The 56,136-nt window shown below is 70.3% G+C and carries 50 protein-coding genes (2 of these 50 cut by a window edge); 29 read left to right on the forward strand and 21 right to left on the reverse strand.

The window, feature by feature from the left end; genetic code table 11:
• Nucleotides 1-329, reverse strand: partial view of a gamma-glutamyltransferase gene (locus EBE87_RS13600; RefSeq protein ID WP_122140039.1) — the 5' portion only. The gene continues 1,114 nt to the left of window position 1, outside the view; the window shows 329 of its 1,443 coding nt (coding positions 1-329); the start codon lies at nucleotides 327-329; its stop codon lies off the left edge, out of view.
• Between the two features lie 188 nt (nucleotides 330-517).
• Between EBE87_RS13600 and EBE87_RS13605 the strand changes: the two genes are divergently transcribed.
• From EBE87_RS13605 to EBE87_RS13620, 4 genes are all read left to right on the forward strand, one after another.
• Entirely contained in the window at nucleotides 518-1,273 is a 756-nt protein-coding gene (locus EBE87_RS13605) for a DsbA family protein (RefSeq protein ID WP_120640461.1), read from the forward strand.
• 124 nt (nucleotides 1,274-1,397) lie between these two features.
• The gene (locus tag EBE87_RS13610) at nucleotides 1,398-2,348 is read left to right on the forward strand and encodes a M14 family metallopeptidase (protein WP_233553414.1); all 951 of its coding nucleotides are present in this window, start codon (nucleotides 1,398-1,400) and stop codon (nucleotides 2,346-2,348) included.
• A 79-nt stretch (nucleotides 2,349-2,427) separates the two neighbouring features.
• Nucleotides 2,428-4,023 carry an ABC transporter substrate-binding protein gene (locus EBE87_RS13615; RefSeq protein WP_120640458.1) on the forward strand — a complete coding sequence of 532 codons (1,596 nt, stop codon included), beginning with the start codon at nucleotides 2,428-2,430 and terminating at the stop codon, nucleotides 4,021-4,023.
• A gap of 126 nt (nucleotides 4,024-4,149) precedes the next feature.
• Nucleotides 4,150-5,739, forward strand: coding sequence for an ABC transporter substrate-binding protein (locus tag EBE87_RS13620; RefSeq protein WP_120640459.1), 1,590 nt, complete (start codon nucleotides 4,150-4,152; stop codon nucleotides 5,737-5,739).
• 44 nt (nucleotides 5,740-5,783) lie between these two features.
• Here EBE87_RS13620 and EBE87_RS13625 read toward each other — a convergent pair whose 3' ends face one another.
• From EBE87_RS13625 to EBE87_RS13640, 4 genes are read right to left on the reverse strand one after another with little or no spacing between them, the layout of a single operon-like run.
• Entirely contained in the window at nucleotides 5,784-6,548 is a 765-nt protein-coding gene (locus EBE87_RS13625) for a competence/damage-inducible protein A (RefSeq protein ID WP_120640457.1), read from the reverse strand.
• Nucleotides 6,545-7,135 (reverse strand): HD domain-containing protein, encoded by a 591-nt coding sequence (locus EBE87_RS13630; RefSeq protein WP_120640456.1) that lies wholly within the window; start codon nucleotides 7,133-7,135, stop codon nucleotides 6,545-6,547. Before EBE87_RS13630 ends, EBE87_RS13625 begins: the two co-directional genes overlap by 4 nt.
• Nucleotides 7,136-7,167: 32 nt before the next feature.
• Entirely contained in the window at nucleotides 7,168-8,190 is a 1,023-nt protein-coding gene (locus EBE87_RS13635) for a bifunctional GNAT family N-acetyltransferase/(deoxy)nucleoside triphosphate pyrophosphohydrolase (RefSeq protein ID WP_120640455.1), read from the reverse strand.
• Between the two features lie 55 nt (nucleotides 8,191-8,245).
• On the reverse strand, nucleotides 8,246-11,533 hold the full coding sequence (locus EBE87_RS13640; protein WP_122140040.1) for an Rne/Rng family ribonuclease: 3,288 nt from the start codon (nucleotides 11,531-11,533) through the stop codon (nucleotides 8,246-8,248).
• A gap of 695 nt (nucleotides 11,534-12,228) precedes the next feature.
• Here EBE87_RS13640 and EBE87_RS13645 point away from each other — a divergent pair.
• Entirely contained in the window at nucleotides 12,229-13,029 is an 801-nt protein-coding gene (locus tag EBE87_RS13645) for an N-acetylmuramoyl-L-alanine amidase family protein (RefSeq protein ID WP_233553162.1), read from the forward strand.
• A gap of 46 nt (nucleotides 13,030-13,075) precedes the next feature.
• Here EBE87_RS13645 and secA read toward each other — a convergent pair whose 3' ends face one another.
• Nucleotides 13,076-15,817: a preprotein translocase subunit SecA gene (gene secA, locus EBE87_RS13650; RefSeq protein ID WP_120637921.1), complete on the reverse strand. Its 2,742-nt coding sequence runs from the start codon at nucleotides 15,815-15,817 to the stop codon at nucleotides 13,076-13,078.
• A 288-nt stretch (nucleotides 15,818-16,105) separates the two neighbouring features.
• On the opposite strand from secA, the gene EBE87_RS13655 reads away from it, so the two are divergent.
• The 3 genes from EBE87_RS13655 (at nucleotide 16,106) to EBE87_RS28645 (ending at nucleotide 19,368) form a co-directional block, all read left to right on the forward strand.
• Nucleotides 16,106-17,041, forward strand: a complete 936-nt coding sequence (locus EBE87_RS13655) for a peptidylprolyl isomerase (RefSeq protein ID WP_120637922.1) — start codon at nucleotides 16,106-16,108, stop codon at nucleotides 17,039-17,041.
• Between the two features lie 73 nt (nucleotides 17,042-17,114).
• Nucleotides 17,115-18,353 carry a bifunctional glutamate N-acetyltransferase/amino-acid acetyltransferase ArgJ gene (gene argJ, locus EBE87_RS13660; protein ID WP_120637923.1) on the forward strand — a complete coding sequence of 413 codons (1,239 nt, stop codon included), beginning with the start codon at nucleotides 17,115-17,117 and terminating at the stop codon, nucleotides 18,351-18,353.
• A gap of 703 nt (nucleotides 18,354-19,056) precedes the next feature.
• Nucleotides 19,057-19,368 (forward strand): hypothetical protein, encoded by a 312-nt coding sequence (locus EBE87_RS28645; protein WP_147426034.1) that lies wholly within the window; start codon nucleotides 19,057-19,059, stop codon nucleotides 19,366-19,368.
• Between the two features lie 293 nt (nucleotides 19,369-19,661).
• Here EBE87_RS28645 and EBE87_RS13670 read toward each other — a convergent pair whose 3' ends face one another.
• From EBE87_RS13670 to EBE87_RS29390, 3 genes are all read right to left on the reverse strand, one after another.
• The gene (locus tag EBE87_RS13670) at nucleotides 19,662-20,618 is read right to left on the reverse strand and encodes an acetyl-CoA carboxylase carboxyltransferase subunit alpha (protein ID WP_120637925.1); all 957 of its coding nucleotides are present in this window, start codon (nucleotides 20,616-20,618) and stop codon (nucleotides 19,662-19,664) included.
• 95 nt (nucleotides 20,619-20,713) lie between these two features.
• On the reverse strand, nucleotides 20,714-21,607 hold the full coding sequence (locus EBE87_RS13675; RefSeq protein WP_120637926.1) for a tyrosine recombinase: 894 nt from the start codon (nucleotides 21,605-21,607) through the stop codon (nucleotides 20,714-20,716).
• Nucleotides 21,608-21,639: 32 nt separating this feature from the next.
• Nucleotides 21,640-21,786 (reverse strand): hypothetical protein, encoded by a 147-nt coding sequence (locus tag EBE87_RS29390; protein ID WP_199707302.1) that lies wholly within the window; start codon nucleotides 21,784-21,786, stop codon nucleotides 21,640-21,642.
• A gap of 51 nt (nucleotides 21,787-21,837) precedes the next feature.
• On the opposite strand from EBE87_RS29390, the gene aroB reads away from it, so the two are divergent.
• Nucleotides 21,838-23,577 (forward strand): 3-dehydroquinate synthase, encoded by a 1,740-nt coding sequence (gene aroB / locus EBE87_RS13680; RefSeq protein WP_120637927.1) that lies wholly within the window; start codon nucleotides 21,838-21,840, stop codon nucleotides 23,575-23,577.
• Between the two features lie 46 nt (nucleotides 23,578-23,623).
• On the opposite strand, the gene EBE87_RS13685 is transcribed toward aroB, so the two are convergent.
• Entirely contained in the window at nucleotides 23,624-25,366 is a 1,743-nt protein-coding gene (locus tag EBE87_RS13685) for a tetratricopeptide repeat protein (protein WP_147426035.1), read from the reverse strand.
• Nucleotides 25,363-25,653, reverse strand: coding sequence for a BolA family protein (locus EBE87_RS13690; protein ID WP_408887710.1), 291 nt, complete (start codon nucleotides 25,651-25,653; stop codon nucleotides 25,363-25,365). Before EBE87_RS13690 ends, EBE87_RS13685 begins: the two co-directional genes overlap by 4 nt.
• A gap of 91 nt (nucleotides 25,654-25,744) precedes the next feature.
• On the opposite strand from EBE87_RS13690, the gene EBE87_RS13695 reads away from it, so the two are divergent.
• Genes EBE87_RS13695 through EBE87_RS13710 form a run of 4 tightly spaced genes read left to right on the forward strand, consistent with a single transcriptional unit; the run spans nucleotide 25,745 to nucleotide 30,272 of the window.
• Nucleotides 25,745-26,350, forward strand: a complete 606-nt coding sequence (locus tag EBE87_RS13695; protein WP_120637929.1) for a J domain-containing protein — start codon at nucleotides 25,745-25,747, stop codon at nucleotides 26,348-26,350.
• Between the two features lie 38 nt (nucleotides 26,351-26,388).
• Entirely contained in the window at nucleotides 26,389-27,393 is a 1,005-nt protein-coding gene (gene cobS / locus EBE87_RS13700; protein WP_120637930.1) for a cobaltochelatase subunit CobS, read from the forward strand.
• Nucleotides 27,394-27,450: 57 nt separating this feature from the next.
• Entirely contained in the window at nucleotides 27,451-29,319 is a 1,869-nt protein-coding gene (gene cobT / locus EBE87_RS13705; protein ID WP_120637931.1) for a cobaltochelatase subunit CobT, read from the forward strand.
• 2 nt (nucleotides 29,320-29,321) lie between these two features.
• Entirely contained in the window at nucleotides 29,322-30,272 is a 951-nt protein-coding gene (locus tag EBE87_RS13710) for an esterase-like activity of phytase family protein (RefSeq protein WP_120637932.1), read from the forward strand.
• Here EBE87_RS13710 and EBE87_RS13715 read toward each other — a convergent pair.
• The 4 genes from EBE87_RS13715 to EBE87_RS13730 form a co-directional block, all read right to left on the reverse strand.
• Nucleotides 30,269-31,051, reverse strand: coding sequence for an ATP-binding protein (locus EBE87_RS13715; RefSeq protein ID WP_120637933.1), 783 nt, complete (start codon nucleotides 31,049-31,051; stop codon nucleotides 30,269-30,271). The genes EBE87_RS13710 and EBE87_RS13715 overlap by 4 nt on opposite strands.
• Nucleotides 31,052-31,179: 128 nt before the next feature.
• Nucleotides 31,180-31,491, reverse strand: coding sequence for a 50S ribosomal protein L28 (gene rpmB / locus EBE87_RS13720; RefSeq protein WP_120637934.1), 312 nt, complete (start codon nucleotides 31,489-31,491; stop codon nucleotides 31,180-31,182).
• A 125-nt stretch (nucleotides 31,492-31,616) separates the two neighbouring features.
• A complete protein-coding gene (locus EBE87_RS13725) occupies nucleotides 31,617-31,883 on the reverse strand; it encodes a hypothetical protein (protein WP_120637935.1) in 267 nt (88 codons plus the stop codon).
• A gap of 81 nt (nucleotides 31,884-31,964) precedes the next feature.
• Nucleotides 31,965-33,824 (reverse strand): ABCB family ABC transporter ATP-binding protein/permease, encoded by a 1,860-nt coding sequence (locus EBE87_RS13730; RefSeq protein ID WP_233553163.1) that lies wholly within the window; start codon nucleotides 33,822-33,824, stop codon nucleotides 31,965-31,967.
• A gap of 126 nt (nucleotides 33,825-33,950) precedes the next feature.
• Between EBE87_RS13730 and EBE87_RS13735 the strand changes: the two genes are divergently transcribed.
• The 3 genes from EBE87_RS13735 (at nucleotide 33,951) to EBE87_RS29395 (ending at nucleotide 36,905) form a co-directional block, all read left to right on the forward strand.
• Nucleotides 33,951-34,823, forward strand: coding sequence for an NUDIX hydrolase (locus tag EBE87_RS13735; protein WP_120637937.1), 873 nt, complete (start codon nucleotides 33,951-33,953; stop codon nucleotides 34,821-34,823).
• Nucleotides 34,824-35,143: 320 nt separating this feature from the next.
• Nucleotides 35,144-35,827, forward strand: coding sequence for a PEP-CTERM sorting domain-containing protein (locus EBE87_RS13740; protein WP_120637938.1), 684 nt, complete (start codon nucleotides 35,144-35,146; stop codon nucleotides 35,825-35,827).
• A 409-nt stretch (nucleotides 35,828-36,236) separates the two neighbouring features.
• Nucleotides 36,237-36,905 (forward strand): PEP-CTERM sorting domain-containing protein, encoded by a 669-nt coding sequence (locus tag EBE87_RS29395; protein WP_233553164.1) that lies wholly within the window; start codon nucleotides 36,237-36,239, stop codon nucleotides 36,903-36,905.
• Between the two features lie 79 nt (nucleotides 36,906-36,984).
• Here EBE87_RS29395 and EBE87_RS13750 read toward each other — a convergent pair whose 3' ends face one another.
• Complete coding sequence (locus tag EBE87_RS13750; protein WP_120637939.1) at nucleotides 36,985-37,788, reverse strand: lipid-binding SYLF domain-containing protein; 804 nt, start codon at nucleotides 37,786-37,788, stop codon at nucleotides 36,985-36,987.
• Nucleotides 37,789-37,866: 78 nt separating this feature from the next.
• Nucleotides 37,867-38,496, reverse strand: coding sequence for a histidine phosphatase family protein (locus EBE87_RS13755; RefSeq protein ID WP_120637940.1), 630 nt, complete (start codon nucleotides 38,494-38,496; stop codon nucleotides 37,867-37,869).
• Between the two features lie 184 nt (nucleotides 38,497-38,680).
• Here EBE87_RS13755 and EBE87_RS13760 point away from each other — a divergent pair, with 184 nt between their 5' ends.
• From EBE87_RS13760 to dgt, 4 genes are all read left to right on the forward strand, one after another.
• A complete protein-coding gene (locus EBE87_RS13760; protein WP_120637941.1) occupies nucleotides 38,681-38,935 on the forward strand; it encodes a hypothetical protein in 255 nt (84 codons plus the stop codon).
• 51 nt (nucleotides 38,936-38,986) lie between these two features.
• On the forward strand, nucleotides 38,987-39,685 hold the full coding sequence (locus tag EBE87_RS13765; RefSeq protein ID WP_120637942.1) for a metallophosphoesterase: 699 nt from the start codon (nucleotides 38,987-38,989) through the stop codon (nucleotides 39,683-39,685).
• A gap of 71 nt (nucleotides 39,686-39,756) precedes the next feature.
• Nucleotides 39,757-41,277, forward strand: a complete 1,521-nt coding sequence (gene rfaE1, locus EBE87_RS13770) for a D-glycero-beta-D-manno-heptose-7-phosphate kinase (protein WP_233553165.1) — start codon at nucleotides 39,757-39,759, stop codon at nucleotides 41,275-41,277.
• 21 nt (nucleotides 41,278-41,298) lie between these two features.
• Nucleotides 41,299-42,618: a dGTP triphosphohydrolase gene (gene dgt / locus EBE87_RS13775; protein ID WP_120637948.1), complete on the forward strand. Its 1,320-nt coding sequence runs from the start codon at nucleotides 41,299-41,301 to the stop codon at nucleotides 42,616-42,618.
• Here the strand turns inward: dgt and EBE87_RS13780 are convergent.
• The gene (locus EBE87_RS13780) at nucleotides 42,615-43,070 is read right to left on the reverse strand and encodes a hypothetical protein (protein WP_120637943.1); all 456 of its coding nucleotides are present in this window, start codon (nucleotides 43,068-43,070) and stop codon (nucleotides 42,615-42,617) included. The two genes, dgt and EBE87_RS13780, sit on opposite strands and share 4 nt — an antisense overlap.
• 300 nt (nucleotides 43,071-43,370) lie before the next feature.
• On the opposite strand from EBE87_RS13780, the gene mgtE reads away from it, so the two are divergent.
• From mgtE to EBE87_RS13800, 4 genes are all read left to right on the forward strand, one after another.
• Nucleotides 43,371-44,741 (forward strand): magnesium transporter, encoded by a 1,371-nt coding sequence (gene mgtE / locus EBE87_RS13785; protein ID WP_120637944.1) that lies wholly within the window; start codon nucleotides 43,371-43,373, stop codon nucleotides 44,739-44,741.
• Nucleotides 44,742-44,805: 64 nt separating this feature from the next.
• On the forward strand, nucleotides 44,806-47,112 hold the full coding sequence (locus EBE87_RS13790) for a heavy metal translocating P-type ATPase (protein ID WP_233560100.1): 2,307 nt from the start codon (nucleotides 44,806-44,808) through the stop codon (nucleotides 47,110-47,112).
• A gap of 80 nt (nucleotides 47,113-47,192) precedes the next feature.
• On the forward strand, nucleotides 47,193-47,948 hold the full coding sequence (locus EBE87_RS13795; protein ID WP_120640545.1) for a sulfite exporter TauE/SafE family protein: 756 nt from the start codon (nucleotides 47,193-47,195) through the stop codon (nucleotides 47,946-47,948).
• 51 nt (nucleotides 47,949-47,999) lie between these two features.
• On the forward strand, nucleotides 48,000-48,185 hold the full coding sequence (locus EBE87_RS13800; RefSeq protein ID WP_120640544.1) for a tautomerase family protein: 186 nt from the start codon (nucleotides 48,000-48,002) through the stop codon (nucleotides 48,183-48,185).
• Nucleotides 48,186-48,234: 49 nt separating this feature from the next.
• On the opposite strand, the gene EBE87_RS13805 is transcribed toward EBE87_RS13800, so the two are convergent.
• Both EBE87_RS13805 and EBE87_RS13810 read right to left on the reverse strand, forming a co-directional pair.
• A complete protein-coding gene (locus EBE87_RS13805; RefSeq protein ID WP_120640543.1) occupies nucleotides 48,235-49,299 on the reverse strand; it encodes an aspartate-semialdehyde dehydrogenase in 1,065 nt (354 codons plus the stop codon).
• Between the two features lie 218 nt (nucleotides 49,300-49,517).
• Entirely contained in the window at nucleotides 49,518-49,988 is a 471-nt protein-coding gene (locus tag EBE87_RS13810) for an MmcB family DNA repair protein (protein WP_120640542.1), read from the reverse strand.
• 61 nt (nucleotides 49,989-50,049) lie between these two features.
• On the opposite strand from EBE87_RS13810, the gene EBE87_RS13815 reads away from it, so the two are divergent.
• The 5 genes from EBE87_RS13815 to ydfG all read left to right on the forward strand — a co-directional run bounded on the left by EBE87_RS13815 (nucleotide 50,050) and on the right by ydfG (nucleotide 55,061).
• Nucleotides 50,050-50,526 carry a YcgN family cysteine cluster protein gene (locus tag EBE87_RS13815; RefSeq protein WP_120640541.1) on the forward strand — a complete coding sequence of 159 codons (477 nt, stop codon included), beginning with the start codon at nucleotides 50,050-50,052 and terminating at the stop codon, nucleotides 50,524-50,526.
• A 27-nt stretch (nucleotides 50,527-50,553) separates the two neighbouring features.
• On the forward strand, nucleotides 50,554-50,868 hold the full coding sequence (locus tag EBE87_RS13820) for a cupin domain-containing protein (RefSeq protein ID WP_120640540.1): 315 nt from the start codon (nucleotides 50,554-50,556) through the stop codon (nucleotides 50,866-50,868).
• 82 nt (nucleotides 50,869-50,950) lie between these two features.
• Entirely contained in the window at nucleotides 50,951-53,554 is a 2,604-nt protein-coding gene (locus tag EBE87_RS13825; RefSeq protein WP_199707863.1) for a response regulator, read from the forward strand.
• Complete coding sequence (locus EBE87_RS13830) at nucleotides 53,551-54,249, forward strand: M48 family metallopeptidase (RefSeq protein ID WP_122140042.1); 699 nt, start codon at nucleotides 53,551-53,553, stop codon at nucleotides 54,247-54,249. Before EBE87_RS13825 ends, EBE87_RS13830 begins: the two co-directional genes overlap by 4 nt.
• Nucleotides 54,250-54,314: 65 nt before the next feature.
• On the forward strand, nucleotides 54,315-55,061 hold the full coding sequence (gene ydfG, locus EBE87_RS13835) for a bifunctional NADP-dependent 3-hydroxy acid dehydrogenase/3-hydroxypropionate dehydrogenase YdfG (protein ID WP_120638567.1): 747 nt from the start codon (nucleotides 54,315-54,317) through the stop codon (nucleotides 55,059-55,061).
• A 39-nt stretch (nucleotides 55,062-55,100) separates the two neighbouring features.
• Here the strand turns inward: ydfG and EBE87_RS13840 are convergent, their stop codons facing one another.
• A protein-coding gene (locus EBE87_RS13840; protein ID WP_158600888.1) for a bifunctional diguanylate cyclase/phosphodiesterase crosses the window boundary here: on the reverse strand, nucleotides 55,101-56,136 show its 3' portion. It continues 1,313 nt past the right edge of the window; only the last 1,036 of its 2,349 coding nucleotides appear in the window; its start codon lies off the right edge, out of view; its stop codon occupies nucleotides 55,101-55,103.

Genomic DNA, 56,136 nt, shown 5'->3' on the forward strand with positions numbered 1-56,136 from the left:
CGGTCATAGACCAGGCAGGCGCCGCCGCCGCCGAGGCCGGCGCGGGAGGGCAGCGTGACCGACATGGCGAAAGCCGCCGCCACCGCCGCATCCACCGCCGTGCCGCCGGCCGAGAGCACGTCCCGCCCCACCAGCGCCGCGCGGGGCTCATCCGCCACCACATAGCCCAGGAAGCCGGTAACATAGCCCGGCTGGCCGGCCGGCGTGCTGTTGCCGCCGCCGACGACGCTGCTGACCGTGCTGCAGCCGGCCAGGGTGGCGGCCAGCCCCATCAGGGCCAGGGCGCGGGGCATGGAACGGGCGGGCGCTCGGTCGCGAGTGCGGGTCATGCGGGGAACTTCACTCCGGTCAGCCGTGGTGCGAGCGGGCGTTCTCCGCCCCGGGCTCGCTGCGGGCCATAGACTCCTTCGCCGGGGGCGGCAACCGGATGTTGCCCGGGCACCCCCTTCGCGCCCTGTGATTTGCCAGCCGCCCCTGCCGCCCGCAGACTGGCACCGCCTTGCCGGAGACTGCCATCTTGCCCCTACCCCGCCTCGCCGCCCTCGCCCTGCTGGGGCTTTCCCCCCTGCCGCTGGCTGCGCGCGCCGAGCCTGCCCTGAGCCCGCAGCAGCGGCAGGAAGTGATCGAGGTGCTGCGCCAGGCCCTAAAGAGCGACCCTTCCATCCTGCGCGAGGCCATCGCCGCCATGCAGCAGGCGCAGCAGCAGGACCGCGCCAGCGCCCAGCGCGAGGCCATCGCCGCCCAGGCCGATGCCCTGCTGCGCAACCCGGCGGACCCCGTGAAGGGCAACCCGCAGGGTGACGTGACGCTGGTGGAATTCTTCGATGCCCGCTGCGGCTACTGCAAGCTGCTGCACCCCACCATGGACCAGCTGCTGAAGGCCGACCCCGGCATCCGCGTGGTGCTGAAGGACTTGCCGATCCTGGGCCCGGCCAGCGTCACCGCCAGCAAGGCGCTGCTGGCGGCGCAGAAGCAGGGCAAGTACCTGCCCTTCCAGGATGCGCTGATGCGCCTGCGCGGCGAACCCACCGAGGCCACGCTGAAGACCGAGGCGGAGCGCGCCGGCCTCGACTGGGCCCGCATCAAGCGGGACATGGACGACCCCGAGATCGCGCGCCGCCTGGCCGGCAACCTGGCCCTGGCGCAGGCCCTGTCCATTGAGGGCACGCCGGCGATCGTGGTGGGCGACCGTCTGGTGCCGGGCGCCGTGGACCTCGAAACCCTGAAGCAGCTGGTGGCCGAGGCCCGGCAGCAGCCGCGCTCCGGCGGCTGAGCCACCGCGGGGCGCCGGATTGCCGTGTCGGCCACCGCGTATCACACTATCCGCACCCGCATCGCTTGGAGAGAAGATTTGGGCGTGGGACGCCAGCCAGCGCGACGCAGGGAGGCCGCCAGCAGTGTCTGAGGCGCCGATCGCCCGGCCTGGCTTTCCGCATTTCCCGGTGCGCCTGCCGATGCCGGACCTGCGGCCCTGGCGGGCGGGCAACCAGCTTCCCGGCGTCTGGAGCTTCCCGGGCCCCGCGCCCGGCCCGCATGTGGCCCTGGCCTGCCTGGTGCATGGCAACGAGATCGCGGGCGCGCTGCTGCTGGCGCGCTGGCTGCGCGAGGGGCTGAGGCCCCTGCGCGGCACGCTGACCTTCATCTTCGCCAATCTGGCCGCCTTCGACCGCTTCGACCCCGCCGACCCCACCCTCAGCCGCTTCGTGGACGAGGACATGAACCGCGTCTGGGACGAGCGCGTGCTGCATGGCAGCCGGCAGAGCGAGGAAATCGCCCGCGCCCGCATGCTGCGCCCGCTGCTGGACGAGGTGGACGTGCTGCTGGACCTGCACAGCATGCTCTGGCCTTCCGACCCGCTGATCATCACCGGCAGCGCGCCGCAGGCGCGGGCGCTGGGGCCGAAGCTCGGCACGCCGTCGCTGGCGGTGGCCGACCAGGGCCACAGCACCGGCCGCCGCATGATCGACTCCGCCGCCTTCACCGCCCCCGGCAGCCGCCGCACCGCCCTGCTGGTGGAAGGCGGCGCGCATTGGGAGCCGGCGACGCTGGAAACCCTGGAAGCCTGCGCCACCGCCCTGCTGCGCGAATACGGGCTGCTGCCCCCCGCACCCAGGTCCACCCCCACCGGCCGGCTGGCGGAGGTGACGCGCACGGTGGTGGCCGGCACGCATGGCTTCGCCTTCGTGCAGGACTTCCGCGGCGGCACCATCATCCCCCGCCGCAACACCTTGCTGGCGCTGGATGGGGAGCAGGAGATCCGCACCCCGCATGACGACTGCCTGCTGGTGATGCCCAGCCCCCGCACCCTGCGCGGCCATACCGCCGTGCGGCTGGCCCGCTTTGTTTGAAGCTTGGCCATTCAGCCCTTGCATGGCCGTCATGTTTCTTGCTGAGGTCCAGCCTGGATTCTTCTGAGGAGCGGCGTTGATGGCTGTTGCGAATTTCCGGTTGAAGGCGGCCCTGCTGACGGGTTCCGCCATGCTTGGCCTGGCCATGGCGCAGCCGGCGGCGGCCCAGAAGGTCACCATCGCCATCGGTGGCTCGGTGACCTCGCTGGACCCGCATTTCTACAATGCCTCCCCCAACCACAGCGCCGCCGCGCATTTCTTCGAGCGGCTGACCGAGTTCGACAGCAACGCCAAGATGCAGCCCGCGCTGGCCGAATCCTGGAAGGCCATCGCGCCCGATGTCTGGGAATTCAAGCTGCGCCCGGGCGTGAAGTGGCATGACGGCCGCGACTTCACCGCCGAGGATGTCGCCTTCACCATCAAGCGCGCGCCCGATGTGCCCAACAGCCCCGGCGGCTTCGGCGCCTTCGTGCGCGGCGTGAAGAGCGTGGAGATCGTCGATCCGCTGACCATCCGCTTCCACACGCCCGGCCCCTACCCGCTGCTGCCGGTGGATTTCGCCTCGCTCTTCGTCGTCTCCCGCCACGCGGGGGAGAATGCCGCCACCGAGGATTACAACAGCGGCAAGGCGGTGATCGGCACCGGCCCCTACCGCTTCTCCTCCTACACGCCGGGCAACCGCGTGCAGATGACGCGCAACGACAGCTACTGGGCCGGCAAGCCGGACTGGGCGGAGGTGGACTTCCGCATCATCTCCAACCCCGGCGCGCGCACGGCGGCGATCATGTCGGGCGACGTGGATATCATCGACACCGTCCCCTCCTCCGACATCCCCAAGCTGCGGCAGAACCCGAAGGTCGAGGTGACCTCGATCCAGGGCCTGCGCCTCATCTACCTGGCGCCGGACCGCTCGCGCGACGAGAACCCGGTCTTTGTCACGGACAACGATGGCAAGCCGCTGGCGAGGAATCCCTTCAACGACCTCCGTGTCCGCCGCGCGCTCTCCATGGCCATCAGCCGCGAGGGCCTGGCCGAGCGCGTGATGGAGGATACCGCCAAGCCGGCCGGCCAGTGGCTGCCGCCGGGCACCTATTCCTACAACCCGGACATCAAGCCGCTGGTGCAGGATATCGACGGCGCCAAGAAGCTGCTGGCCGAGGCCGGCTTCCCGCAGGGCTTCAAGCTCACCCTGCACACGCCGAACGACCGCTACCCCAATGATGCCAAGACCGCCCAGGCCGTGGCGCAGATGTGGACGCGGGCGGGCGTGCAGACCACCGTCGAGGCCCTGCCCTGGAGCACCTATTCCGTCCGCTCCAACCGGCAGGAATTCGGCGTCCGGCTGATGGGCTGGGGCAGCCTGACGGGCGAGGCCTCCTATGCCCTGGTGAACATCATGGGCACCTACAGCCAGGAAACCCGCTTCGGCGCCAATAACTCCGGCCGCTATTCCAACGCGGAGCTGGACGCGCTGACGCTCAAGGCCACTGGCACGCTGGATGACGAGGAGCGCGAGAAGCTGCTGCAGCAGGCGGTGAAGGTGGCGATGGACGATGTCGCCATCATTCCGCTGCACCAGCTGGTGAATACCTGGGCGGTGCGGAAGGGCCTGCAGCACAGCCCGCGCATGGACGAGCGCACCCGCGCCATCGACCTGAAGCCGGCCAAGGGCTGAGCCTGAAGGCCGGGGCGGGCGCTTGGCCCGCCCCGGCCGCGGCTTTATCGGCCGCCCCGCCTTGCGGAAAATTTATCTTTCTTGCAGAGCTTCCTCAGAAATGATCCCGAGGGAGCCACCATGCCCATGACCCCGCCAAGCTTGAAGACAGCCTTGCTGCTGGGCGCCGCCAGCTTCGGCCTGGCCGCCGCGCAGCCCGCGCTGGCGCAGGACCTGACCATCGCCATCGGCGGCTCGGTGACCTCGCTGGACCCGCATTTCTACAATGCCTCGCCCAACAACGGCCTCGGCACGCATTTCTTCGACCGGCTGACCGAGCTGGATGCCAATGCGCAGATCAAGCCGATGCTGGCCGAATCCTGGAAGGTGATCGAGCCGACCCTCTGGGAATTCAAGCTGCGCCCGGGCGTGAAGTGGCATGACGGCCGCGACTTCACCGCCGAGGACGTTGCCTTCACCATCCAGCGCGCCCCCAATGTGCCGAACAGCCCCGGCGGCTTCGGCGCCTTCGTGCGCGGCGTGAAGCGGGTCGAGATCGTGGACCCGCTGACCATCCGCTTCCACACCGCCGAACCCTATCCGATGCTGCCGACCGATTTCGCGCAGGTTCTGGTGATCTCCCGCCACGCCGGCGAGGGCGCGACCACCGAGGATTACAACAGTGGCAAGGCCGTCATCGGCACCGGCCCCTACAAGTTCAGCGCCTATACCCCCGGCAGCCGCACCCGCCTGGTGCGCAACGACGCCTACTGGGGCGGCAGGCCGGACTGGGCCAATGTCGATTACCGCGTCATCTCCTCCGCCCCCGCCCGCACAGCGGCGATCCTGTCGGGCGACGTGGACGTGATCGACACCGTCCCCTCCTCCGACATTCCGAAGCTGGAGAAGGACGGCAAGGTCCAGCTCTCCTCCATCCAGGGCCTGCGGCTGATCTACGCCTCCTTCGACCGCAGCCGCACCGACAACCCCGTCTTTGTCACCGACAACGACGGCAAGCCGCTGGCCACCAATCCCTTCAACGACCTGCGGGTGCGCCGCGCGCTCTCCGTCGCCATCAACCGCGAGGCCCTGGCCGAGCGCGTGATGGAGAACACCGCCAAGCCGGCGGGCCAGTGGCTGCCGCCCGGCGCCTATTCCTACAACCCGGAGGTGAAGCCCCTGGCGCAGGATATTGACGGTGCCAAGAAGCTGTTGGCCGAGGCCGGCTTCCCGCAGGGCTTCAAGATGACCCTGCACACGCCGAACGACCGCTACCCCAACGACGCCAAGACCGCCCAGGCCGTGGCGCAGATGTGGACGCGCGTCGGCGTGCAGACCACCGTCGAGGCCCTGCCCTGGTCCGCCTATTCCATGCGCGCCAACCGGCAGGAATTCGGCATGCGCATCACCGGCTGGAGCAGCTCCAGCGGCGAGGCTTCCTCCGCCCTGGTGAACATCATCGGCACCTACAATCCCGAGAAGCGCTTCGGCGCCAGCAATGGCTCGCGCTATTCCAACCCGGAGCTGGACGCGCTGACCACGAAGGCCGGCTCCACCATGGATGACGCCGAGCGCGAGAAGCTGCTGCAGCAGGCGGTGAAGATGGCGATCGACGACGTAGCGCTGGTGCCGCTGCACCAGTTAGTGAATACCTGGGCGGTGCGGAAGGGCCTGCAGCACAGCCCGCGCATGGACGAGCGTACCCGCGCCATGGACCTGAAGCCCGCCAAGGGCTGAGGCCACATGCCGGGCGGGCGCATGGCCCGCCCGGCATCATCCCTTCAGGCCGGCTCGCCCGGCACCGGCGTGAAGCCGAGGCTGGCGACGAAATCACTGATCTCGGCGATGACGCGGTCCAGCATCGCCGCATCCGTGCCCTTGGCCACCAAAGCGACGCCGCCGCCATTCTCCCGGTAATAGGGATAGGAGCCGATATCGACCTCCGGATGGCGCGCCTGGATGGCGCCCAGGCCCTCGGCGATGCGGCCTTCCTGCATCCCCCAGGCATGCACCGCGCGGCTCTGCACCGGCACGCCGCCGCGCAGGCCGGGCGCCAGTTCCTCGAACATCGCCTGCATGATGCGCGGCACGCCCGCCATCACATGCACATTGCCGATGATGAAGCCGGGCGCGATGGAAACCGGATTGCGGATCAGCGCCGCGCCGCGCGGCATGGTCGCCATGCGCTGGCGGGCGGCATTGAATTCGGCCGGCGGCTCGCGGCTGGCGTAATGCGCCGCCATCAGCGCCCAGGCTTCCGGATGCGGCTCCCACGGCACGCCGAAGGCCTGGGCGATGCATTCGGCGGTGATGTCGTCATGCGTCGGGCCGATGCCGCCGGTGGTGAAGACATAGGTGTATTTCGCCCGCACCTCGTTCACGGTGGAGACGATGACCTCCGGCACATCCGGGATCACCCGCGCCTCGCGCAGCGGGATGCCGATCTCGCCCAGGCGGGTGGCGATGAACTTCAGGTTGGCATCCTGCGTGCGGCCGGACAGAACTTCGTTGCCGATGATCAGCAGGCAGGCGGTGGGATTCGTCATGGTGCTTCCTTGGGCGGCGGCGGCACGGCCATCCGCGCCCGCGTCGCCTCGTCCAGGATGGCGCGGATCTCGGCCATCAGGGGATGCGCTGCGGTCTGCTTGCGGCCGTAGTCGAGGTTGAAAGCGTAATCGAAGCCCGCAGGGTTGCGGCCCTGCGTGTGCTGCAACAGCGTCTCCAGCTTGTCGAAGCCCTTGGCCAGCACCGCTTCCGGCGTGGCGGCGGCCTCGTATTCCTCCCACAGCGCCAGGATCTCGGCACGGCGGGCCTCGGGCAGCGGGCGGCAAAGCTCCTCCAGGTCCGCGCGCTCCCGCGCCGCCTTGCCGCCGCCGGGGGTCTGCACGATGGCCGGGATGTCGCCGCTCAGCGCCTCGCCCAGGTCATGCACGATGCAGATGCGCAGCAGCTTGCCGAGGTCGATGCCCTCCAGCCCATCGGCGAAGAGCATGGCCATCAGGCAGAGGCGCCAGGTGTGCTCGGCGGTGCTTTCCACCCGGCCGCGCGAGGTATGGGCGCTGCGCTCCACATCCTTCAGCGCCTCGGCGGCGCGCAGGAAATCCAGCGCGCCCAGGATCTCTTCCGTCTTCATGCTGCCCTGGCCCCCACGTTGGGGCCAGGAGCCTAGAGGAAGTCCCGCAGCATGGCGACCAGCGGCTTGTCCGCCGGCGGCATGGCATAATCCGACAGCTTGTTGGGCCGCACCCAGGCCAGTTGCTGCCCCTCCGTCGCCGTCAGCGTGCCCTGCCAGCGGCGGCAGAGATACAGCGGCATCAACAGCTGGAAGCGCCCGGCGTCATGGCTGGCGAAGGTGAAGGGGGCGAGGCAGGCGGCTGAGACATCGATCGCCAGCTCCTCCTTCAGCTCGCGGATCAGCGCTTCTTCCACCGTCTCTCCCGGCTCGACCTTGCCGCCGGGGAATTCCCAGAGCCCGGCCATCGGCTTGCCTTCGGGGCGGCGGGCCAGCAGCACGCGGCCGTCGATATCCACCAGCGCGCAGGCCGCCACCAGCAGCAGCGGCTTGCCCTCCGCCGCCGGTGCAGCATCAGCGGCGGCAATCGGCGCGGGCCGCGGTTCCGGCTCGGTGAAGGGGCCGGCGATCTCTTCCCGCCCGCCCTCGAACAGCCGCACCGGCAGCCGGCCGCCGCGCGCCAGGAAATGCGCTTCCCCGGTGCCGGATTCCTTCAGGCCAACCCGGCGCAGCACGCCGGCCGAGCGGTCGTTCTCGTCCAGCACGCTGGCGACGATGCGGTCGATGTCGAGATTGGCCAGGCCCCAGCGCGCCAGCCGCCCGGCGGCCTCGGCGGCGACGCCATGGCCCCAGTAGCGGCGGCCGACCCAGTAGCCCAGCTCGGCATGGCGGGTCTCGGCCTGGCGCATCAGGCCGACGCAGCCGACCAGCACCTCCTTGTCCCCCTCCTGGCCCACGATGGCCAGGTGCCAGGCCTCCCCCGCCGCGCGTTGGCGATGGGTGGATTCGATCCATTCATCCGCCAGTTCTCGCGGATAGGGAAAAGGCACGCGGGACAGCCAGCGCACCACATCCCAATCATTGATCAGGCGGTGCAGCTCGGCAGCGTCAGCGGGGCCAAGCGGGCGCAGAGTCAGCCGCTCGGTGCGAAGGGGAGCAAAGTCGGACTGGGTCATCAAGACAGCCTAGGCGACCCCGCGACGGCCGAAGCCGCCGCGGGGGAAGATGGGCTTAACGGCGCCACCAGCCGCGCTTCTTGGGCGCCGCGTCATCGGCGGCGTCCACCATCACCGGCTGCACCGGGGCGGCAGCCACCGGCTCAGCCGAAGCGGCCTCGGCCGGAACCGGCGCGGGGGCCGGTGCCGGCGCAGCCTCGGCCACGGCGGGCGCAGGCGCGGCGGCAGGAACCTCCGGCACAGGCTCGGCGGCAGCGGCTTCCGGCGCGGGCGCAGCGGCGGCGCGCTTGGGGGCGCGGCGACGGCTGGGCTTGGCCGGCGCCACTTCCGCGGCGGCCACCACCGCCTCGGCGGCAGCGGGCGCGGCTTCGGCGGCGGCAGGCGCAGCCTCGGCGGCGGGAGCCTCAGCGACGGCAGCGGCGGCCTTGCGGCCACGCGGCGCACGCGGGGCCTTGGGCTCGGCCTTCGGCTTGGCGGCGCGGCGGGCGCGCGGCTTGGCCGGGGCCTCGGCTTCCGGCTGCGGCTCCGCCGCCGCTTCCGGCGCGGCGGGCTCGGGAGCGGGCTGCGCCACAGGCTCGGCCGCTGCCTCAGGCACCGGGGCCGCCTCGGCGGGCGGCGCCGTCACCGGCTCCTGCGCCTCGGGGGCCACGGCTTCCGGCGCCTGGGGCTCCGGCGACACGGGGGTCACTGGGGCAGCCGGACGCAGCGCCGCTTCCTCGGCCGCCGCCATGGCGTCGAAGATGTCCTCCAGCGAGCCGCTCGCGAAGGGGTTGGCTGGCGTCGGGCCGACATAGCGCGGCGCTTCCGGTGCCTGGGCCGGCGCGGGCGCCGCCGCGACCTCGTCGTTGCGGAAGCGGTTGGCGCCACGGCGGCCACGGCGGCGGATGCCACCCTCCTCGCCATTGCGGCGGAAGTTGCCTTCCTCCTGGCGGCGCGGGCCACGGTCGTCGCGGCGCGGCTCGGCTGCCACCGGCACGGGGGCGGGCTCGGCTTCCGGCGCGGCGGTGGCCTCGGCCTGCGGGACCTCCTCCTCGCCTTCCTCGGCATCGCCCTCGGCTTCCGCCTCGGCGGCCTCCTGGGCCGTCATCGGCGTGCCGTCCTCGCGGCGGCCACCACGGCGGCGGCGGCGGCGGCGGCGCTTGCGGCCCTCGCCCTCGGCGCCATTCTCAGCCTGCGGCGCGGCAACGGCGGCGGCCTCGGCACGCGGCGCGGCCTCCTCCGGCACCACGGCCTCGGCTTCCTCCTCGACCGGCAGCGGCTCGGGCGCGTAGTCCATGCGCAGCGCGCTGGGGCCGGAGACGGGCTCGGCCACCAGTTGCTGCCTGGTGCGCTCGATCCGCAGCTGCGGCGGGATCAGCTTGGGGTCGGGCTCGAAGAGCACGGCCATGCCGTAGCGCTCCTCGATCTGCGCCAGGCGGTCGCGCTTGCGGTTCAGCAGGTGCAGCGCCAGCTCCGGCGCCACATGCACGCAGATCTCGGCGGCCTTGCGCTTGCCGCCCTCTTCCTCGATCGCGCGCAGCACCTGCAGCGCGGCGCTGTCCGGGCTGCGGACGATGCCCAGGCCCTGGCAGTGCTTGCAGGTCTCGAAGGAATGCTCGGTGACGCTGGGGCGCAGCCGCTGGCGGCTCATCTCCAGCAGGCCGAAATGGCTGATGCGGCCGACCTGGATGCGGGCGCGGTCGGTCTTCAGCGCCTCCTTCAGCCGGCGCTCCACCTGCGCGTCGTTGCGCGAGGCCTCCATGTCGATGAAGTCGATGACGATCAGGCCGGCCAGGTCGCGCAGCCGCAGCTGGCGGGCAATTTCCTCCGCCGCCTCGCAGTTGGTGCGCAGCGCCGTGTCCTCGATATGCCGGTCGCGCGTGGCGCGGCCCGAGTTCACGTCGATGGAAACCAGCGCCTCGGTCTGGTTGATGACGATGTAGCCGCCGGACTTCAGCTGCACGATCGGCGACATCATCGCGTCGAGCTGCGCGTCCACCCCGTTGCGGGCAAAGAGCGGCGTCGGGTCGCGGTGCAGGCGGATCTTGCGCTCGTGCTGCGGCATCAGCATGCGCATGAAGTCGCGGGCCTGGCGGTAGGCGTCCTCGCCCTCGATCTGGATTTCCTCGATGCCCGTGCTGAACACGTCGCGGATCGAGCGCTTGATGAGGTCCGCTTCCTCATAGACCAGCGCGGGCGCGGTGGATTCCATGGTGCGGTTGCGGATCTCGTCCCAGAGCCGCAGCAGGTAGTCGCCGTCGCGCACGATCTCGGGCTTGGGGCGGCTGGCGCCGGCGGTGCGGACGATCAGGCTCATGCCCTTGGGCAGGCCCACTTCCTGGATGGCGTCGCGCAGGCGCTTGCGGTCGCCGGCCGAGGTGATCTTGCGGGAGATGCCGCCGCCGCGCGGGCTGTTTGGCATCAGCACGGAGAAGCGACCGGCGAGGCTGATATAGGTGGTCAGCGCGGCGCCCTTGTTGCCGCGCTCCTCCTTCACGACCTGCACCAGCATGATCTGCCGGCGGCGGATCACTTCCTGGATCTTGTAGTGGCGCATGAAGCGCGAGGGGATGCGGCGCTCGCGGGAGACCTCTTCCTGGTCGCCCTCATCCTTGCTGCCGCGGCCGCCCAGGGTCTCGGGCGGCGTCTCGTCCTCGTCCTGCTCGCCCTCGTCCTGGGCCATCATGGCCTCGGCGGCGGCGAGTTCCTCGGGCGTGGCGGAGCGGGTCTCGCCATGCACCGACATCGGCTGGGCACGGCCGGGCGGAACATCCTCCCGCGGCAGCGTCTCGGCATCCGGGTTGTCGGCGGGCTCATCGCCCGGCAGGGGCTGCGGCTGGGCCGGCGGCCGCGGGGCCAGGGCCTCCACCGGATGCACATCCTCCGGCGCCACATGGCGCGGGTTGGCGTCCTCGGGCTCGACAGATTCGGTGAAGACGGAGGGATTGGCGGCGGCGCCCTCGGTGGCGGCGAGGCGCTCGGCCTCGTCGGCATCGGCGATGGCCTCGATCTCCGCCACCATGGCGTCGGCCTCGGCCTCGGTCACTTCCTCGGCGTCGTCGTCTTCCTCATCCGCCTCGGCGGCCTGCATCTCCAGCAGGCGCTGACGGTCGGCGACGGGGATCTGGTAATAGTCGGGATGGATCTCGCCGAAGGCGAGGAAGCCGTGGCGGTTGCCGCCATATTCCACGAAGGCCGCCTGAAGGCTGGGCTCCACCCGGACCACCTTGGCCAGGTAGATATTGCCCTTCAGGGGCTTCTTGTTTTCGGTTTCGACGTCGAATTCTTCGAGCCGGTTGCCGTCCAGCACCACCACACGGGTTTCTTCCGGGTGGGATGCATCGATCAGCATGCGCTTGGTCATGAACCGGGATGCTCCGTGCCGCCGGCGCCGATGGGCGAAGGGCGGCAGCAATGGGTGGGCATGCCCGAGTGAGCAGTGTGGATCAGGCGGCGCGGCGATACACAGGCCATGCGGCTGCGATCCGACCTCTCTACTCGGCGGGCCGGTGCCCCGTGATGCCGGGGACGGCCCTGTTGTGTGCGCGCCACGCGCGAGCCCCGTGCAGCCTGGGCGGCCGCAAAAGGCGGCACCGGCAGGCGCGGGCGGGCCAGCGGACAGACGTGGGATGCGGGCGGCGGGCTGAATGACAGGCCTCGACACCCCCTCCTCGCCATTGTGCGGCACCGGTGGAGCGGACGGTCGGAAACCCGGCAGAAGCGGGAAACGGGACCCCGCGTCATCGCGGGGGCACAGCCCGGTGCCGGAGGAATCCTTCGGGCCGCCCTGATCCGGCGCCGCCGCCAAGCTGGCGGGGTGACACCGGGAACAGGCCGGGCGGCCGCGCCCAAAACCTCCACCGGCGGCACTGACCGCCGGGGCAATGCACAATAGGCGTGTCATTCCTGTTCCACAAGGCTGCGGCACGTTCAGATGTTACATTCGGTAAAGCCGTGACGACGCTGTATTATCGTATAGGTTAGGTCATGCAGGGTTCCGTCGGGGGGCGGAGCCATGCGTGAGGATTCGTGGATTGGCTTCAGGGGGGAGCATAGGCCATGCCGTTTTCATGCAGCCGCAGACGGCTGCTGCAACTCGCCTTCGGAATGGTGGCGGCGGGGGCACCGGGGCTGGCCGAGGCCGCACCGCGCCGGCGTGCCGCGCCCTTGCCGCTGGTGGTGCTGGACCCCGGGCACGGCGGCAAGGACCCGGGCACCATTGGTGTCACCGGCACGCATGAGAAGCGCATCACCCTGGCCGCGGCGCAGGAGCTGAAGAAGCGGCTGGAGGCTACCGGCCGCTGCCGCGTCGCCCTGACCCGCAGCCGGGATGTCTTCGTGCCGTTGAGCGGCCGCGTGGATTTCGCCCGCCGGCGGGAGGCCGCGCTCTTTGTTTCGCTGCATGCCGACAGCGCGCCCGGCGCGCGCGGGGCCAGCGTCTATACCTTGTCCGACCGCGCCTCCGACTCGCTCTCAGCCGGGCTGGCGCAGCGGGAGAACCGGGCCGACCTGCGCGGCGGGCTGCGCCTGCCACCGGTCTCGCCGGAGGTGGAGCGCATCCTTTTCTCCCTGGTGCGGCAGGAAACCCGCGCCGGCTCCGCCCGCATGGCGGCGCAGGTGGTGCGCAGCCTGGGCGGCACCGTGCCGCTGCTGCCCAATACCCACCGCCAGGCCGCCTTCGCCGTGCTGAAGGCACCGGACATCCCTTCCGTGCTGGTGGAAATGGGATTCCTGTCCGACCGGCGGGACGAAGCGGACCTGAAGCGCCCCGCCCACCGCGCCAAGGTGGCCAGGGCGCTGGCAGAGGGCATCCATGGCTGGCTGGTGCGCCGCGAGGCCGGGCTGAGCACCGCCGGCTGAGAAGGCTGAAATGAGAAAGGGCGGGGTTTCCCCCGCCCTTCGCGCTTCAGCCCAGCTTGCCGTGGCAGTGCTTGTATTTCTTGCCCGAGCCGCAGGGGCAGGCCGCGTTGCGCGGCGTGCGGTACCAGGTGGACGGGTCGGCGGGGTCGATCTCCTCGCCGCCCTGGGGCAGCGGGGCGGGCGCGTGCTCCCAGCCGCTGACATCGGCGCCGCCGGTCGCCATGGCGGCGGCATCGGCGAAGGCCGGGTCGGGGTGGCGCATGTCGGTCACCATCACCGGCTCCGGCATCGGCGGCGGCGCGTTGGGCTGCAGCTCGATGCGCATCAGCAGCGAGGTCACCCGCTCCCGCAGCTCGTCCAGCAACCCGTTGAAGAGGTTGAAGGCCTCGCTCTTGTATTCGTTCAGCGGGTCCCGCTGCGCGAAGGCCCGCAGCCCGATGCCCTGGCGCAGGTGGTCCAGGTTCAGCAGGTGTTCCTTCCACACGGCATCGAAGACCTGCAGCAGCAGCGACTTCTCCACCATGCGCATCAGGTCGGGGCCGGTATTGGCGGCGCGCGCCGCGGCGGCCTGGTCGACCGCCTGCTGCAGCCGCTCGCGCACCTGCTCCTCGTCGATGCCCTCTTCCCGGCCCCATTCCTGGATCGGCAGCACCAGGCCCAGCTTGTCCTGCGCCTGCCGCTCCAACCCCACCAGGTCCCACTGGTCGGGATAGGCATTCTCAGGGATGGCGCGGGCGACCATGTCGGAGACGGTGTCGCGCCGCATCTCCTCGATCGTCTCGGACACGTCCTGCGCCTGCATGAAGGCCCGCCGCTGGGCATAGACCTCCTTGCGCTGGTCGTTCATGACGTCGTCATATTTCAGCAGGTTCTTGCGCGTGTCGAAGTTGCGCGCCTCGACCTTCTTCTGTGCCTTCTCCAGCGCCCGGTTGATCCAGGGGTGGATGATGGCCTCGCCTTCCTTCAGCCCCAGCTTCTCCAGCATCCCGCCCATGCGGTCGGAGCCGAAGATGCGCATCAGGTCGTCTTCCAGGCTCAGGAAGAAGCGGCTGGCGCCCGGGTCGCCCTGCCGGCCGGAGCGGCCGCGCAACTGGTTGTCGATGCGGCGGCTCTCATGCCGCTCGGTGCCGATGACGAAGAGGCCGCCGGCCTCCTTCACCACCGCTTCGTCCCGCTTCACCTGGGCCACGGCCTCGGCCAGGTGCGCCTCCCATTCCGGGCCTTCCTGCGGCCCCTGGAAGGTGGTCTGGGCCATCATCAGGGCGTTGCCGCCCAGTTTGATGTCGGTGCCGCGGCCGGCCATGTTGGTGGCGATGGTCACCGCGCCCGGCCGGCCGGCCTGGGCGACGATGCCGGCCTCCTGCTCGTGGTAGCGGGCGTTCAGCACCTTGTGCGGCACGCCCTGCTTCTTCAGCAGCTCGGAGATCAGCTCGGATTTCTCGATGCTGGTGGTGCCGACCAGCACGGGCTGCTGCCGTGCCTGGGCTTCCTTCACCAGCACCGCCACCGCCTCGTACTTCTCGCGGGCGGAGCGATAGACCTCGTCGTCGCTGTCCTTGCGGATGACGGGCACGTTGGTCGGGATCTCGACCACTTCCAGCTTGTAGATCTCGGCGAACTCATCCGCCTCGGTCGCCGCCGTGCCAGTCATGCCGGACAGCTTCGGATACATGCGGAAGTAGTTCTGGAAGGTGATGGAGGCCAGCGTCTGGTTCTCGGGCTGAACCTCGACGCCTTCCTTGGCCTCCAGCGCCTGGTGCAGGCCGTCCGAGTAGCGGCGGCCTTCCATCATGCGGCCGGTGAACTCGTCGATGATCACCAGCTTGCCGTCGCGGGAGACGATGTAGTCCACGTCGCGCGAGAAGAGCACATGCGCCCGCAGCGCCTGGTTCACGTGGTGGACCAGGGAGATGTTGTGGCTGTCGTAGAGGTTGCCCTCGGTCAGCAGCCCGGCGTCGCGCATCATCTGCTCGACCACCTCGCCGCCCTTCTCGGTCAGGGAGGCGGAGCGGAGCTTCTCGTCCTTGTCGAAGGTTTCCTTGTCCTGCACCAGGTCGCGGACGACCACGTCCATGCGGCGGTAGAGGTCGGAACTGTCATCGGACGGGCCGGAGATGATCAGCGGCGTGCGCGCCTCGTCCACCAGGATCGAGTCCACCTCGTCCACGATGGCATAGGCGAAGTCGCGCTGGACCATCTCGTCCAGCCGGTACTTCATGTTGTCGCGCAGGTAGTCGAAGCCGAATTCGTTGTTGGTGCCGTAGGTGACATCGGCGGCGTAAGCCGCGCGGCGCTCCTCGTCGGTCAGGCCATGCACCACGCAGCCGGTGGTCAGGCCCAGCCAGCCGTAGAGCTTGCCCATCTGGGCGCTGTCACGGCTGGCGAGGTAGTCGTTCACCGTCACCACATGCACGCCCTTGGCGGGCAGCGCGTTCAGATAGACCGCGAGCGTGGCGACGAGCGTCTTGCCCTCGCCGGTCTTCATCTCGGCGATGCGGCCGGAATGCAGCACCATGCCGCCGATCATCTGCACGTCGAAGTGACGCATGCCGAGCACGCGCTTCGAGGCCTCCCGCACCGTGGCAAAGGCTTCGGGCAGCAGGTCGTCCAGGGTCTCGCCGGCGGCCAAGCGTTCCCGGAAGCGGGCGGTCTGGGCCTGCAATTCGGCATCCGGCATGGCGGCCAGCTTCGGCTCGAAGCCGGAAATGGCGGGCAACCGGGCGTTGAACTGCTTCAGCACACGATCGTTGGCGGTGCCGAAAACGGCGCGGGCTAGGCGGGCGAACATGGTGCTTCGAGTCTCTCCGAGAGCCGGGGCCCACCCCTTTTCCCCCGGAAAAACCGAAAGCCGCGCCGGGCCAAGCCCCGTGCGACCCGGGGGCGGGCAACAGGCTACGTCACGCGCACAGATAGGCGGGGCCTGGGCCAGGGTCAACGAAGGGCACCTTCAATATGGTGCGGCCCCTCCCTTTCCTGCGGCGCCCGAGGCCTGGCCAGCCGCCGCCGATCCCATTTGCCGGCGGCCCCGCTCTGCGCCATCTTGCGCCCTCCCCCGCCGGGAAGGCACATCCTCTCCATGCGTTCATCTGCCCTTATCCTCCCCCTTCTGCTCGCGGCCGCCCAGCCGGCCCTGGCCCAGGGCACTCCGCCGGCTTCTGCCCCACAGCCCCCGGCCGCCACCGCCCCGGCCCAGCCCGCCGCGGCGGACCCGCTGGTGGCCCGCGTGGACGGACAGGAGATTCGCCGCAGCGAGGTGCAGGCCGCCATCGCCGAGCTGCCGCCCGAACTGCGCTCAGCGCCGGAGAGCGTGCTCTCCCCGCTGGTGATCGACCAGATGATCACCCAGAAGGCGCTGGTGGCCGCCGCCCGCGCCCAGAAGCTGCAGGACCAGCCCGAGGTGCAGGCCCGCCTGAAGCGCGCCGAGGAGCAGGAGCTGCAACAGGCCCTGCTGCGCCAGGAAATCGCGCCCAAGCTGACGGACGAGGCGCTGCGCGCCCGCTATGCCCGCGATATCGCCGGCAAGCCCGGCGAGGAAGAGGTGCATGCCCGCCATATCCTGGTGAGCAGCGAGGAGGAGGCCAAGAAGGTGGAGGCCGAGGTGCGCAAGCCCGGCGCCGACTTCGCCGCCATCGCCCGCACCCGCTCCACCGGCCCGGGCACTGAGCAGGGCGGCGACCTCGGCTTCTTTAAGAAGAGCGACATGGTGCCGGAATTCGCCGAGGCCGCCTTCGCCATGAAGCCGGGCGAGATCAGCAAGCCCGTGCGTTCCCCCTTCGGCTGGCACGTGATCAAGGTCGAGGCCCGCCGCACCGCCGAGGCACCGTCCTTCGAGGACAGCCTGGAGACGCTGCGCCAGGCCGCCTTCGACGAGACGGTGCAGGATACCGTCAACCGCGTCCGCGCTGCCGCCAAGGTGGAGCGCTTCAACGAGGACGGCACGCCGCGCGCGGCGGAAAAGCCCGCGCCCTCGTTGCTGGATGGCGCCACGCCGCCGCCGGCCCAGCGCCGCTGAATACCCTGGCGGTGCGCCACCCGGCGCGCCGCCCCTCCCTGCCCCGCGAACCGAATACCTGAGGACTTGGCCCATGGCCGGTAAGGACCTGCCCACCTCCCCCCTCGCCATGCCGCTGCCGGCCGTGCCGCCGGTGGCCGGCGTGCGCCTCGGCGTCGCCGCCGCGGGCATCCGATACAAGGGCCGGCCGGACCTGACGATGTTCGAATTCGTCCCGGGCACCACGGTGGCCGGCGTCTTCACGCTCAACAAGTGCCCTGGCGCGCCGGTGGACTGGTGCCGCGCGGCGCTGAAGGGCGGCAAGGCGCGCGCGCTGGTGGTGAATGCCGGCAATGCCAATGTTTTCACCGGCAAGCTGGGCCGCGATGCCGTGCAGGCCACGGCGGATGCCGCCGCCAAGCTGGTGGGCTGCAAGGCGAAGGAGGTCTTCCTCGCCTCCACCGGCGTGATCGGCGAGCCGCTGCCGCATGAGAAGCTGACCGCCGCCCTGCCCGCACTGTTTGGCAAGCTGCGTGACAACAACTGGGAAGACGCCGCGCGCGGCATCATGACCACCGACACCTTCCCCAAGGCCTGCGTGCGGAAGGCGATGATCGGCGAGACGGAAGTCACCATCGCCGGCATCGCCAAGGGCAGCGGCATGGTGGCGCCGGACATGGCGACGATGCTCTGCTTCATTGCCACCGACGCCAAGATCCCGGCGGCGGCGCTGCAGGCGGCGCTGAAGAAGGGCACCGACGCCAGCTTCAACCGCACCACGGTGGATTCCGACACGTCCACCAGCGACACCGTGCTGGTCTTCGCCACCGGCCAGGCCAAGCACCCGCGCGTGCCGGCCGAGGGCGGGCCGATGCTGCGGGACTTCGTGAAGGCGCTGCACGAGCTGCTGCTGGACCTGGCGCTGCAGGTGGTGCGCGATGGCGAGGGCGCGCAGAAGTTCATCCGCATCGACGTGACCGGCGCCACCACCGCGCGCTCGGCGCAGCGGATCGCCATGGCCATCGCCAATTCGCCGCTGGTGAAGACCGCCATCGCGGGCGAGGACGCCAACTGGGGCCGCATCGTCATGGCGGTGGGCAAGGCGGGCGAGCCGGCGGACCGCGACAAGCTCTCCGTCGCCGTGGGCGGCACCTGGATGGCGCGCGACGGCGGCGTAGTGCCCGGCTATGACGAGACGCCGGTGGTGGCCCATATGAAGGGCCGAGAGATCGAGATCACCGTCGATATCGGCCTGGGCCGCGGCAAGGGCACCGCCTGGACCTGCGATCTGACGCATGGCTACATCGACATCAACGGGTCGTACCGTAGCTAAGGCAAAAAAACAGCCTCTTAGCAGGCTTGCAAGCACCTTCATCGGCCCCTTGCCTTCTGCCGGGTTGAAACACATCCCGCGCGGACGGCATGGGCAAGGCGATAGGTGCAGGCCTTGAACGGATCTGGGTTGAGATGCGGCGCCGGGCGGATCTCCGCTCCTCCATGACCATTCATGGATTGCGAGCAGCATCCATCGCGCGGGCGTAGCGGCCCGGGCTTCTGCTAGCCACCGTCGCTGCCATGGCGGGCCACGAGAGCGCAGGGACGCGCCCTGCGCCATTATACCGCGTTGGGATCATGAGAAGTCCCGAGGCAGTTCGCAGGATGACATCCTGGATCACCCGGACGCAGCCGAGTTGGCCGCCCTCCAACCTTCCGAAGACCTGCCAGCCTCCACTCCACCCCTTACGTGTGGAGTCCCTTACACAGCTCCAGGTGAAGGCCCCCGGCATCAGATGATCAGTACGGCGCAACTATCGTAGTAGATTCTTCAGTAGCATCTGGCCTGAAACCGCCGATCCCCGACCAAGACCGGGCCATTCGAACAGCCACCGAATAATCGCACCGAAGCTTAGAAACAGCCGTCCCTGCCTTTGCCAATCGGGTCGACTCTCGCCAAACTTGGGCGTTTACGCCACGTCTGAACCTTATTCAGGCCTTCATCGTTCTCCAGGACGTACTGAACAACCGGGAGAACAGCCTTGAGAATTGCGAAGCTTCTTCTGCTGGCCATGACCGGAGCGGTCCTGACAGCCCCCCTCACCTCAGCCATCGCTGACCCATGGAAGGATGAGAGTGGCCACGGCCGCTATGAGCGGCGCTGGGAGCGGCATGAGGAGCGTCGCTGGCGCGAGCGGGAACGTCGGGCTGAGCGCCATTGGCGCTATGAGCAGCGGGAGCGTCACGCAGAGCGCGAACGGTACAGAGCTTATGAACAAGGCCGCCGGGATGGCTATCGCGAAGGCGCAAACCGCAACCCGCTGGAGGCAATCGGCCAACTTCTGTCGCAATAAGGGCCGGTGGATCGAGATCACCATCGATCGGGGCCACGGCAAGGCGACTGCCTGGACCTGAAGCCTGACGTATGGGTATCGACGGGCCGGGTTCAATCGTAACGGCCCAGGGCGCAGGACTCGCCGCCTCCGGCGCGCCCGGTCCGGTACTTCTCCGCAGTTCACGGGGACAGGGCTGTTGACGGTCGCGTGGGCAGCCTGCTCAGGGTTCTGGACAAGGCGGAAGGGCAGCAACGACGAAGGGCGGCGTGGTCAACCCGCGCCGCCCTTCGTCACCGGGACAACGACGCGGTTCACACCACGCCCTGCTTGCCCATCTCCAGGAATTTCTCGCGCCGGCGGGCGCGCAGCGTGGCGGCATCCAGGTCCAGCAGCGGCTCCAGGCTGGCCCAGACCTTGTCCGCCACCGCCTGCACCGTGGCCTGCGGGTCGCGATGCGCGCCGCCCAGCGGCTCCGGCACCACGCTGTCGATCAGCGCGAGGCGCGAGAGGTCCTGCGCCGTCAGCTTCAGCGCATCGGCCGCCGTGCTGGCCTGGGCGGCGTCGCGCCAGAGGATGCTGGCGCAGCCCTCGGGGCTGATGACGGAATAGATCGAATGCTCCAGCATCAGCACGCGGTCGGCGGCGGCCAGGGCGATGGCGCCGCCCGAGCCGCCCTCGCCGATGATGGTGGCGACGAAGGGCACCGGCGCATCCAGGCCGGCCTCGATGGCGCGGGCGATGGCCTCGGCCTGGCCGCGCGCCTCGGCCTCGATGCCCGGGAAGGCGCCGGAGGTATCGACAAAGGACAGGATCGGCAGGCCGAAGCGACCGGCCAATTCCATCAGGCGCCGCGCCTTGCGGTAGCCCTCGGGCTTGGCCATGCCGAAATTGTGCTTCACGCGGCTTTCGGTGTCGGTGCCCTTCTCGGTGCCCAGCACCATCACGGAATGGCCCCGGAAGCGTCCCATGCCGCCGATGACGGCCGCATCGTCGCCAAAGGCGCGGTCGCCGGCCAGCGGCACGAAATCCTCGATCAGCGCCTCGACATAGGTCAGGCACTTGGGGCGGTCGGGGTGGCGGGCCACCTGCGCCTTCTGCCAGGGCGTCAACTTGGCATAGGTGCTGGCCAACAGCTTGTCGGCCTTGGACTGGAGGTTGCCGACTTCCTCGGCCACGTCGATGCCACCCGCGTCGGTGGTCCGGCGCAGTTCTTCGATTTTTCCTTCAAGCTCCGCCAGGGGCTTCTCGAAGTCCAGGAAGTGGCGCATTTCGGTTCCGTCTCAGCTTGCCGCAAGAGCCGCGCGGGCGCCTGCCCCTAGCCCAGCCGGGGCCACAATGCCAGCCCGAGCACGCAGGATGCCCTTCAGGCAGGCGTCGCCGCGCGGGCCAGCGGGTGGTGTTCCTCGACCAGCGCGCGCAGCCGCTCCTCCAGCACGCGGGTATAGATCTGTACCGTGGCGATATCGGAATGCCCGAGCAGGATCTGCAGGCTGCGCAGGTCCGCCCCGCCTTCCAGCAGGTGGGTGGCGAAGGAATGCCGCAGCACATGGGGGCTGACCCGCTCCGGGTCCAGCCCCGCCGCCAGGGCGGCCTGGTGCACCAGTCCGTGCAGGCTCTGCCGCGTCAGGTGCCCCGCCGCGCCGCGGGAGGGGAACAGCCACTTGGAAGGCTTCTTCGGGTCCCGCAGCGCCAGGGCGGCGGCACGGGCGCGGGCGGAGATGGGCACCAGCCGCTCCTTGCCGCCCTTGCCGCGCACCATCACCAGCGGCGCCTCGGCCGCCATGGCCGTGACGGGCAGGGAAACCAGCTCGCTGGCGCGCAGCCCGGCGCAATAAAGCAGCTCCAGCGCCGCCACCGCCACGGCGCCCCGCTTGCCCGGCAGGGTGGCGGCGGCATCCAGCAGCGCCGTCACCTCCTCCCGCCGCAGGGCCTTGGGCAGGGGCGCGGGCAGGCGCGGGCTGTCCAGCAACTCGGTCGGGTCGTCGGTGCGGACGCCCTCCCGCACCAGGAAGCGGAAGAACTGCCGCAGGGCGGAGAGCCGCCGCGCCGCCGTGCGCGGGGAAAGGCCCGCATCGGTCAGCCCGGCGATGTAGCGGCGCAGCAGGTCGGAACCGGCGGCCGCCAGTGCCACCTCCCCGCGTCGCCGGGCGAAGCCGGCGAAGTCGGACAGGTCGGCCTCATAGGCCGCCAGCGTGTTGCGGGCGGCCCCGCGCTCGGCCGCCAGCATCTCCAGGAAGGCTTCGAGGTGCCGGTCCATGCGTTGCTGTGCTCCGGCGGGAATCGGCCCGCTTAGCGGGTGTTGAAGCGCTCGTTGGGCAGGGTGCGCTCCACCGGCTGCTGCACCGCAGGCGGCGGAAAGGCGCCGATCACCAGTAAGCCACCGAGGATGGCGATGATCAGGATCAGGATCAGGAGCAACAGGGGTCGGCGGAACATCTGGCCTGGGTTACCTCGCGCGCGTGGCCCGATGTGCTACCTTCCGTCCCCGTGTCACGCAACCTCGGCTTTGCCATTGTTCCGCCCGCCGCATCTTCGGCCACCGATCTCGCGACCCCGCTGGACCGGCCGGCTGCGGCCGTGCCCTTGCCGGGGCGCCCTGTTTCCATCGTGCTCGTCGGCATGCCTGGCGCGGGCAAGACCTCCGTCGGCCGCCGCCTGGCGCAGCGCCTCGGCCTGCCCTTCAAGGACGCCGATACCGAGATCGAGGCCGCCGCCGGCCAGCCCGTGACGGAAATCTTCGCCCGCTATGGCGAGCCGCATTTCCGCGAGGGCGAGCGCCGCGTCATCGCCCGCCTGCTGGAAGGCCCGCCGCTGGTGATGGCCACCGGCGGCGGCGCATATAACGACCCGCAGACCCGCGCCGCCATCCGCGCCGCCGGCGCCGTCACGGTCTGGCTGCGCGCCACCCTGCCGACACTGCTGGGCCGCGTCGCCGGCCGCACCACGCGGCCGATGTTCCTCAACGCCGACCCTGTGGCGGTGCTCACCCACCTGATGCAGACCCGCCACCCTTTCTATGCCGAGGCCGATCTCGTGACTGACTGCCTGGATGCCGATACCCCCGACATGACCGCCGAGAAGGTCGCCACCGCCCTGGCCGGCTGGCACCCGCCCGCCCGCCTGCCGGTGGCGCTGGCCGGGCGCAGCTACGAGGTGCTGGTGGGCGAGGACCTGCTGTCCCGCGCCGGCGCCCTGATGGCCCCGGTGCTGCCGGCGCGCCGCGTCGCCATCGTGACAGATGAGAGCGTCGGCCCGCTGCACCTCGACACGCTGCGCGGCGGGCTGGAAGCGGCGGGCTTCGAGATCCGGACCACCGTGGCCGTGCCGCCGGGCGAGGGCAGCAAAAGCTTCGCGCAGTTGGCCCATGTGCTGGAGGCGCTGATGGCCGCCGGCGTGGACCGCCGCACGGCGGTGGTGGCGCTGGGCGGCGGCGTGGTGGGGGACCTGGCGGGCTATGCCGCCGCCTCCGCCCTGCGCGGCCTGCCCTTCGTGCAGGTGCCGACCACGCTGCTGGCGCAGGTGGACAGTTCCGTGGGTGGCAAGACCGGCATCAACCTGAAGGCGGGCAAGAACCTCGCCGGCGCCTTCCACCAGCCCGCCGTGGTGCTGGCCGATACCGCCACCCTGGCCACCCTGCCGCCGCGCGAGCTGCGCGCCGGCTATGCCGAGGTGGCCAAGCACGGGCTGCTGCAAGGCCCGCTCTGGGACTGGTGCGAGCAGCATGGCGCCCGCGCCGTGGCCGGCGAGGCCGATGCGCTGCGCCACGCCGTGCTGGAAAGCTGCCGGCTGAAATCGGCGGTGGTGGCGGCCGATGAGCGGGAGGAAAGCGCCGAGGGCGGGCGCGCCCTGCTCAACCTCGGCCATACCTTCGGCCACGCGCTGGAAGCCGAATGCGGCTACGACGGCAGCCTGCTGCATGGGGAGGCGGTGGCCATCGGCCTCGGGCTGGCGGCGCGGCTTTCAGCCCGGCTGGGGCGTTGCGACGCCGGCCTGCCGGCGCGGGTGGAAGCGCATATCGCCGCCGTGGGCCTGCCCGCCCGCATCCGCGACCTGCCGCGCGGCTTCACGGTGGAAGCGCTGATGGGCCGCATGCGGAAGGACAAGAAGGTGCGCGACGGCGCCCTGCGCTTCGTGCTGCTGCGTGCGCCGGGACAGGTCTTCACCACCGGCGACGTGCCGGCGGCGGAGGTCGAGGCCCTGCTGCGGGAAGAAGGCTGCGCGGCCTAGGAGCCACTCCCCCGGTCAGGCAGCCGCCTGACCGGATGACGGGGCCCTAGCGCCCGAAGAAGGCGCCCAACATGCGGCGCAGGCCGGAAGGGGCGCGCTGGCTTTCCGCATCCTCCACCGGCTCCGGCTTGGCCGTGTCGGGCGGGCCCATGCGGCGGTGGATGGCCTGCACGCGGGTGTCATGCGGCAGGACGGCGGCGGCATCGGCGGCCACGTGGCGCGCTTCCTCCAGCCGACCGGTGCGCTCCAGCGCCCGGGCGAGGCCGATATGCGCCGCGCCGACCTGCGGTGCCAGCTCCAGCGCCACGCGGAAATGCGGCTCGGCCTCCAGCGGATCGCCCACCACCAGCAGCAGCTGGCCCAGCCAGACGCGCATGCCGGCATCCTGCGGCGCCAGCCCGATGGCCTCGCGCATCAGCTCGATGGCCTCGGCCTGGCGGCCATAGGCGGCCAGCACGTTGCTCTTGCCGGTCAGCGCGCCGGCATGCTGCGGCAACTGGCCCAGCACGATCTCGAACTGGGCCTGCGCATCCTCCAGCCGGGCGGCGTTCAGCAGCAGGTAGCCCAGGTGGATATGCAGCTCGGCATCGCCCGGCACGGCGTTGATGCCGTTGGTGGCGATCTCGATCGCCTCATTCACCCGGCCCTTGGAGGCCACCACCAGGCTGAGACCGCCATAGACATTGGCGATGTCCTGCCGCAGCGCGAGCGAGGCGCGGAAGGGCTCCTCGGCCGCGTCCCCTTCCCCCATGCCGACCAGGATATGGCCGATCTGCGCCAGCGCCACCGCGTCTCCGGCGCATTCCTCGGCGCGCCTCAGCGCCAGGGCGCGGGCTTCCTCCCGCTGGCCCTTGTCGATCAGTCGGCGCATGGCATCGCCCAGCAGGCGCATCACCTCCTGCTCGCGGATCGTGCGGTCCAGGCCCAGCGCCTCGGCGCGGTTCCACAGCCGGTTCGCCAGCGCCACCTTGTTGCGCAGGAAGGCGTGGTGAGCCACCCAGAAGAACCAGTGCACATTCTCCTGCCGCCGCGCCCGCAGCGCCGCCGCCAGGGCCGCCATGTCCGAGGCCAGGATCAGGTCCATCGCCCGGCGCAGGAAGCTGGTCTCGGTCAGCAGCCAGATGGCGGCATGGCCGACAAAGGGCGTCCGCAGCCAGTGGAGGCCGCCATCCTCGGCCAGCATGCGGGCGTTCAGGCGGTCGTCCGGGTGGTAGGGGTCGGCCATCATGACGCCGAACTCGGGCGCCTCGGCCGGCGTCAGCCGCATGCCGGCATGCAGCCGGCGGTCATGGAACTTGTGGAAGCGCCGGTCTTCCGGCAGGTCGGCCGGGCTGATGCTGGCCTGGGGGCAAACGCCCAGGGCATGGGAGACACCCAGCAGCCGGGCATATTTCAGCGCCGCGTAGCCGCCCATGCTGTAGCCGTAGCAGAGCGCCGGCCCGCCCCCCAGCAGGGCGCGCACCGCCGGCGCCGCCTGCTGCATGGAGGCGGCGGGAAACCAGTTCTCCCGCTTGGCGACGAAGCCGATGGCCTCCAGGCCCAGCTTGGCGGCCGGCTCCTGGCCCCAGATGGTATCGCCATCCGGGCGGAAGGTCAGGTCGGCGAAAGTGACCAGCGTCAGCGGCGCCGGCGCGGCGAGGCCGCCGGGCAGCTCCGCGCCCGCCTCCGCCTGCCGTGCCGCGGCATCGCCGGGCGCGGGGCGGTGGATGACAACGATCTCCTCGTCCTCGTAGAGGATGGCGCTGCCGGGCGCCGCCTCGGCCACCCGCATGCCTTGCGAGGCGATCAATGCCCCGGCCCCGCTTCGTCCGGCGTCAGCAGCCGCAGCGACAGCGCATGCAGGCCGCTGCCGAACTCGGCCTCCAGCGCCTGATGCACGGCGCGGGACCGCGCCACGCGGTTCATCCCCGCGAAGGCCGGGCTCACCACCTGCACCGTGTAATGGGTCTGCCCACCGGGCGCAGCGCCGGCATGGCCGGCGTGGCGGTGGCTGTCATCCTGGATCACGATCTCGGCAGAAGCAAAAGCGTTGCTGAGCAAGTCGCGGATACGATCGGCACGGAGCGTCATGGGCATCCCTTTTCCATGCCGGCGCAGCCCTGCCAAGCGAAAGCTGCGTTCATCTGCCGCCTTGCGGGGACATGCTTCCGCGATCATAACCCGTCGAATGGCCCGACGCGGCGAACGTCCCCGTTTCGACAAGTCCCCTCCTCCCTCCGGCCCGCCTTGCGACGCGCCGGGCTGCGAGGCTGTGGGAGAATTCCGTGCACCGAGAGATCGCTCCCGGCTGCGCGACTATTATCATTTCTGCCTGGAGCATGTCCGCGCCTATAATCAGGCCTGGGACTACTACAAGGGCATGTCGGCGACGGAGATCGAGAACAACCTCCGCGACGATTCCGGCTGGCAGCGGCCCACTTGGCCGCTCGGACGTCTTGGAAACACGAAGCTCAATCCCGAAATCTTCCATGACCCGCTGGGCCTGTTCGGCCAGGCGCCGCCGACGCCGCGCAAAAGCGCGAAGGAAGCGCCGCCCGAGCTGCGCGCCGCGCTGGACCTCCTTGGCCTCGGCTGGCCGCTGGAAGAATCTACGCTGCGTGCCCGCTACAAGGAGCTGGCCAAGCGTTACCACCCCGACAGCAATGGCGGGGACCGGTCCTTCGAGGACAAGATGAAGGACATCAACCGGGCCTACAGCCTGCTGCGCAAGCGGCTGGCTGCGGCCCATGACGCTGGCACCCCTTCCCAAGAGGCATCCAGCAGGGCAGCCTGAAGTACGCCCGTAGCGACAGAAATCCGAGAGCAAGCCCGATGAGCCAGGTCGCCACCCTTACCGAAACCCGCACCCCCGCGATCAACCTGCCCGATATCACGGTCAAAGTTCGCGAGGTCTTCGGAATCGACAGCGACCTGGAGGTGCCTGCCTTCTCCGTCGCCACCGAGCATGTGCCCGAGAAGGACCCCACCTACCAGTTCGACCGCGAGACGACGCTGGCGATTCTCGCCGGCTTCGCCTTCAACCGCCGTGTCATGGTCCAGGGCTACCACGGCACCGGCAAGTCCACGCATATCGAGCAGGTGGCCTCGCGCCTCAACTGGCCCTGCCTGCGCGTCAACCTGGACAGCCACATCAGCCGTATCGACCTGATCGGCAAGGACGCCATCGTCCTGAAGGATGGCAAGCAGGTCACCGAATTCCGTGAAGGCATCCTGCCCTGGGCGCTGCAGCACCCCTGCGCCATGGTCTTCGACGAATATGACGCCGGCCGCCCGGACGTGATGTTCGTGATCCAGCGCGTGCTGGAGGTCGAGGGCAAGCTGACGCTGCTGGACCAGAACAAGGTGATCCGCCCGCACCCAGCCTTCCGGCTGTTTGCCACGGCGAACACCGTGGGCCTGGGCGACACCACCGGCCTCTATCACGGCACGCAGCAGATCAACCAGGGTCAGATGGACCGCTGGAACATCGTCGCGACGCTGAACTACCTGCCGCATGCGCAGGAAAGCGCGATCGTCGCCGCCAAGCTGGGCATCAAGCCCAATGACGCCGCGGCCAAGAAGCGCATCGACGCCATGGTGGCGCTGGCCGACCTGACGCGCGCGGGCTTCATCGCCGGCGATATCTCCACCGTCATGTCGCCGCGCACCGTCATCACCTGGGCGGAGAATACCCGGATCTTCGGCGATATCGGCTTCGCCTTCCGCGTGACCTTCCTGAACAAGTGCGATGAGGCCGAACGCGCCACCGTCGCCGAATACTACCAGCGCTGCTTCAACGAGGAGATCCCGACCGGCCTCCTCGTCCGCAAGGGCTGACCGGCACCGGGGCCTCAGCGCCCCGGTTCCATCCAGACTGCAGCGGGAGAGAGAGCGATGAGCGGCACCAAGGACCAGACGCGCCAGGAAGAATTCAAGCGCGCGACGGCGGGCGCATTGCGCGCCATCGCCCACAATGCCGAGGTGCAGGTGGCCTACCAGCCCGGCCCCTCCGGCCTCGCGGGCAAGCGGGCGCGGCTGCCGCTGCCGACGCGCTCCCTCCCCCCCGCCGAAATGGCGCGGCTGCGTGGCGCCGCCGATGCCATCGCGCTGCGCCTGCGCCACCATGACGAGGCGGCCCATGCCGCCCGCACGCCGCCGCGGCGCGAGGCCAAGGAGGTCTTCGACGCGCTGGAGCAGGCGCGGGTCGAGGTGGTGGGCAGCCAGCACATGCCGGGCGTCGCCGCCAATCTCAATGCCAAGCTGGCCGAGATGTGCGAGGCCGAGGGCTACGACCGCATGACCCGCAAGGACCAGCTGCCGCTGACGGCGGCGCTGTCTCTGCTGGCGCGCGAACGCCTGTCCGGCGAGCCTGCCCCGGCCCCGGCGCAACGCATCCTGGAGATGTGGCGCGACACGCTGGGCGAGAAGGCGGATACCGCCCTGGCCGAGATGGCCGAGGCCCGCGACAACCAGGACGATTTCGCCCGCGCCGCCCGCAAGCTGCTGACGGCGCTGGACCTGGCGGAAGCCGAGGTCGAGGCGGAATCGGAGGAAGAATCCGAAGGCGAGGATTCCGGCGAATCCTCCCCGCAGCAGGACAGTTCCACGGAAGGCGAGAGCCAGAGCCAGGAATCCGAATCGGCCATGGGCGCGCAGCCCGAGGCGATGCAGGGCGAGGCGGCCGAGGAAGAAGGCGAGACCCAGGAAGAGGAAGGCGTCGCCGCCGAGGGCGAGGACCGCCCCGGCGGGCCGCAGCAGCGCAAGGACGTCGCGCCCAGCGACGATTCCTCCACCTACCGCGCCTTCACCAAGCAGTTCGACGAAGAGATCGAGGCGGAAGACCTCTGCGATGCCGAGGAACTGGCGCGGTTGCGCCAGCAACTCGACCAGCAGTTGTCGCATCTGCAGGGCGTCGTTTCCAAGCTGGCCAACCGGCTGCAGCGCCGCCTGCTGGCGCAGCAGCAGCGCGCCTGGGAATTCGACCTGGAGGAAGGCGTGCTCGATGCCGCGCGGCTGGCGCGCATCGTGGTCAACCCGATGCTCTCGCTGTCCTACAAGCGGGAGCGTGAGGCCGATTTCCGCGACACCGTGGTGACGCTGCTGATCGACAATTCCGGCTCCATGCGCGGCCGGCCGATCTCGGTGGCCGCGATGTGCTGCGACATCCTGGCCCGCACGCTGGAACGCTGCTCGGTGAAGGTGGAGATCCTGGGCTTCACCACCCGCGCCTGGAAGGGCGGCCAGTCGCGTGAGCGGTGGGTGCAGGAAGGCAAGCCGCGCAACCCCGGCCGGCTGAACGACCTGCGGCATGTCATCTACAAATCCGCCGATGCGCCCTGGCGCCGCGCCCGCAAGAACCTGGGCCTGATGCTGCGCGAGGGACTGCTGAAGGAGAATATCGACGGCGAGGCGCTGGAATGGGCCTACCGCCGCCTGATGTCGCGGCCGGAACGCCGCCGCATCCTGATGGTAGTCAGCGACGGTGCGCCGGTGGATGACAGCACGCTGTCGGTGAACCCGGGCAACTACCTGGAGCGGCACCTGCGCAAGGTGATCCATGACATCGAGCAGCGGGACCTCGTGGAGCTGATCGCCATCGGCATCGGCCATGACGTGACGCGCTACTACCGCCGCGCCGTGACCATCGTGGATGCCGAGGAACTGGGCGGCACCATGATGAAGAAGCTGGCGGAGCTCTTCGACGAGGACGCCGCCGCCGCCTTCCAGCGTGCCGCCGCCGAGCGCGCCCCGGCCCTGGTCTGACCATGCGGCCAAGCCGGCGCCGCCTGCTGGCGGCGCTGGGGGGCCTTGGGCTGCTGGCCGCCTGCGGGGCCGATGCGCCGCCGGCCACCCCCCTGCCCCCGCTGACGTTGCCCGCCGATTCGCCGTTGGTATCGCTGGGCGGATTGCTGCTGAACCGGAAGGCCATGGGCTTCGGCGGGCTGTCCGGGCTGCATATCGACCCTGACCTGACGCTGACCGCCGTCAGCGACCTGGGCCGCTGGCTGCAGGCGCGCCTGGTGCTGGACGAGGCCGGCCAGCCGCAGGGGCTGGAGGCGCTGCGCAGCGGCCGGCTTTCCGATGGCCTGCCGATTCCCCTGCCCGGCAAGCTGTCGCGCGATGCCGAATCGCTGGCGCGGCTGCCGGATGGCACCTGGCTGGTGGGCTTCGAGCGCTGGCACCGCATCCGCGCCTATGACCGCATCGATGGCTGGGGGGAGCCGGTGGAAATGCTGCCGGGCCTGCGGCAGGCACCGCTGAATGGCGGGCTGGAAAGCCTGACCGTGCTGGCCGATGGCCGCTGGCTGGCGGTGGCCGAGGACCTGCGCCTGGGCGATGGCGGCCGCCTGCGCCGCGTCTGGGTGGGGCGCCCAGGCGACTGGACCGTGCTCTCCTACCGCCCCACCCCCGGCTACGTGCCCACCGATGCCGCGGCGCTGCCGGATGGCGGGGCGGTGCTGACGGAGCGCAGCTTCAGCCTGTTGGGCGGCTTCCAGGGCCAGTTGAAGCGGGTGCCGGCGGCGGCCCTGGCCAACCCCGCCCCCGACGCCGTGCTGGAGCCCGAGGTGCTGCTGGATGCCGCCACCCTGCCCATGGAGAACTGGGAGGACGTGGCCAGCTTTTCCTGGCGCGGCCGGCAGTTCCTGGCGCTGATGACCGACGACAACGAATTCTTCCTGCAGAAGGGCCTGCTGCTGCTTTTCGCCTTCCGCTAGGCCGCCAGCGGCTCCAGCACCCGGCTGCGCGGCAGGGTCAGCCAGGCGCGGGCGCCGATGCCGGGCACGGCCTCGATGGTCAGGTTGCCGCCATGGGCGCGCATCAGGTCATGCGCCACCACCAGCCCCAGGCCCAGCCCACGGGTGCCACGGCCCAGGGTCAGGCCATTCATGTCCTCCGCCGCATGGCCGGCGCCGTCATCCTCCACCACGATGGCCACGCTTTCATCGGCCCGCACCAGCCGCATCTGCACCGAGTCGCCATCCCGGGTCTGCCGCACCACGCGGGTCAGCACCTGCCGCAATGCGCCCGTCAGCGCCCGCCGGTCGGCGCTCAGGGTCAGGTCACGCAGCTCCGGCGCCACCTGCCAGTGGCGGCGGCCCGGGGTCAGGGCCTGCACGATATGGCCGATCACCTCATCCAGCACCGGGCCCAGGGGGATGGCATCCTCCTTCAGCACGCGAGGGCCGGCGCCCTGGGCCAGCAGGTCGGAAACATCGGCGGAAAGCCCCATCAGCGCCCGTGCGCGGCCTTCGAGCCCGGCATCGCGGCCGGCCGGAGCGCGCGGGGCGGTGGCATAGCCCAGCAGCGCCAAGCCATGCCCCTGCATCTCCTGGGCCAGCAGGCCCAGGTAGCGGCTGCGGGCTTCCAGCGCCTGCTCGGCGGCGCGGCTGCGCTGCTCGGCCCGCCGGCGCTCCAGCACCGCGCCGAGGGCGAAAAGAACCGAGGACAGCACGCCCGCGCCGCTGAGCAGCAGGATGGGTAGGGAGGACTCCATGCCCTCATGCTGTGGGAGAAAGGTGAACGGAACCTTAACGGCAGGCTCTAAAATGAGACGGCACGATCACGAAAAAGGGCGCTCCCGCATGGCGGAAGCGCCCTGATCTCGACCTGCTGGAAGCAGGATCAGGCGGCGGCGGGAGCCGCGGCAGCCTTCTTGGCCTGGGCGCGCTGGATGCGGCGCTTCAGGACCTGCGCCGGCTCCGGCAGGCTGCGGTTCGGCGTGCCGAGCAGGAAGGCGTCCAGGCCGCCATTGTGCTCGATCGTGCGGATGCCGTTGGTCGACAGACGGATCTGGATCGAGGTGCCCAGCACGTCGGAGAAGAACGACGTCTCCTGCAGGTTCGGCAGGAAGCGGCGACGCGTCTTGTTGTTGGCGTGGCTGACGTTGTTGCCAGCCTGGACGCCCTTACCGGTGATCGCGCAACGGCGAGCCATGGCAGTACCCTCTAAATGTCGGCAGGCTGGGCACGCGCGGGCACCACTCGCCTTGGTCGATGGAGAACAGGAGGCGGCGTATGGCCCGCCTGCCTGCATGAGTCAAGGATTCGGAGGCAGAAGCCTCAGCCGTTGCCGGCGGTCGGCGGGCTGGACTGGCGCAGCTCCTCCAGCTCTCCCGATTCCACCGAGGCGAGCGCGCTGCGCAGCACATTGGCGATGGCCTGGTCCTTCATGCTGCGGGCCATCAGCCCGAGCGCGCCGCCCAGCAGGGCGGAGGCCACCGAGATCGGCGCGATATTCTGGCCCACCATATATTCGATGGCCTTGTCCACCACCGAACCGGCGTGGCTGAGGTCCTCGGGGGCCATTCCCTGCGGATCGAGTTGCATGTCGTGCCCTCCTGGATACGCGGCGTCACATAGTCAGTACAAAGCGGATGCGAAAGACCCGAAGGTGCGGCTTATTGCCCTTCAGGGCGCGACGCCCGCCTCGCGCGCCGCTTCCTGGGCGGCGGCGGCGGCCTCGGCTGCTGCCACGGCCTCGGACTGGCGGCGCCACATCTGGGCGTAGAGCCCGTCCTGCGCCATCAGCGCCATGTGGCTGCCGCGCTCCGCGATGCGGCCATCGGCCAGCACGATGATCTCATCCGCCTCCACCACCGTGGAAAGCCGGTGCGCGATGACCAGCGTGGTGCGGCCGGCCGAGACGCCGCGCAGCGCCGCCTGGATCTCCTGCTCCGTGCGCGTGTCCAGCGCGCTGGTGGCCTCGTCCAGGATCAGGATGCGCGGGTCCTTCAGGATGGTGCGGGCAATGGCCACGCGCTGCTTCTCGCCGCCCGAGAGCTTCAAGCCGCGCTCGCCCACGCGGGTGTTGTAGCCATCGGGCAGGCGCAGCACGAAGTCATGCACCTGGGCCAGCTTCGCCGCCTGCTCGATCTCGGCATCGGTGGCACCGGGGCGGCCATAGGCAATGTTGTAGCGGATGGTGTCGTTGAACAGCACGGTGTCCTGCGGCACCACGCCGATGGCGGCGCGCAGGCTGTCCTGCGTCACCTGCCGGATGTCGTGGCCATCGATGCGGATGGCGCCACCCTGCGCGTCATAGAAGCGGAACAGCAGGCGGGAGATGGTGGACTTCCCCGCCCCTGTCGGGCCCACGATGGCCAGCGTCTTGCCCGGCGGCACGCTGACGGAGATGCCCTTCAGGATGATGCGGTCCGGCCGGTAGCCGAAGCGCACATTCTCCAGCTCCAGCGCGCCGGGGCCGGGCGGCAGCGGGATGGCGCCGGGGGCATCGGCGACCTCGCGCTCCTCCCGCATCAGGGTGAACATGGCTTCCATGTCCACCAGGCCCTGCTTCAACTCGCGGTACACGAAGCCCAGGAAGTTCAGCGGCAGGTAGAGCTGGATCAGGTAGGTGTTGACCAGCACGAAGTCGCCCACCGTCATGCTGCCGTTCTGCACGCCGCGGGCCGCCATCAGCATCACCGCCGTCAGGCCCAGCGCGATGATCGCGGCCTGGCCCATGTTCAGGTAGTTCAGCGTGACCTCGGAGCGGATATAGGCGCCCTCGTAGCGCGCCAGCGATGCGTCGTAGCGGCGCTCCTCGTGCTTCTCGTTGCCGAAATACTTCACCGTCTCGTAGTTCAGCAGGCTGTCGACGGCCTTGGTATTGGCGTCCTGGTCCATCTCGTTCATCGCGCGGCGGAAGCGCAGGCGCCAGTCGGTGAAGACCAGCGTGAAGGCGATGTAGAGCCCGATGGTGACCAGCGTGACGACGGCGAAGGACCAGTCGAACATCCCCCAGAGGATGAGCGCGACCATCAGCACTTCCAGCAGCGTCGGGATGATGCTGAAGACCATGTAGTCCAGGACGAAGTTGATGCCCTTGGTGCCGCGCTCGATCATGCGCGACAGCCCGCCGGTCTGCCGGTCCAGGTGGAAGCGCAGCGAGAGCGCGTGCAGGTGGTGGAAGACCTGCAGGGCGATGACGCGCGCCGCGCGCGCCTGCACCCGCACGAAGACCGCGTCGCGCAGCTCCGCGAACCAGGAGGAGGCGACGCGCAGCAGGCCGTAGCCCAGCACCAGGGCGATGGGGATGGCCACCATGGCGGCGGCGCCCTGCTTCGGCGTCAGGGCATCCACGGCACGGGCATAGACGATGGGCACCAGCACATTGGCGCCCTTGGCCAGCAGCATCAGCGCCAGGGCGATGACGACGCGCGCCTTCAGCCCGCCCTCGCCCTTGGGCCAGAGATAGGGAGCAAGGGTGCGCAAAGTTGAAGCATGGCCGCGCTCGGTGGCGGGCGCGGCTTTGGTCTCGGGGGGCAAAGGAGAATACTCCGGGAAGTCGTCGTTGCCGGTTACATGGCGGCGGCGGTGGGGGCTGACAATGCATGGCCGGCCCGGAACCCGGGCCATTGCCGCCGCCGCGCCGCCGCGCCAGAAACCAGGGCCATGGAACCTGCTGCCACCCCCACCGGCTTCATGCGGCACATCGAGGCCTGCAACAATCTCCACTCCCCGGCCGGGCTGATCCCCTTCCGCATCATCGGAGAACAGGTGGGCTGGCTGCAGCCGGACCTAGCACGCTGGCTGGCCTACCGGCCACAGCACTTCCATTTCGATGCCAGCGGCGTGTCGCTCTCGGCCGGGCTGCGCGGCATCGCGCGGCGGGATGCCGCCCTGGCCGATGCCGTGAAGGGCCTGGCCAAGGCCGGCTACCTGCGGGTGCGGGACGAGCCCTTCGACGTGCGCGCGACGCCCGAAGGCCCGGTGCTGGCGCGGCTGGACCGCGGCGCCATCCCTGCCTTCGGCATCCAGGCGCAGGGGGTGCACCTGAACGGGCTGGTACGGCGGCCGGACGGGCTGCACATCTGGCTCGGCTTCCGTTCCCGCACCAAGGCCGTGGCGCCGGGGCAATGGGACAACATGGTCGCCGGCGGCACGCCCGCCGGGCTGGACGCGGTGGAAACCCTGGCCAAGGAGGCCGGCGAGGAAGCCGGGCTGCCGCCGGAGATGGTGGCCCAGGCGCGGCCGGTGGCGCGGCTGTCCTATAATATGCAGCAGCCGGGCGGCAGCGGGCTGCGCCGCGACATCCTGCATGTCTTCGACCTGGAACTGCCCGAGGACTTCACCCCTACCCCACATGACGATGAGGTGGAGCATTTCCAGCTCTGGCCCGCCTGGCAGGTGCTGGAACTGGTGCGCGACACCGATACGGTCAAGTTCAACGTGAACCTGGTGCTGATCGACCTGTTCCTGCGCGAGGGTCTGATCGACCCGGCGGGTCAGGATGGGCGCGAACTGGCCATGGCCCTGCGGGATTGAACCCCCGATCAACGCCCCGAAAAGCGTGGAAACGGCAAATTTCCGTTACTGGACAGCATTGAACTAGGGCGATGCAATATTCACAGTATCTCCTATTTACAGCCGCGACCACGGTTTACTTGATGAATGAAGCGTTCAGGAGAGGCAGCAGAAGTATAGCTAAGCTTATTGTTTTTGAGTCGAAGTAATTGACGCCACACATGTTCTTGAGTTTTGTTTGACTTTAATGCATTGTTTTTTCGGGATTTTTTCTGTGGCATCGGGTTTGCATAACGTCATGCGGGGAATAGCCCCCTCAAGCCGCAGTGTGGATCTCACCGATGAAAACATCTCAATGGTTCGGCACGGCACTCCTCGCCGGCTTCGCCTGCCTCAGCATCCCGGCCGCCCAGGCAGAGCCCGTCATCTCCAACCCGACCTTCACCTCGGGCGGCCTGACTTTTGATACCTTCGGCATTTCCGTGACCAAGACGGGTCAGGCTTTCCCGGATGCGGCCAATCAGGTGAACGTGGACCTGCTGTCGGGCGCCACCGGCCTGCAGTTCTCGAGCGGCTTCACCGCCCAGAACTACGGCTTCAGCGACGCGGCGATCAGCTATGTCGTCAGCGGCGCCACGGCTATCAGCTCCGTCGGCCTGTCCTTCGACGGCACCTTCCTGGGTCAGGCGATCGCCTCGGTGACGGAGACGGCCTGGGCTGACGCCGCCCGGACGATCCTGGCCGGCCAAGCCTATGTCTCCTGCGCCATCGCGGGCTGCAGCCTGTCCGATGTCATGACGCTGAACGGGTCCTACAGCACCCTCTACATCACCAAGGACATCAACGTCAGCGCCTTCGAGCAGGGCGACCGCGCGCAGACCAGCATCATCACCCAGACCTTCAACCCGGGCGGCGGCCCGAACCCGCCCCCGACCCCGGTTCCGGAGCCCGCGACCCTCGCGCTCTTCGGCACGGGTCTGGCGGCCCTGGGTCTGGTGCGTCGCCGGTCGCGCAAGGCCGCCTAAGGCCAGCGAACTGAAAAGGGCCGGACCTTCTGGGGTCCGGCCCTTTTTCTAGGGGTGGAGCTTCCGGCGCCGCAGCCCCTCAGCGCAACGGCGTCGCCTGCACGCCGCCCCGCCAAGCCGGCGGCCGATTTCCATTGCTGACCTGTACTGACCTGAAGGCGGTGCGATACCTACAGCATTCCCCATTTAGAGACATCCCCACGCATGACTTGCTGAAGGGTACAGCAGGCAAAGACAATGGAATTATAGCCAAGCTTATGGTTTCTGAGTCAGAATAATTGACACCACACATATTCTTGAGGTTTGTGGGAAGCTAACGCTTTGCTTTTACGATGTTTTTCTCGTGGCATCGGCTTTGCATAACGTCATGCGGGGAATGGCCCCTCAAGCCGTAGTGTGGATATCACCGATGAAAACATCTCAATGGTTGGGCACGGCGCTCCTCGCCGGCTTCGTCAGCCTCAGCATCTCGGCCGCCCAGGCGGCGCCAGTCACGTCCAACCCGACCTTCACCTCGGGCGGCCTGACCTTTGATACCTTCAACATCTCCGTGACAAGCACAGGTCAGGCTTTCCCGAACGCCAACGACCAGGTGAACGTGGACCTGCTGTCGGGCGCCACCGGCGTGCAGTTCTCGAGCGGCTTCACCGCCCAGAACAGCGGCTTCAGCGACGCGGCGATCAACTATGTCGTCAGCGGCGCCACCGCCATCACCTCGGTCGGCCTGTCCTTCGACGGCACCTTCCTGGGCCAGGCGATCGCCTCGGTGACGGAGACGATCTGGGCTGACGCCGCCCGGACGATCCTGGCCGGCCGGGCCTATGTCTCCTGCGCCATCGCGGGCTGCAGCCTGTCCGATGTCGTGACGCTGAATGGGTCCTACAGCACCCTCTACATCACCAAGGACATCAACGTCAGCGCCTTCGGGCAGGGCGACCGCGCGCAGACCAGCATCATCACCCAGACCTTCAACCCGGGCGGCCCGACCCCGGTTCCGGAGCCCGCGACCCTCGCGCTCTTCGGCACGGGTCTGGCGGCCCTGGGTCTGGTGCGTCGCCGGTCGCGCAAGGCCGCCTAAGGCCAGCGAACTGAAAAGGGCCGGACCTTCTGGGTCCGGCCCTTTTTCTATGGGCGAAGGCTTCCGGCGCCGCAGCGCGTCAGCGGAGCGGGGTCGCCTGCACGCCGCCCTGATAGGCCGGCGGCTGGTAGCTCGGCACGGCCTCGCCCTGCGACTGCGCGGGCTGCGGCGGCACGGCGCCCTGCGTCGGCGGGCCGAAGCGCATCAGCATGCCGCGCAGCGGGTCGGCGCCCGGATTATGCGCGGCCATGTCGATCACGATCTGACGCGCCGAATAGCCCTGCCCGTAATAGGCGCGGTTCGCTTCGCTGCGGCTGCTCATCAGGGAGCCGTCCAGCGATACGCCGGCATAGAGGCCTCGGCTCCTGGCGACCGTCACGATATCGGCGCCTACCGCGGCCGTGGTGGAGCCGGCGATGCCGCCACCGACGGTCGCCACTGCCACCCCGGCATCGGCGCCGATCTTGAACTGGCTGTCCAGCAGCGCGCCCAGGCCCTTGTTGGTCAGGATCATCATCATGATCTGCGCGTCCTGCACGCCGATCTGGAAGCCGATGGAACCGGCGCCCAGCGTGTAGAAGGCCGGCGAGGACCAGGACCCCGCCCCGTCCCGCGCCAGCAGCACGCAGTCGCCGCCCTGGCCGCCCAGGATGAAGCCGGCGCGGAAGATGCGCGGGCAGATCATCACGGCCCGCGCGCGGCGCAGCAGGCCCTGCGCATCCGTCTGCGGGCCTTCGGAGCCGCTGAGCATTTCCTGCACCGTCAGCGTGGCGCGGTCCACCAGCACCTGCTCTTCGCCCTGGGCGGTGCCCGCACAGGAGGGCAGTGCCAGCACCAGGGCCATCACAGCCCCACGGGCTTTCAGGGAGATAGAGCGCTGCATGAAAGACCTCCGCCAAACCTTTGGCATGACATGGACTTCCAGCGCGGGCGTGGCAAGCCAAACTTGCGCCAGCGACGCTCAGGGCGTGCTGAGCGGCGGCTCCTCGTTCACCGACACCACGCGCCAGTCGCCACGGTGCCATTCCAGCCGCGTCAGCGACAGGTTCTTGACCGAGAACTGGAAGGCCTGGTGCGGGTCCAACCGTAGCGCATAGGCCAGCGCGGCGCGGATGGAGCCGCCATGGGCGACCACCACCACATCCTGCCCCGGCATCTGCTCCACCATATCCTCCAGCGCCGGGCCGACGCGGCCGATCACATCGGCCAGGGCCTCGCCGCCCGGCGGGCGCTCCTCGGCGGCATGCGGCCAGAAGGGATGCGGCGGCGCGGTCAGGCGGGCGGTGAATTCCTCATGCGTGATGCCCTGCCATTCGCCCAGGTGCTGTTCCACGAAGCGCGGCTCCACCTCCGTCTCCACCGGCGCATAGCCGGCGGCGAAGATGGCCTCGACGGTGGAGCGGGTGCGCGTCAGCGGCGTGGTGAACCAACGTGCTCCTTCCGGCAGGCGGGTGGCCAGCCATTGATAGGCGGCGCTCTCCTGCGCCAGGGCCATGGCACAGATGGCGACATCCATGTCGCCATACATCACGGTTCTCGCCGAAGGCTCGACGATGGCGTGGCGGATCAGAAAGAAGCGGGTCGGGTTCACGCCGGGTCTTTAGGCCCTCCGCCCCGGCGGGGAAATGCGGGCGCGGTTGAAATCAACGCGCCCCGCTCTGGATTCACTCTTTGTTCAAGATGACGCGGCAGAATGCGGCGGCGGCTTCCCTGCCCTCAAAAGGACGGCAGGCTCCGCGCAGCGCCCCGGCCAGCGGGGTCAGGAGCAGGCCAGAATGTCCTTCGCCGCACTTTCCCCCGAAATCCGGAGGCCGCCCCTGAGCCTCGCCCTCCGGTCCCCGGCAGCCGAGCCGGAACCGCCCCCGGCGCTGGACTGGGCCGCCGAGCTCAACATGGCCCTGCCGCCGCTGCCCGAGTCGCTGCCGCCGGTGATCTTCTCCCTGCCCCCTGGCGGCGGCGATCCCTACGAGCGGCTGCTGGCCGCGCTGTCCGGTAAGGACGGCAAGGCGGATTCCGTCTGGTCCGGCTGACCTGACACCCGGGGACGTGCGGCGGGGCGGCGAATCTGCTGAGTTGCGCGCATGTCCTCCTCCCCCCCGTTGCAGGCGGCGCCGGGCCGCCTGCCCCCTGGCCTCCGCGTCTATGCCATCGGCGATGTGCATGGCCGTGACGACCTGCTGGCCCGCCTCCATGCCAGCATCGCGGCGGACTGGGCGGCGGCACCGGCCGCGCGGGCGGTCGTGGTGCATCTGGGCGACTATGTGGACCGTGGGCCGGACAGCCCCGGGGTGCTGCGCCGCATCGCCGGGCCGCCGCCGGTCCCGGGCGCGGAGTCGGTCACGCTGCGCGGCAATCATGAAGCGCTGATGCTGGATGCCCTGGCCCCCGGCGCCCCGGCCGAGGCGCAGTTCCTGTGGCAGCTCAACGGCGGCCGCGCCACGCTGGCCGCCTATCGCGGCCATGTGCCGGAGCGGGACCGCGAGATCCTGTGCGGCCTCGCCCTTTCCTGGCGCGCCGGGGACTATCTCTTTGTCCATGCCGGCATCGACCCGCGGAAGCCGCTGGAAGCGCAGACGGAAACGGACCTGGTCTGGACCCGCGAGCCCTTTTTGTCCTGGCCGGAGCCACTGGGCATGGTGGTGGTGCATGGCCATACGCCAGCGCCGCGGCCGGAGGTGCGGCCGCACCGGATCGGCATCGACACGGGCGCCGTGGGGGGCGGCGCGCTCACCTGCCTGGTGCTGGAAGGCGATGGTCTGCGCTTTCTTTCTGCGTCCTGACGGCGGCGGCGGGCCTCATCCGCGCGCGGCTGTCTTGCGCCTCGGGCCAGGGCTGCGCTAGGCCCTTGGCGATGCAAGGCCCCTTGCCCCCTGCGGACCCGGCGAATCCGGCGGATCGCGCACAATTCCCCGTCACCGACACCCCCGGCCCCGATCTGGCCGAGGCGGTGCGGCAGCTCAAGCGCGCCTCTGTCCTGGTGGTGGGCGATGCCATGCTCGACCGCTACGTCTATGGCCAGATCAAGCGCATCTCGCCCGAGGCCCCGGTGCCGATCCTGGGCGTGGAGCGCGAGGTGGCCATGCCCGGCGGCGCCGGCAACGTGGTGCGCAACCTGACGGCCCTGGGCGCCGCGGTGGCCTTCCTCTCCGTGGTGGGCGACGACCAGGCGGGTGCCGACCTGACCGGGCTGATCGGCGGCCAACCGGGCGTCGAGCCCTGGCTGCTGGTGCAGGGCGGCCGCGCCACCACCACCAAGACGCGCTTCATCGCCAGCGGCCAGCAGGTCATGCGGGCCGACCACGAGATCGCGCGCCCGATCCATGAGCGGCTGGCGGACCGGCTGGTGCGCATCGCCGCTGATACGGTCGCCGCCACCAGCGTCATGGTGCTGTCGGACTACAACAAGGGCGTGCTGAGCGCCGATGTGCCGGCGCGGCTGATCGCCGCCGCCCGCGCCGCCGGCCGCCGCGTGGTGGTGGATCCCAAGGGGCACGATTATTCCCGCTACGCGGGTGCCGACATCATCACCCCCAACCGGGCCGAGCTGGCCCAGGCCACCGGCCTGCCGGTGGAGACGGAGGAGGAGATCGTCGCCGCCGCCCGTGCGCTGCGCGAGGCCCATGGCTTCGGCGCCGTGCTGGTGACCCGCAGCGAGGACGGCATGACGCTGCTGGACGGCGACACGCTGCACCATTTCCCGGCCGAGGCGCCGGAGGTGCATGACGTCTCCGGTGCCGGGGATACCGTGGTGGCGGTGCTGGCGGCGGGCGTCGCGGCCGGGCTGGCGCTGCCGCTGGCGGCACGGCTGGCCAATATCGCCGGCGGACTGGTGGTCGGTAAGGTCGGCACCGCCGTGGCGCGGGAGAACGACCTGCTGGAGGCGCTGACACCCGAGCGCGGCACGCTGCGCAAGGTGATGCGCCGCGCTTCCGCCGCCGAGCAGGTGGAGCGCTGGCGCCAGCGCGGCTGGCGTGTCGGCTTCACCAATGGCTGCTTCGACCTGCTGCATCCAGGCCATGTGCATCTGCTGGAACAGGCGCGCAGCTGGTGCGACCGGCTGGTGGTGGGGCTGAACGCCGATTCCTCCGTGAAGCGGCTGAAGGGCCCAAGCCGGCCGATCCAGCCGGAAGCGGCGCGCGCCGCCGTGCTGGCCTCCCTTTCCACCGTCGATCTGGTCACGATCTTCGAGGAAGACACGCCGGTGGAGCTGATCCGCCTGCTGCGCCCCGATGTGCTGGTGAAGGGCGCCGACTACACCGTGGCCCAGGTGGTGGGCGGCGAGCTGGTGCAGGAATGGGGCGGCGTGGTGAAGCTGGCGGAACTGCTGCCGGGCAATTCCACCACCGCCACCGTGGCCCGCATCCGCGGCTGAGGCGGGATGGCGCCGGGTGTCATGAACTGGCGCGCCCTGTTCAACACCGGGCGCTTTCCGGACCGGCCGGCGCGGGACGACCCCGCGCGCAACCCCTTCCAGATCGACCAGGACCGCATCGTCTTCTCCCGCCCCTTCCGGCGGCTGCAGCAGAAGACGCAGGTGCATACCATGATCGGCAACGCCCATGTGCGGAACCGGCTGGTGCATACGCTGGAGGTGGCCTCCATCGGCCGCTCCATCGGCTTCGGCGTCGGCGCCGCGCTGCGGGAGGATTTCGCCGCCGCCGGGCGCACGCCGGACGACCTGGGCTACCTCGTGCAGGCGGTGTGCCTGGCGCATGACATCGGCAACCCGCCCTTCGGCCATGCCGGGGAGGAGGTGATCGCCCATTTCATGCAGGACTGGCTGGCCGGCCCGGGCGCGAGAAGCGGCCTGGAGCTGGATGCCGATCTCGGCTTCTTTGACGGCAATGCCCAGGGCTTCCGCATCCTCACCCGCTCGGACGGCTACCGGGAGCGTGGCGGGTTGCGGCTGACCTTCGCCAGCCTTGGCGCCTTCATCAAGTATCCCTGGGCCGCCACGGACCCGCGCGCGGCCCGGCGCGGCACGCCGGGAGTGAAGTTCAACCACTTCGCCACCGAGGCCGAGGGCTTCGAGACGGTGCTGCGGGAATGCGGCATCGCCGGCCCCCTGCCCCGCCACCCCGCCGTCTGGCTGATGGAAGCGGCGGACGACATCACCTATGGCCTCGCCGACATGGAAGATGCGGTGGAGCTGGAGATCGTGCCCTTCCGCACCTACCGCGAGCTGGTGATGCCGCTGACCGACATCACCGAGGCGCGGCTGGCCGAGGAAGAGGGCATCCCGCAGAAGATCGCGCTGCTGCGCTCGGCGGCGGCGGGGCGGTTGATCGTCGCGGCCGTCGAGGCCTTCTGCCAGCGGCAGGCGGACTTCCTGGCCGGTCAGCCGCTGCGTGGTGCCAAGGGCCTGACCGACCTGCTGCCGCCGGAGCTGGCGGAGCCCTTCCGGGCCCTGGCCCAGGCCAATAGCGACACGCTCTACATGCATCCGCGCAAGGTGCAGTTCGAGATCGGCGCGCGGGACGTGCTGGAGAAGACGCTGGGCGTCTTCCTGGAAGCCAGCCTCGCCTTCGTGCAGGCGGGCGGCAACGAGGAACGCCTGCCGCTGCGCGCCCAGCAGGCGCTGGTGCTGATGCAGGACTACCGCCCCCGCCCCGGCTTCTCCGCCAGTGAGACGCTGCGCTGCGCCATCGACTTCGTGGCCGGCATGACGGACGACTATGCCGCCAACCTGGCGGCGCGGCTGCGCGGACTCTAGCGCCCCACCGGCTCCATGCTCACCGCCGGGGCCGGAGCAGGCGCGCGGGCCGGCACCGGCTGGCGCAGGCAGCCGCGCACGATGGGGGCGCAGACGCCGTTCTCGCCGCCCCGGTCGTCATTGTCGCCGGTATAGTTCAGCCCGATCACCCGCCCCTCCGCCACGCGGAACAGCGCGTGGCAATAGCTGCCGCTGCCGGCCAGGTTGAAGCCGCCGACGAGCGGCAGCGTCACGTTCACCCCGCCGACATTGCCGTTCTTCTGCTCGTAGGACAGCAGCTCCGTCCCGTCCTCCAACTGCTTCGTGCGCGTGGGGATGCCGGCGCAGGCCTGGAGGTCGTCGGTTCGCATCCCCACCAGCTTCTGCTGCGCCTCCTCGGCAACGCGGGAACCCGCGGTGCCGCAGGCGGCGAGGGCCAGGAACAGGAACGGAGTCAGGCAGGCAGAACGCATCGTCTCTCCTTCGGCGAAAAGGCTCGCAGGCGGCAGGTAGGGCCTGGGGCGCCCCGGTTGAACCCCGGCGCGCGATCCTGCTTGACGCCACGGCGGCGGAGGTTCATCAGCCCGGCCATGCGGCAACGCTGTGCTCCGGCCCACCGGCGCCGCTTTTCAGGAACCCCAAGCACCATGCCAAGCGACAGTCCAGGCGACAGTCACAGTCGATTGTCCACGCCGCTCGCGGCCGCCGCGGGCTGATCCGGCAGGGTCGGCTCACCGCGCGCCGCGCCAGCGGCGGGACGCAACAGGTGAGCCATGCACGACCTCATCACCCCCGCCGCGCCCGCGCCCGGCGGCGACACGCATTCCCTGGCCACGCTGCATGTGGCCGACCTGGTGGAATACCTCAACGACCTGCCGGAAGCGGTGGCGGCGGAAACGCTGGCGCAGTTGCCGCTGGAGCGCGCCACCGAGGTCTTTGACCGGCCCGAGCTGAACCGCAGCGGCGAGCTGCTGCAGGCCCTGCCCGCGGCCCTCAGCGCCAGTATCCTCATCGAGATGTCAGCGGACCGCGCCGCCGACGTGCTGCGGCTGCTGGACCGCGCCGCCCAGGCCCGGCTGCTGGCGCCGCTGGAGCCGGAGCCCGCCGGCACGCTGCGCCGCCTGCTCTCCTACCCCGAGCACAGCGCCGGCAGCCTGATGACCACCGAGCTGGTCTCGCTGCCCACCACCGCCACGGTGGCCGAGGCGCTGCGCCATATCCGCGAGGTCGAGCGGACGCGGGAGACGGTCTATGCCATCTACCTGCTGGACCCGCGCACGCGGGCGCTGGTGCGCACCATCTCGCTCCGCCGCCTGATCACCGGGGAGCCGGAGCAGAAGGTCATGGACCTCGCCCTGGCGCGGGAGCCGGTGACGGTGACGCCGGAGACCGACCGGCGTGAGGTGGCGCGGCTCTTTGCCCGGCACGACCTGCTGGCGGTGCCGGTGGTGGATGCGCGCCGGCAGGTGCTGGGCATCGTCACCGTGGACGACGTGATCGACGCCATGGTGGAACAGGGCACCGAGGAAGCGCACCGCTTCGGCGGGCTGGAGGCGGCGGTGGACAAGCCCTACCTGCGCCTCGGCTTCGGGCAGATGCTGCGCTCCCGCGCCGGCTGGCTCTGCGTGCTGTTCCTGGGGGAGATGCTGACCGCCAGCGCCATGCAGCATTTCGAGGCGCAGCTGGAGAAGGCCATCGTCCTGACGCTCTTCATCCCGCTGATCATGTCCTCTGGCGGCAATTCCGGCTCCCAGGCCACTTCGCTGATCATCCGTGCCCTGGCGCTGGGGCAGGTGCGGCTGCGGGACTGGTGGCGCGTGGCGATGCGGGAGGTGCCGACGGGCCTGGCGTTGGGGGTCATCCTGGGCGTGCTGGGCATCGGGCGCATCGCGCTCTGGCAGCAGCTTGGCATCTACGACTATGGCGAGCACTGGGCGCTGGTGGCGCTGACGGTGGGGCTGGGGCTGCTGGGCATCGTGGTCTTCGGCTCGCTCACCGGTTCCATGCTGCCCTTCGCGCTGCAAAGGCTGGGCTTCGACCCGGCCAGCGCCTCCGCCCCCTTCGTCGCCACGCTGGTCGATGTGACGGGGCTGGTGATCTATTTCAGCGTGGCGCTGATGGTGCTGCGGGGAACGCTGCTCTAGCCCTCCCGTCACGTTCCGGGCCGGCTTGTGTCATGCTGGCCGCCGTGGTCCGGAGATGACGGGGATGCGCCGCTATCTGCTCCTTGCCTGGGTAACCGCGGGACTGGCCATTGGCGGCGTGCTGGCCCTGCTGGGCGACCATCGCGCCGCGGCCTGGGCCTGGTCGGCGGCCGCGGCCCCGGCGGCGCTGCATGTCGGCCTCAACTTCGCGCGTTCATTGATGGGCGGCCGGCTGGGTGTCGACGTGATCGCCTTCGCCGCCATCCTGGGTGCCGTGGCACTGGGCGAGGCGGCGGCGGCGGCCGTGATCGCCTTGATGGTATCCGGCGGGGAGGCGCTGGAAGCCTGGGCCGAAGGCCGCGCCACGCGGGCCCTGACCGACCTGATGGCGCGGGCGCCACGGCGGGCCGCGCGCATCAGCGGCGATGCCATCGAGGAGATCGAGGTCTCGGCCATCCGCCCCGGCGACCTGCTGCTGGTCCGGCCGGGCGGCACCGTGCCCGCCGATGGCGTGCTGGAGGATGCCGAGGCCATCCTGAACGAGAGCATGCTGACCGGTGAGCCGCTGCCGGTGGAGATCCGCCAGGGCGGCAGGCTCCGCAGCGGCGGGGTCAATGCGGGCGGCGCCTTCAGGCTGCGCGCTGAGCGGGAGGCGGCGGCCAGTTCCTACGCCGCCATCCTGCGGCTGACCGCGCAAGCGGCGGCGGCGCGCGCGCCGCTAACGCGGCTGGCGGACCAATGGGCCCTGGGCTTCGTCGCCGCCACCGCCGTGCTGGCCTTCGCCGCCTGGGCCCTGACGGGCGACCCGGTGCGGGCGCTCTCGGTGCTGGTGGTGGCCACCCCCTGCCCGCTGATCCTGGCCGCCCCGGTGGCGCTGGTGGCGGGCATCGGGCGGGCGGCGCGGCGCGGCATCGTGGTGAAGGGCGGCGGCGCGCTGGAACGGCTGGCGCGCGTCCGCACCGTGCTGTTCGACAAGACCGGCACCCTGACGCCGGGCCAGCCGCGCCTGGCCGCCGAGGATGCCGCCCCGCGCATCGGGCGCGAGGCCGCGCTGCGCTGGGCCGCCGCGCTGGCCCAGGCCTCGACCCATCCCGTCTCCTCCGCCCTGGTCGCGGCGGCGGCCTCGCGCGGCATCGCGCTACCGATGCCCGGGGCCGTGGCCGAGATGGCGGGCGGTGGCATCTCCGGCATGGTGGAGGGGCACCGGCTGCTGCTGGGCTCCGAGGGCTTCCTGCGTCGCTCGGGGGTGGAGCCGCAGGAGGGCTTCGGCATCAATGCCCATGTGGCGACGGCCGCGTCCTCGGTCGCCTGGCTGGCTGTCGACGGCCAGGCGGCCGCTGTCTTCGTGATGGCCGACCGCCCCCGCCCGGAGGCGCCGCGCGCCATCCGGCACCTGCGGGCGCTGGGCATAGACCGCATCGTGATGATCACCGGCGACCGCGCGGCGGCGGCGGCGCCGATCGGGCGTGCGCTCCGCCTCGACGAGGTGCGGGCGGAGCAGGAGCCGGCCGACAAGATCGCGGGCGTGCGGGCCGAGGCGGCCAGGGCACCGACGGCGATGGTCGGCGACGGCGTCAATGACGCGCCCGCGCTGGCCGCCGCAGATGTGGGCATCGCCATGGGCGCCAATGGCACAGCGGCGGCCTCCGAGGCCGGGGATGTCGTGCTGCTGGTGGACCGCCTGGACCGGGTGCCCGAGGCCATCGCCATCGCCATGCGCTCACGCCGCGTCGCCTTGCAGGCCATCGGGCTGGGCATGGGCTTCTCCGGCCTGGCGATGGCCGCCGCCGCCGCCGGGTGGCTGACGCCCCTCGCCGGCGCCGTGGTGCAGGAAGCCATCGACATCTTCGCCATCCTCTTCGCCCTGACGGCCCTGCGGCCGGGCGCGCGTGAAGCGGTGCCGGCCAGCCTTCCGGCCGGCACCGGCCTGGCGGAGCGGCTGCGGGAACATGGCGGGCTGCGCCAGTTGACCACCACCCTGCGCGAGGCGGCGGAGGCCATCGGCACGCAGCCAGACATGCTGCCGGCGCTCCGGGCGCTGGAGCTGAAGCTCCGGCAGGAGCTGCTGCCGCACCAGAACGCGGAGGAACAATCCCTCTTCCCCGAGGCGGCGGAGCGGCTGGGCGGGCGCGACTCGATGGCGCCGCTGATCCGCATGCACGCGGAGATCGAGGGCCTGGTGGAGCAGTTCGGAATACTGCTGCGGATGGCGGAGCGGCAGGAGAGGCTGGAGGCGGCGGTGCCCGAGCTGCGCCGCACCCTCTTCGCCCTGGAGGCGCTGCTGAGCCTGCACCTGGTAATGGAGGAGGAGATGCTGGAAAGCCTTTCCGACAGCAGCGCACCGGCCCAGCCCGTGGCCGAGGCCGCCTAACGGAAGCGCCGGGCGGCCGCCGCCTGGACAGGCGGCGGGCCAGCGGCGAGGCTGGCCCGCCACCGGAGCCCTGCCTTCCCATGTTCCTCGCCAGCCTGCCGCCCCTCCCCGCCCTGCTGGCCACGCTGGGGGCGGCGCTGCTGGCCGGGCTGGCGCGCGGCTTTTCTGGCTTCGGCTCGGCGCTGATCTTTGTGCCGCTGGCCAGTGCGGCGCTGGGGCCGAAGATGGCGGCGCCGCTGCTGATGCTGGTGGACAACTTCACCACCCTGCCGCTGCTGCCCCCCGCCTGGGGCAAGGCGGACCGGCGGCAGGTGGCGGTGCTGGCCGCCGGCGCCTTGGTCGGTGCCCCCGCCGGCACCTGGCTGCTGCTCCAGGCGGACCCGGAGATACTCCGCTGGGGCTTCTGCGGGCTGGCGCTGGCCATGCTGGGGCTGCTGGCCTCCGGCTGGCGCTACCATGGGCGGCCGGCGGTGCCGCTCTCGCTGCTGGTGGGCGGGGCCTCGGGCGTCTGCTCCGGCGCGGCGCAGATGGGCGGGCCGCCGGTGGTGGCCTATTGGCTGGGCGGTGCCATCCCGGCCACGCGGGTGCGGGCCAACCTGATGCTCTTCTTCGGCATCAACGGGCTGATCAGCGCCGGTGTCTATCTGCTGGGCGGACTGCTGGGGCTGGAGGTACTGCTGCTGGCCCTGCTGATGGCGCCGACCTATGCCTTCGGTGTCTGGGGCGGCAGCAAGCTCTTCGGCCGCGCCAGCGACGCCACCTTCCGCCGCGCCTGCTTCTGGCTGATCGCCCTGGCAGCAGTGGTCGGCCTGCCGCTCTGGGACCGGCTGCGCTAGCGGCCCGGCCGATTCCCGGCCTAGCCTTTCCCCATAACAGGGAGAACGTGCATGCCTGAGATCATGGTTTTCGCGGCCGAGGGCCGGACGGTGGATCAGAAGCGCGGGCTGGTGAAAGACCTCACCGACGCCATGGTGAAGAACTTCGGCGTCCCGCCGGAATCCGTCACCGTGCAGATCGTGGAATCCTCGAAGGAGTCCAAGGCCAAGGGCGGCGTGCTCTTCAGCGACCGCTGAGAACAGGCCGGGGGCGCCATGGCGGGCGCCCCCTTACAGCCTTACTTCCTTACCGCTTCAGCAGCAGCTCGGCGATCTGCACGGCGTTCAGCGCAGCACCCTTCAGCAGCTGGTCGCCGGCCACGAACAGCGCCAGCGAGCGGCCGGAGGGGTCGCCGATATCGGTGCGGATGCGGCCCACCAACACATCGTCGGCGCCGCTGGCCTCGGAGGGCATCGGGAAGTGGTTCTTCTCGCGGTCGTCCACCAGGCGCAGGCCGGGGGCCTTGGCCAGCAGGGCGCGGGCTTCCTCGGGCGAGACCACCTCGTCGAATTCCACCGTCAGCGCCATGGCATGGGCGCGCAGCACCGGCACGCGGATGCAGGTGATGCCGATGGGCAGCGCCTGCGCGTCCAGGATGCGGCGGGTTTCCGCCACCACCTTGGTCTCCTCCCCGTTGTAGCCGGTCTCGACATCCATGTCGGCGTTGTGGCTGAACAGGTTGAAGGCATAGGGGTGCGGCAGGACCTTGGGCTCGAAGCTCTCGCCGCGCAGATAGGCGGCGGTGGATTCCCGCAGTTCCTCCATCGCGGCCGCGCCGGCGCCAGAAGCCGCCTGATAGGTGGCGGCGGTCAGGCGGCGGATCGGGTGCGCGCGGTGCAGCGGCGCCAGGGCCACGGTGGCGATGGCGGCGACGCAGTTGGGATTGGCGATGACGCCACGGTGGCCGGCCAGGGCCGCCGCGTTCACCTCCGGCACCACCAGCGGCACGTCGGGGTCCATGCGGAAGGCGGAGGAATTGTCCACCACCACCGCGCCGGCCTTCACCGCCGCCGCCGCATAGCGCTTGGAAATGCCGGAGCCGGCCGAGAAGAGCGCGATGTCCACGCCCTCGAAGCTCGCCTCGTCCAGCGCCTCGACCACCAAGTCCTGGCTGCGGAAGGGCAGCGTCTTGCCGGCGGAGCGCGGCGAGGCCAGCAGCTTCAGGCGGGACAGCGGGAAGCCGCGCGCTTCCAGGCAGTGCAGCAGCTCGACGCCCACGGCGCCGGTGGCGCCGACAATGGCGACAACCGGGTTGGCGGCTTCCACCTGGCGGAAGGTCGCCTCGGCGGCGGGTTCAAGGGTGGTGCTCATGAAAGTCTCTCATCCGTTGTGCCGGGAGAGACGGGGCGCCTGTCCGGCGCTGGCCCCGTCCGTCTCCGGCGGGGCCTTCTGGTGCTTATGCCGTGGCGATCACCGCGCAAGCACCGAAGGACGCCCCGCCGGAGCGGTCGTCTTGGTAATGCGCTTAATGATGATCGGGGTCGCGAACATGGCGGGATGCTTAGGCATGGCGGGGCGGCGCCGTCAACTCATTCCACCCGCAGCGCCGCGCGCATTTCCGCCGCCCCCGCCGGGTCTGCCAGCATCTGCAACCGCCCGGCCGCGAGCCGCGCGTAGCGCAGCAGCAGGGAGCGGCGCCGCGCCGGGGCCAGCTTGTGCTCGGCCGGGTGGCGCAGGATCGCGGCCTCCCCCTCATCGGCCACGATCAGGCCGACATCCTCGGGGATCAGCGCCTGCGGGAAATCCAGGTCCACGGCGAAGTAAAGCCGGTCGCACCAGTCGCGGTATTCCCACCATTTATTGTCGGTCTGAAAGTCGCGGGCGCAGCTTTTCACCTCGATCGCGGTGAAGCCGCCGTCATTGTCGAGCGCCAGCAGGTCCATGCGCCGGCCGTTCGGCAAGGGTACCTCGGGCACCGCCGTCCAGCCCCGCTGCGCGCAGAGGCGGGAAGCCGCGCGGCAGACGCGCAACGTGCGTTCGGGGGGAAGCAGTTCGGACATGGCGGGCTAGTTCGCACTCTGTTCCCTGGCCGGTCAAGGGTTATAGGGGTAGGGAAGGCCGATGGCGGACGAACTCCCCTTCTGGAAGACCAAGACCCTGGCGCGGATGAGCCGCACGGAGTGGGAAAGCCTGTGCGACGGCTGCGGCCGCTGCTGCCTGCACAAGCTGCGGGACGAGGATACCGAGGAGCTGGTCTGGACCACGGTGGCCTGCCGGCTGCTGGATACGCAGAGCTGCCAGTGCCGCGACTACCCCAACCGCCGCGACCATGTGCCCGATTGTGTGAAGCTGACGCCCAAGAAGCTGGCCAAGATCGACTGGCTGCCGCCTTCCTGCGCCTATCGGCTGGTAGCGGAGGGCAAGGACCTGCCGGACTGGCACCCGCTGATCTCGGGCGACCCGGAAACCGTGCACAGTTCCGGCGCCTCGGTCCGCGGCCGCGCGGTGCCGGAGCGGCAGGCGCGCGACCTCGAGGATCACCTGGCCGAATGGCCCGGCACCTGGCCTATCCCCGCCGGCCCTGTCCGGCGCGGCTAGCTTCCCCACAGAAGAAGGATTGTCCGCGTGAAAGAACCGCTTCGCTGCCGCCCGCCCGCCACCGGCACCGTGCAGATCGACAATGAGGATATGCGGGTGATGCGCTGGGACTTCCCGCCCGGGTCCGAGACCGGCTGGCACCGCCATGGCTTCGCCTATGCCGTGGTGCCGCTGCATGCCGGCACCATGCTGATCGAACTGCCCGAGGGCCGGACCATGGATGTCACGCTCACCCCCGGCGTCTCCTACGAGCGTTCGGCCGGCACCGAGCACAACGTGGTCAATGCCGGCACCGAGCCCTTCAGCTTCGTCGAGATCGAGCTGAAGTCCCGCCCGGGCTGACCCCGCGCCGGCGGCGGGTGAAAAGCCCCGCCGCCCTGGCCATATGCCTGCTGCCTTCCTGAAAATTCCGAGGTGCCTCCCCGTGCCCATTGCCGCGCTGGATGTCGATTTCGAAAGCCTGCTGGCGGTGGCGCCCCATCCCTACATGCTGCTGGACCGAGATGTCACCATCGTCTGGGCCAATGCCGCCTATCTGGCGGCGACCGGCCGCCAGCGCGGCGACATCATCGGCCGCAATATCTTCGATGCCTTCCCCGGCGGGCCATACGACCCGGAAGGGCTTGGCATAAGGCAGCTGCGCCAGTCGCTGGATACCGTCATGCAGACGCGGCAGCCCGATGTGCTGGCGCTGATCCGCTATGCCATCCCGCGCGGGACCGAGGCCAGCGCCGTTTTCGAGGACCGCTACTGGAGCGCCAGCCATACCCCCATCCTGGATGAGCGGGGCGAGGTCTCGCTGATCCTGCAACAGACGGATGACGTGACGGAGCTGCAGTCGCTGCGCCTGAGCCTCGCCGGGCAGGCCGGGGCGCCGGCCACGGGGCGGGAGCGGCTGGAAGGCGGCATCTTCCGCCGCGCCCAGGAGGTGCAGCAGGAGAAGGAAGTCCTGGGTGCCGAACGCACCATGCTGCGCCGCCTGCTGGAACAGGCCAGCGTCTTCGCCGCCTTCCTGCGCGGGCCGGAGCATGTCTTCGAGATCGCCAACCAATCCTACCTGCGGCTGATCGGGCGGCGGGATGTCCAGGGCAGGCCGGTGCGCGAGGCCTTGCCCGAGGTGCAGGACCAGGGCTTCTTCGAGCTGCTGGACCAGGTCTATGCCTCCGGCACCGCTTATCATGGCCGCGCGGTAAGCGTGTCCCTGCTCAGTGAGGACGGCGTCACGCTGCAGGACCGGGTGCTGGACTTCATCTACCAGCCCATCACCGAGCCGGACGGCAGCGTCTCCGGTATCTTCGTGCTGGGCAGCGACGTGACCGAGGGCAAGCGCGCGGCGGATGAGCTGGAGCGCTACAGGAACCACCTGGAAGAGATGGTGGCCGAGCGCACCCGGGCGCTGGAGGACAGCGAGGCCGAGCGCCGCCGCACCGAGGCCGCCCTGCAGCAGAGCCAGAAGATGGAGGCGATCGGCCAGCTCACCGGCGGCGTCGCGCATGACTTCAATAACCTGCTGCAGATCCTGTCCGGCAACCTGCAGCTGCTGCAGCGCCGCCTGACCGACCCGCAGGACCTGAAGCGGCTTTCCGCCTCCCTCGGCGCGGTGGAGCGCGGGGCCAAGCTGGCCTCGCAGCTTCTGGCCTTCGCCCGGCGGCAGCCGCTGGAGCCGCGCGCCATCCATCTCGGCCGCATGGTGCGGGAGATGGACGAGCTGCTGCGCCGCGCCCTCGGCGAGGCCATCGAGGTGGAGACGGTGATCGCCGGCGGGCTCTGGAACACCCTGACCGACCCGGACCAGGTGCAGAACGTCCTCCTCAACCTCGCGGTCAATGCGCGCGACGCCATGGGCGGCAGCGGGCGCCTGACCATCGAGGCCGGCAATGCCATGCTGGACGAATACTATTGCCGCCAGCATGAGGAGGTGACGCCGGGCCAGTATGTGATGCTGGCGGTCTCCGACACCGGCTGCGGCATGGCGGCGGAGGTGCTGGCCAAGGCCTTCGAGCCCTTCTTCACCACCAAGCGGGAGGGCCGGGGCACCGGGCTCGGGCTCTCCATGGTCTATGGCTTCGTCAAGCAGAGCCACGGGCACATCAAGATATATTCCGAACCCGGCGTCGGCACCACCGTCCGCATCTACCTGCCCCGCACCTATGCGGCGGAGGAGGTGGTGCCCGACCTTTCCTCCACCCCCATCGAGAGCGGCAGCGAGACCATCCTGGTGGTGGAGGACGACCCGGTGGTGCAGGCCACCGTCGTCGATCTGCTGAAGGATCTCGGCTACACCGTGCTGCGCGCCAATGACGGGCAGAGCGCGCTGACGCTCGCGCGCTCCGGCATCGAGATCGACCTGCTCTTCACCGATGTGGTGATGCCGGGCCCGGTGCGCGCGCCGGACCTGGCGCGGCAGGTGCAGGCGCTGCTGCCGGGCGTCGGCGTGCTCTTCACCTCGGGCTATACCGAAAATGCCATTGTGCATGGCGGGCGGCTGGACCCGGGGGTCAACCTGCTCTCCAAGCCCTATCGGCGGGAGGATCTGGCGCGCAAGGTGCGCCATACCCTGAACAACCGCGGCCAGGCCCAGGCCGCCATGGCCCGCGCCGCCGCCCCGCCCTCGCCCGCCCTGGTGCCGGCGCAGCAACAGCAACAGCCGCAGCCCGGCCCCGCCCAGCCGCTGCGGGTGCTGCTGGTGGAGGACGACCCTCTGATCCAGATGGACAGCGAGGACATGCTGACCAGCCTGGGCTGCCGCGTCGCCGCCGTGCGCGACGGGCGCGGCGCCCTGCGGGAGCTGGCGCGGGGCGGCTTCGAGGTGCTCTTCACCGATATCGGCCTGCCCGGCATCTCGGGCGTCGAGCTGGCGCGGCAGGTGGTGGCGGACCATCCCGGCATCCGCGTGATCTTCGCCAGCGGCTTCGGGCAGCATGAGGAAGCGCGCGCCGCCGTGCCGGGCGCCATCTTCGTCACCAAGCCCTATGGGCTGCCGGAGCTGGAGGCCGCCATCCAGAAGACCATGGCGGCCGGGGATTGACGGAGCCCGCGCGGGAGGAGGTGCTGCTCGGCCGCCGCCTCTGCCCTGTTCTGTGGCGCGTTTCGGCCCGGGCCCAGCGTGTCTCGCTGCGCATCGATGCCGTGCGGGGCGCGGTGGTGGTCACGCTGCCGCCGCAGGCCCCGCGCCGGGCGGGGCTGGTGCTGCTACGGGCCCATGCCGCCTGGGCCACGGGGGCGCTGGAAGCCCTGGCCCCCGCCGTGCCGCTGGAGGATGGCGCCGTGGTGCGGCTGGGCGACGTGCCCCATGCCATCCGCCACGCGCCCGAGGCGGCCGAGGCGCATCTGGGGGATGGCGAGATCGTGGTGGGAGGCCCGGCCCGGCACCTGCGCCGCCATGCCCTGGCGCTGCTGCGGGCGGAGGCCGGCCACCGCATCCCGCCCCGCGCCGCCCGGCATGCCCGGGCGCTGGGCGTGGCGCCGCGCGCCGTGCGGCTGAAGGATACCCGCACCCGCTGGGGCAGTTGCGCGCCGGATGGCACCCTCGCCTTCTCCTGGCGGCTGGTGATGGCCCCGGACTGGGTGATGGACTACGTGGTGGCGCATGAGGTGGCGCATCTGCGGGAGATGAACCATTCCCCCCGCTTCTGGGCCCAGGTGGCGCGGCTGAGCCCGCACCGGACGGCGGCGCATGACTGGCTGCGCTGCCATGGCGCCGGGTTGCTGCGCGTCGGCTGAGAATGGGGTGACGGGCCCCGGCGGCCAGTGCATACCTGCGGGCAGGTCTGCCAAGGAAGAACGCCATGATCGTGCTTGTCACGGGTGCCACCGCCGGCTTCGGCGCCGCCATCGCCCGCCTTTTCGCCAAGGATGGCGCCCGCATCATCGCCGTCGGCCGCCGTGCCGAGCGGCTGGAGGCCCTGAGGGCCGAGCTGGGCCAGGACAAGGTGCTGCCCGTCGTGCTGGATGTGCGCGACACCGCCGCCGTCACCAAGGCCATCGAGGGCCTGCCGGCGGAATGGGCCGAGATCGACCTGCTGGTGAACAATGCCGGCCTGGCCCTGGGCCTGGAGCCCGCGCAGCGCGCCACCCTCTCCGACTGGGAGACGATGATCGACACCAACACCAAGGGGCTGGTGGCGATGACCCATGCGGTGCTGCCGGGCATGGTGGCGCGTGACCGCGGGCATGTCGTCAACCTCGGCTCCACCGCCGGCGAGTGGCCCTACCCGGGCGGCAATGTCTATGGCGCCACCAAGGCCTTCGTGCGCCAGTTCAGCCTGAACCTGCGCGCCGACCTCTTCGGCACCCAGGTGCGCGTGACGGATATCGAGCCCGGGCTGGTGGGCGGCACCGAATTCTCCAACGTGCGCTTCGGCGACGATGCCAAGGCCGCCGCCGTCTACCAGGGCGCCGATGCGCTGACGCCCGAGGATATCGCCGATGCCGTGCACTGGGTGGCCACGCGCCCGGCGCGGGTGAACATCAACACGCTGCAGGTGATGCCGGTCTGCCAGAGCTTCGGCCCGCTGCGCGTCCACAAGGCCTGAGGCCCGGCGGCCGCCGGGGCAGCCTGCCCCCGGCGGCGCTCAGGCGGCCATGGTGCCGCCTTCGGAAGGCGCCCGCTCCTGCCCCGGCACCGGGATGGGGCGGCCGAACAGGTAGCCCTGCACCTCGTCGCAGCCTTCCGCCCGCAGGTGTTCCAGCTGCGACTGGGTTTCCACCCCTTCCGCCAGCACCGGGATCCGCAGGGCCCGGCCGATGCCGATCACGGCACGCAGGATGCCCACCGCCTGCGGCGAGGTATCCAGCTCCGCCATGAAGGAGCGGTCCAGCTTGATCTTGTCGAAGGGAAAGGACCGCAGGGTGCCGAGCGAGGAATAGCCGGTGCCGAAATCATCCATCGCCACCCGCACGCCCAATGCCTTGATGCGCTCCAGCAGCGGCAGGGTGCGGCTGCGGTCCTGCATCAGCATGCTTTCGGTGATCTCCAGCTCCAGCCGCTCCGCGGGCAGGCCGCTGCTGGCCAGGGCATGCTCCACTTGGCGCGGCAGGTCCGGCTGGCTGAACTGCACGGCGGAAAGGTTCACCGCCACCTTGCCCAGTTGCGGATTGGCCACCGCCAGGGCGCAGGCCTCCCGCAGCACCCAGTCCCCGATCGGCAGGATCAGCCCGCTTTCCTCCGCCAGGGGGATGAACTCGGCGGGCGGGATCGGGCCGCGCTCGGGGTGGTTCCAGCGCAGCAGCATCTCGTGGCCGCAGGTCTCGCCGCTGCGCAGGTCCACCTGCACCTGGCAGTCCAGGTGGAACTGCCCCTCCGCCAGCGCGATGCGCAGGTCGTCCTTCATGCGGCGGCGGTAGCGTTCCGCCGCGTCCATCTCGGCATGGTAGAAGCTCAGGCCACGCGCGGGGGAGGCCTTGGCGCGGCGCATCGCCAGGTCGGCGCTGGCGCGCAGTTCCTCACCCCCGCGCGCATCGGCGGGAAAGAGCGCCACGCCGGTGGAGGCGGTGACGGAAACCTCGGCGCCGCCGATATAGCTGGGCTCGGCCAGCAGCCGCTCCAGCCGCGTGATCAGGTCGAAGACCTCCACCGCCTCGGTGAAGGGCAGCAGCACACCGAACTCG

Origin of the sequence: Teichococcus wenyumeiae (assembly GCF_003696345.1) — a bacterium.
Lineage (GTDB): Bacteria > Pseudomonadota > Alphaproteobacteria > Acetobacterales > Acetobacteraceae > Pseudoroseomonas > Pseudoroseomonas wenyumeiae.

Bases quoted from the DNA above. Each gene is read 5' to 3' on its own strand.
- EBE87_RS13800 (WP_120640544.1), top strand. From the start codon at position 48,000: ATGCCTGAGATCATGGTTTTCGCGGCCGAGGGCCGGACGGTGGATCAG.
- EBE87_RS29390 (WP_199707302.1), bottom strand. From the start codon at position 21,786: ATGTTCCGCCGACCCCTGTTGCTCCTGATCCTGATCCTGATCATCGCC.
- secA (WP_120637921.1), bottom strand. From the start codon at position 15,817: ATGTTCGCCCGCCTAGCCCGCGCCGTTTTCGGCACCGCCAACGATCGT.
- EBE87_RS13710 (WP_120637932.1), top strand. From the start codon at position 29,322: ATGCGGCCAAGCCGGCGCCGCCTGCTGGCGGCGCTGGGGGGCCTTGGG.
- EBE87_RS13625 (WP_120640457.1), bottom strand. From the start codon at position 6,548: ATGACGAATCCCACCGCCTGCCTGCTGATCATCGGCAACGAAGTTCTG.
- EBE87_RS13690 (WP_408887710.1), bottom strand. From the start codon at position 25,653: ATGCCCATGACGCTCCGTGCCGATCGTATCCGCGACTTGCTCAGCAAC.
- EBE87_RS13795 (WP_120640545.1), top strand. From the start codon at position 47,193: ATGTTCCTCGCCAGCCTGCCGCCCCTCCCCGCCCTGCTGGCCACGCTG.
- EBE87_RS29395 (WP_233553164.1), top strand. From the start codon at position 36,237: ATGAAAACATCTCAATGGTTGGGCACGGCGCTCCTCGCCGGCTTCGTC.
- EBE87_RS13815 (WP_120640541.1), top strand. From the start codon at position 50,050: ATGGCGGACGAACTCCCCTTCTGGAAGACCAAGACCCTGGCGCGGATG.
- EBE87_RS13675 (WP_120637926.1), bottom strand. From the start codon at position 21,607: ATGGACCGGCACCTCGAAGCCTTCCTGGAGATGCTGGCGGCCGAGCGC.
- EBE87_RS13620 (WP_120640459.1), top strand. From the start codon at position 4,150: ATGACCCCGCCAAGCTTGAAGACAGCCTTGCTGCTGGGCGCCGCCAGC.
- EBE87_RS13715 (WP_120637933.1), bottom strand. From the start codon at position 31,051: ATGGAGTCCTCCCTACCCATCCTGCTGCTCAGCGGCGCGGGCGTGCTG.
- rpmB (WP_120637934.1), bottom strand. From the start codon at position 31,491: ATGGCTCGCCGTTGCGCGATCACCGGTAAGGGCGTCCAGGCTGGCAAC.
- EBE87_RS13750 (WP_120637939.1), bottom strand. From the start codon at position 37,788: ATGCAGCGCTCTATCTCCCTGAAAGCCCGTGGGGCTGTGATGGCCCTG.
- EBE87_RS13805 (WP_120640543.1), bottom strand. From the start codon at position 49,299: ATGAGCACCACCCTTGAACCCGCCGCCGAGGCGACCTTCCGCCAGGTG.
- EBE87_RS13790 (WP_233560100.1), top strand. From the start codon at position 44,806: ATGCGCCGCTATCTGCTCCTTGCCTGGGTAACCGCGGGACTGGCCATT.
- EBE87_RS13735 (WP_120637937.1), top strand. From the start codon at position 33,951: ATGGAACCTGCTGCCACCCCCACCGGCTTCATGCGGCACATCGAGGCC.
- EBE87_RS13645 (WP_233553162.1), top strand. From the start codon at position 12,229: ATGCCGTTTTCATGCAGCCGCAGACGGCTGCTGCAACTCGCCTTCGGA.
- EBE87_RS13780 (WP_120637943.1), bottom strand. From the start codon at position 43,070: ATGCGTTCTGCCTGCCTGACTCCGTTCCTGTTCCTGGCCCTCGCCGCC.
- argJ (WP_120637923.1), top strand. From the start codon at position 17,115: ATGGCCGGTAAGGACCTGCCCACCTCCCCCCTCGCCATGCCGCTGCCG.
- EBE87_RS13695 (WP_120637929.1), top strand. From the start codon at position 25,745: ATGGCCCGACGCGGCGAACGTCCCCGTTTCGACAAGTCCCCTCCTCCC.
- EBE87_RS13740 (WP_120637938.1), top strand. From the start codon at position 35,144: ATGAAAACATCTCAATGGTTCGGCACGGCACTCCTCGCCGGCTTCGCC.
- EBE87_RS13810 (WP_120640542.1), bottom strand. From the start codon at position 49,988: ATGTCCGAACTGCTTCCCCCCGAACGCACGTTGCGCGTCTGCCGCGCG.
- EBE87_RS13630 (WP_120640456.1), bottom strand. From the start codon at position 7,135: ATGAAGACGGAAGAGATCCTGGGCGCGCTGGATTTCCTGCGCGCCGCC.
- rfaE1 (WP_233553165.1), top strand. From the start codon at position 39,757: ATGCAAGGCCCCTTGCCCCCTGCGGACCCGGCGAATCCGGCGGATCGC.
- EBE87_RS13640 (WP_122140040.1), bottom strand. From the start codon at position 11,533: ATGACCAAGCGCATGCTGATCGATGCATCCCACCCGGAAGAAACCCGT.
- dgt (WP_120637948.1), top strand. From the start codon at position 41,299: ATGAACTGGCGCGCCCTGTTCAACACCGGGCGCTTTCCGGACCGGCCG.
- EBE87_RS13760 (WP_120637941.1), top strand. From the start codon at position 38,681: ATGTCCTTCGCCGCACTTTCCCCCGAAATCCGGAGGCCGCCCCTGAGC.
- EBE87_RS13615 (WP_120640458.1), top strand. From the start codon at position 2,428: ATGGCTGTTGCGAATTTCCGGTTGAAGGCGGCCCTGCTGACGGGTTCC.
- ydfG (WP_120638567.1), top strand. From the start codon at position 54,315: ATGATCGTGCTTGTCACGGGTGCCACCGCCGGCTTCGGCGCCGCCATC.
- EBE87_RS13765 (WP_120637942.1), top strand. From the start codon at position 38,987: ATGTCCTCCTCCCCCCCGTTGCAGGCGGCGCCGGGCCGCCTGCCCCCT.
- EBE87_RS13670 (WP_120637925.1), bottom strand. From the start codon at position 20,618: ATGCGCCACTTCCTGGACTTCGAGAAGCCCCTGGCGGAGCTTGAAGGA.
- cobS (WP_120637930.1), top strand. From the start codon at position 26,389: ATGAGCCAGGTCGCCACCCTTACCGAAACCCGCACCCCCGCGATCAAC.
- EBE87_RS13635 (WP_120640455.1), bottom strand. From the start codon at position 8,190: ATGACCCAGTCCGACTTTGCTCCCCTTCGCACCGAGCGGCTGACTCTG.
- mgtE (WP_120637944.1), top strand. From the start codon at position 43,371: ATGCACGACCTCATCACCCCCGCCGCGCCCGCGCCCGGCGGCGACACG.
- EBE87_RS13655 (WP_120637922.1), top strand. From the start codon at position 16,106: ATGCGTTCATCTGCCCTTATCCTCCCCCTTCTGCTCGCGGCCGCCCAG.
- cobT (WP_120637931.1), top strand. From the start codon at position 27,451: ATGAGCGGCACCAAGGACCAGACGCGCCAGGAAGAATTCAAGCGCGCG.
- EBE87_RS13725 (WP_120637935.1), bottom strand. From the start codon at position 31,883: ATGCAACTCGATCCGCAGGGAATGGCCCCCGAGGACCTCAGCCACGCC.